At 74.0% G+C, this 55,927-nt stretch carries 48 protein-coding genes, 2 pseudogenes and 1 riboswitch; of the genes and pseudogenes, 34 read left to right on the top strand and 16 right to left on the bottom strand.

Features of this window, described 5'->3' with window-relative positions:
* Positions 1-200: 200 nt before the first annotated feature.
* Entirely contained in the window at positions 201-2,393 is a 2,193-nt protein-coding gene (locus SCA03_RS16570; RefSeq protein ID WP_078872769.1) for a primosomal protein N', read from the top strand.
* Between the two features lie 137 nt (positions 2,394-2,530).
* Here SCA03_RS16570 and SCA03_RS16565 read toward each other — a convergent pair whose 3' ends face one another.
* The gene (locus tag SCA03_RS16565; RefSeq protein ID WP_086818066.1) at positions 2,531-3,121 is read right to left on the bottom strand and encodes a TetR family transcriptional regulator; all 591 of its coding nucleotides are present in this window, start codon (positions 3,119-3,121) and stop codon (positions 2,531-2,533) included.
* Between the two features lie 121 nt (positions 3,122-3,242).
* Between SCA03_RS16565 and SCA03_RS16560 the strand changes: the two genes are divergently transcribed.
* Positions 3,243-4,154: an SDR family oxidoreductase gene (locus tag SCA03_RS16560; protein WP_030875720.1), complete on the top strand. Its 912-nt coding sequence runs from the start codon at positions 3,243-3,245 to the stop codon at positions 4,152-4,154.
* A 150-nt stretch (positions 4,155-4,304) separates the two neighbouring features.
* Here SCA03_RS16560 and SCA03_RS16555 read toward each other — a convergent pair whose 3' ends face one another.
* The gene (locus SCA03_RS16555) at positions 4,305-4,850 is read right to left on the bottom strand and encodes a hypothetical protein (protein ID WP_030875724.1); all 546 of its coding nucleotides are present in this window, start codon (positions 4,848-4,850) and stop codon (positions 4,305-4,307) included.
* Positions 4,851-5,176: 326 nt separating this feature from the next.
* Here SCA03_RS16555 and fmt point away from each other — a divergent pair, with 326 nt between their 5' ends.
* The 10 genes from fmt to SCA03_RS16505 all read left to right on the top strand — a co-directional run bounded on the left by fmt (position 5,177) and on the right by SCA03_RS16505 (position 16,298).
* Positions 5,177-6,118, top strand: coding sequence for a methionyl-tRNA formyltransferase (gene fmt, locus SCA03_RS16550; RefSeq protein WP_030875727.1), 942 nt, complete (start codon positions 5,177-5,179; stop codon positions 6,116-6,118).
* A gap of 269 nt (positions 6,119-6,387) precedes the next feature.
* Positions 6,388-7,827 carry an RsmB/NOP family class I SAM-dependent RNA methyltransferase gene (locus SCA03_RS16545; protein WP_030875730.1) on the top strand — a complete coding sequence of 480 codons (1,440 nt, stop codon included), beginning with the start codon at positions 6,388-6,390 and terminating at the stop codon, positions 7,825-7,827.
* A 123-nt stretch (positions 7,828-7,950) separates the two neighbouring features.
* Positions 7,951-8,634 (top strand): ribulose-phosphate 3-epimerase, encoded by a 684-nt coding sequence (gene rpe, locus SCA03_RS16540; protein ID WP_030875732.1) that lies wholly within the window; start codon positions 7,951-7,953, stop codon positions 8,632-8,634.
* A 240-nt stretch (positions 8,635-8,874) separates the two neighbouring features.
* Positions 8,875-9,912 carry a sugar-binding transcriptional regulator gene (locus tag SCA03_RS16535; protein WP_051855705.1) on the top strand — a complete coding sequence of 346 codons (1,038 nt, stop codon included), beginning with the start codon at positions 8,875-8,877 and terminating at the stop codon, positions 9,910-9,912.
* Positions 9,913-10,060: 148 nt separating this feature from the next.
* Positions 10,061-10,537: a cation:proton antiporter regulatory subunit gene (locus SCA03_RS16530; protein WP_030875735.1), complete on the top strand. Its 477-nt coding sequence runs from the start codon at positions 10,061-10,063 to the stop codon at positions 10,535-10,537.
* Positions 10,538-10,586: 49 nt separating this feature from the next.
* Positions 10,587-11,846 (top strand): cation:proton antiporter, encoded by a 1,260-nt coding sequence (locus tag SCA03_RS16525; RefSeq protein WP_086817606.1) that lies wholly within the window; start codon positions 10,587-10,589, stop codon positions 11,844-11,846.
* Between the two features lie 112 nt (positions 11,847-11,958).
* Positions 11,959-13,368: an NAD(P)/FAD-dependent oxidoreductase gene (locus SCA03_RS16520; protein WP_086817604.1), complete on the top strand. Its 1,410-nt coding sequence runs from the start codon at positions 11,959-11,961 to the stop codon at positions 13,366-13,368.
* A 167-nt stretch (positions 13,369-13,535) separates the two neighbouring features.
* The gene (locus SCA03_RS16515; protein WP_030875740.1) at positions 13,536-14,972 is read left to right on the top strand and encodes a GuaB1 family IMP dehydrogenase-related protein; all 1,437 of its coding nucleotides are present in this window, start codon (positions 13,536-13,538) and stop codon (positions 14,970-14,972) included.
* An 81-nt stretch (positions 14,973-15,053) separates the two neighbouring features.
* A complete protein-coding gene (locus tag SCA03_RS16510) occupies positions 15,054-15,776 on the top strand; it encodes a class I SAM-dependent methyltransferase (RefSeq protein WP_030875742.1) in 723 nt (240 codons plus the stop codon).
* A gap of 63 nt (positions 15,777-15,839) precedes the next feature.
* Entirely contained in the window at positions 15,840-16,298 is a 459-nt protein-coding gene (locus SCA03_RS16505) for an Lrp/AsnC family transcriptional regulator (RefSeq protein ID WP_030875745.1), read from the top strand.
* A 111-nt stretch (positions 16,299-16,409) separates the two neighbouring features.
* Here SCA03_RS16505 and SCA03_RS16500 read toward each other — a convergent pair whose 3' ends face one another.
* Positions 16,410-17,084: a maltokinase N-terminal cap-like domain-containing protein gene (locus SCA03_RS16500; RefSeq protein ID WP_086817602.1), complete on the bottom strand. Its 675-nt coding sequence runs from the start codon at positions 17,082-17,084 to the stop codon at positions 16,410-16,412.
* A 357-nt stretch (positions 17,085-17,441) separates the two neighbouring features.
* Between SCA03_RS16500 and SCA03_RS16495 the strand changes: the two genes are divergently transcribed.
* Positions 17,442-19,151 carry a flavin monoamine oxidase family protein gene (locus SCA03_RS16495; protein ID WP_086817600.1) on the top strand — a complete coding sequence of 570 codons (1,710 nt, stop codon included), beginning with the start codon at positions 17,442-17,444 and terminating at the stop codon, positions 19,149-19,151.
* Between the two features lie 90 nt (positions 19,152-19,241).
* Here SCA03_RS16495 and SCA03_RS16490 read toward each other — a convergent pair whose 3' ends face one another.
* Complete coding sequence (locus SCA03_RS16490; RefSeq protein WP_030875751.1) at positions 19,242-20,168, bottom strand: TIGR03619 family F420-dependent LLM class oxidoreductase; 927 nt, start codon at positions 20,166-20,168, stop codon at positions 19,242-19,244.
* A gap of 306 nt (positions 20,169-20,474) precedes the next feature.
* On the opposite strand from SCA03_RS16490, the gene SCA03_RS16485 reads away from it, so the two are divergent.
* Entirely contained in the window at positions 20,475-21,107 is a 633-nt protein-coding gene (locus SCA03_RS16485; protein ID WP_230988751.1) for a hypothetical protein, read from the top strand.
* A gap of 93 nt (positions 21,108-21,200) precedes the next feature.
* Here SCA03_RS16485 and SCA03_RS16480 read toward each other — a convergent pair whose 3' ends face one another.
* The gene (locus SCA03_RS16480; RefSeq protein ID WP_169729645.1) at positions 21,201-21,956 is read right to left on the bottom strand and encodes a DUF5995 family protein; all 756 of its coding nucleotides are present in this window, start codon (positions 21,954-21,956) and stop codon (positions 21,201-21,203) included.
* A 69-nt stretch (positions 21,957-22,025) separates the two neighbouring features.
* Positions 22,026-22,880 (bottom strand): helix-turn-helix transcriptional regulator, encoded by an 855-nt coding sequence (locus tag SCA03_RS16475; protein WP_086815815.1) that lies wholly within the window; start codon positions 22,878-22,880, stop codon positions 22,026-22,028.
* A 95-nt stretch (positions 22,881-22,975) separates the two neighbouring features.
* On the opposite strand from SCA03_RS16475, the gene SCA03_RS16470 reads away from it, so the two are divergent.
* Entirely contained in the window at positions 22,976-23,689 is a 714-nt protein-coding gene (locus SCA03_RS16470; RefSeq protein WP_030875763.1) for an SDR family oxidoreductase, read from the top strand.
* Positions 23,690-23,703: 14 nt separating this feature from the next.
* Here the strand turns inward: SCA03_RS16470 and SCA03_RS36820 are convergent.
* The 4 genes and pseudogenes from SCA03_RS36820 to SCA03_RS16455 all read right to left on the bottom strand — a co-directional run.
* Positions 23,704-23,856 (bottom strand): annotated as a pseudogene (locus SCA03_RS36820) (DUF397 domain-containing protein); the annotation flags it as partial.
* A 138-nt stretch (positions 23,857-23,994) separates the two neighbouring features.
* Positions 23,995-24,210 (bottom strand): annotated as a pseudogene (locus SCA03_RS36230) (DUF397 domain-containing protein); the annotation flags it as partial.
* A complete protein-coding gene (locus SCA03_RS16460) occupies positions 24,207-25,133 on the bottom strand; it encodes a helix-turn-helix domain-containing protein (protein ID WP_086815811.1) in 927 nt (308 codons plus the stop codon). The gene SCA03_RS16460 and the pseudogene SCA03_RS36230, both read right to left, overlap by 4 nt.
* Positions 25,134-25,202: 69 nt before the next feature.
* Positions 25,203-25,832, bottom strand: coding sequence for a TetR/AcrR family transcriptional regulator (locus tag SCA03_RS16455; protein WP_030875770.1), 630 nt, complete (start codon positions 25,830-25,832; stop codon positions 25,203-25,205).
* 165 nt (positions 25,833-25,997) lie between these two features.
* On the opposite strand from SCA03_RS16455, the gene SCA03_RS16450 reads away from it, so the two are divergent.
* A complete protein-coding gene (locus tag SCA03_RS16450; protein WP_086815809.1) occupies positions 25,998-27,263 on the top strand; it encodes an NADH:flavin oxidoreductase/NADH oxidase family protein in 1,266 nt (421 codons plus the stop codon).
* A 73-nt stretch (positions 27,264-27,336) separates the two neighbouring features.
* On the opposite strand, the gene SCA03_RS35755 is transcribed toward SCA03_RS16450, so the two are convergent.
* The gene (locus SCA03_RS35755; RefSeq protein ID WP_141275472.1) at positions 27,337-28,449 is read right to left on the bottom strand and encodes an aminoglycoside phosphotransferase family protein; all 1,113 of its coding nucleotides are present in this window, start codon (positions 28,447-28,449) and stop codon (positions 27,337-27,339) included.
* Positions 28,450-28,806: 357 nt separating this feature from the next.
* Here SCA03_RS35755 and SCA03_RS16440 point away from each other — a divergent pair, with 357 nt between their 5' ends.
* The 4 genes from SCA03_RS16440 (at position 28,807) to SCA03_RS16425 (ending at position 32,628) form a co-directional block, all read left to right on the top strand.
* Positions 28,807-29,289 carry an ATP-binding protein gene (locus tag SCA03_RS16440; RefSeq protein ID WP_230988749.1) on the top strand — a complete coding sequence of 161 codons (483 nt, stop codon included), beginning with the start codon at positions 28,807-28,809 and terminating at the stop codon, positions 29,287-29,289.
* 74 nt (positions 29,290-29,363) lie between these two features.
* Complete coding sequence (locus SCA03_RS16435) at positions 29,364-29,906, top strand: GNAT family N-acetyltransferase (protein ID WP_141275471.1); 543 nt, start codon at positions 29,364-29,366, stop codon at positions 29,904-29,906.
* A 624-nt stretch (positions 29,907-30,530) separates the two neighbouring features.
* On the top strand, positions 30,531-31,610 hold the full coding sequence (locus SCA03_RS16430) for a helix-turn-helix transcriptional regulator (RefSeq protein ID WP_230988747.1): 1,080 nt from the start codon (positions 30,531-30,533) through the stop codon (positions 31,608-31,610).
* A gap of 265 nt (positions 31,611-31,875) precedes the next feature.
* Complete coding sequence (locus tag SCA03_RS16425) at positions 31,876-32,628, top strand: SDR family oxidoreductase (protein ID WP_141275470.1); 753 nt, start codon at positions 31,876-31,878, stop codon at positions 32,626-32,628.
* A gap of 78 nt (positions 32,629-32,706) precedes the next feature.
* Here the strand turns inward: SCA03_RS16425 and SCA03_RS16420 are convergent, their stop codons facing one another.
* The 3 genes from SCA03_RS16420 to SCA03_RS16410 form a co-directional block, all read right to left on the bottom strand.
* Positions 32,707-33,348, bottom strand: a complete 642-nt coding sequence (locus SCA03_RS16420; RefSeq protein WP_030875791.1) for a hypothetical protein — start codon at positions 33,346-33,348, stop codon at positions 32,707-32,709.
* 717 nt (positions 33,349-34,065) lie between these two features.
* Positions 34,066-35,499 carry a uracil-xanthine permease family protein gene (locus SCA03_RS16415; protein WP_086816732.1) on the bottom strand — a complete coding sequence of 478 codons (1,434 nt, stop codon included), beginning with the start codon at positions 35,497-35,499 and terminating at the stop codon, positions 34,066-34,068.
* Between the two features lie 517 nt (positions 35,500-36,016).
* A complete protein-coding gene (locus SCA03_RS16410) occupies positions 36,017-37,168 on the bottom strand; it encodes an MFS transporter (protein ID WP_051855758.1) in 1,152 nt (383 codons plus the stop codon).
* A gap of 777 nt (positions 37,169-37,945) precedes the next feature.
* Positions 37,946-38,076, top strand: a riboswitch (FMN riboswitch).
* Positions 38,077-38,267: 191 nt separating this feature from the next.
* Between SCA03_RS16410 and ribD the strand changes: the two genes are divergently transcribed.
* The 10 genes from ribD (at position 38,268) to SCA03_RS16360 (ending at position 47,575) form a co-directional block, all read left to right on the top strand.
* Entirely contained in the window at positions 38,268-39,434 is a 1,167-nt protein-coding gene (gene ribD / locus SCA03_RS16405; RefSeq protein WP_086816730.1) for a bifunctional diaminohydroxyphosphoribosylaminopyrimidine deaminase/5-amino-6-(5-phosphoribosylamino)uracil reductase RibD, read from the top strand.
* Between the two features lies 1 nt (position 39,435).
* Entirely contained in the window at positions 39,436-40,113 is a 678-nt protein-coding gene (locus SCA03_RS16400; protein WP_086816729.1) for a riboflavin synthase, read from the top strand.
* A complete protein-coding gene (locus SCA03_RS16395) occupies positions 40,110-40,790 on the top strand; it encodes a nicotinamide mononucleotide transporter family protein (protein ID WP_030875808.1) in 681 nt (226 codons plus the stop codon). Before SCA03_RS16400 ends, SCA03_RS16395 begins: the two co-directional genes overlap by 4 nt.
* An 80-nt stretch (positions 40,791-40,870) precedes the next feature.
* Positions 40,871-42,253 (top strand): bifunctional 3,4-dihydroxy-2-butanone-4-phosphate synthase/GTP cyclohydrolase II, encoded by a 1,383-nt coding sequence (locus tag SCA03_RS16390; protein ID WP_030893305.1) that lies wholly within the window; start codon positions 40,871-40,873, stop codon positions 42,251-42,253.
* Positions 42,254-42,413: 160 nt separating this feature from the next.
* Positions 42,414-42,899, top strand: coding sequence for a 6,7-dimethyl-8-ribityllumazine synthase (ribH, locus tag SCA03_RS16385; protein WP_030875813.1), 486 nt, complete (start codon positions 42,414-42,416; stop codon positions 42,897-42,899).
* Positions 42,900-42,932: 33 nt separating this feature from the next.
* A complete protein-coding gene (locus tag SCA03_RS16380; protein ID WP_030875816.1) occupies positions 42,933-43,205 on the top strand; it encodes a phosphoribosyl-ATP diphosphatase in 273 nt (90 codons plus the stop codon).
* 171 nt (positions 43,206-43,376) lie between these two features.
* The gene (gene hisG, locus SCA03_RS16375) at positions 43,377-44,225 is read left to right on the top strand and encodes an ATP phosphoribosyltransferase (RefSeq protein WP_030875819.1); all 849 of its coding nucleotides are present in this window, start codon (positions 43,377-43,379) and stop codon (positions 44,223-44,225) included.
* Positions 44,226-44,296: 71 nt separating this feature from the next.
* Positions 44,297-44,770 carry a PH domain-containing protein gene (locus tag SCA03_RS16370; RefSeq protein ID WP_030875821.1) on the top strand — a complete coding sequence of 158 codons (474 nt, stop codon included), beginning with the start codon at positions 44,297-44,299 and terminating at the stop codon, positions 44,768-44,770.
* Between the two features lie 247 nt (positions 44,771-45,017).
* Positions 45,018-46,433 (top strand): hemolysin family protein, encoded by a 1,416-nt coding sequence (locus SCA03_RS16365; protein ID WP_086816859.1) that lies wholly within the window; start codon positions 45,018-45,020, stop codon positions 46,431-46,433.
* A complete protein-coding gene (locus tag SCA03_RS16360; protein WP_030875828.1) occupies positions 46,430-47,575 on the top strand; it encodes a hemolysin family protein in 1,146 nt (381 codons plus the stop codon). Before SCA03_RS16365 ends, SCA03_RS16360 begins: the two co-directional genes overlap by 4 nt.
* Here the strand turns inward: SCA03_RS16360 and SCA03_RS16355 are convergent.
* Positions 47,484-49,589: an AAA family ATPase gene (locus SCA03_RS16355; protein ID WP_030875831.1), complete on the bottom strand. Its 2,106-nt coding sequence runs from the start codon at positions 49,587-49,589 to the stop codon at positions 47,484-47,486. The two genes, SCA03_RS16360 and SCA03_RS16355, sit on opposite strands and share 92 nt — an antisense overlap.
* A gap of 407 nt (positions 49,590-49,996) precedes the next feature.
* On the bottom strand, positions 49,997-50,716 hold the full coding sequence (locus SCA03_RS16350) for a uridine kinase family protein (RefSeq protein ID WP_030875834.1): 720 nt from the start codon (positions 50,714-50,716) through the stop codon (positions 49,997-49,999).
* A gap of 439 nt (positions 50,717-51,155) precedes the next feature.
* Between SCA03_RS16350 and SCA03_RS16345 the strand changes: the two genes are divergently transcribed.
* The 4 genes from SCA03_RS16345 to SCA03_RS16325 form a co-directional block, all read left to right on the top strand.
* The gene (locus SCA03_RS16345) at positions 51,156-52,592 is read left to right on the top strand and encodes a C39 family peptidase (RefSeq protein WP_141275469.1); all 1,437 of its coding nucleotides are present in this window, start codon (positions 51,156-51,158) and stop codon (positions 52,590-52,592) included.
* A gap of 639 nt (positions 52,593-53,231) precedes the next feature.
* Positions 53,232-53,465: a hypothetical protein gene (locus tag SCA03_RS16335; RefSeq protein WP_086814885.1), complete on the top strand. Its 234-nt coding sequence runs from the start codon at positions 53,232-53,234 to the stop codon at positions 53,463-53,465.
* Positions 53,466-53,588: 123 nt separating this feature from the next.
* Positions 53,589-54,668 carry an S-methyl thiohydantoin desulfurase family protein gene (locus tag SCA03_RS16330; protein ID WP_158102264.1) on the top strand — a complete coding sequence of 360 codons (1,080 nt, stop codon included), beginning with the start codon at positions 53,589-53,591 and terminating at the stop codon, positions 54,666-54,668.
* Positions 54,665-55,927 (top strand): hydantoinase/oxoprolinase N-terminal domain-containing protein (locus tag SCA03_RS16325; protein WP_141275467.1); only part of this gene is annotated, 1,263 nt, incomplete at its 3' end. The genes SCA03_RS16330 and SCA03_RS16325, both read left to right, overlap by 4 nt.

Raw genomic sequence — 55,927 nt, 5'->3', positions numbered from 1 at the left:
TTGGTCGGGCTTCGGCTCCCCGGTCCGGTCCGGCTCCGGTCGTGCCCCGGCTCCCGCGCGGCTCGGCCCCGGCCTCGGTCGGGCCCCGGCTCCCCGGTCGGGGCCCGGCTCCCGCGTCGGCTCGACTCAGCCCCGCTCCGGGCTCAGCCCCCGCTCCGGCCCCGGCTCCGCTCGGTCCCGCCCCACTTCCGCCCCGGCGGATGTCCGGGGCGTCTGCTAAGACTGGGGCTGTGAGCAGGGGCGATGAGCAGTCGGAGGCGGGGGAGTCCGGGGCGCCCGAGCAGCTTGCGTTGATCCGGGAGACGGTGCGGGAGCGCAAGGCGCGGCAGCCCCGTGCCAAGCCGCGTACCTGGCGCAACGCGGAGCGGGCCGCGCGGCTGCCCGTCGCCCGTGTGCTCGTCGACAAGGGCATGGTCCATCTCGACCGCTACTTCGACTACGCCGTGCCCGCCGCCATGGACGAGGAGGCACAGCCCGGTGTCCGGGTGCGCGTCCGGTTCGGTGCGGGGGAGCGCGAGGGGCGCCGCGAGGGGGGCGGCCTCGTCAACGGGTTCATCGTCGAGCGGCGGGCCGACACCGACTTCGCCGGGCGGCTGGCGCCCCTCGCGCAGGTCCTCTCGCCCGAGCCGGTGCTCGGCCCGGAGCTGCTCCAGCTGTGCCGCGCGGTGGCCGACCGGTACGCCGGTTCCCTCGCCGACGTCGTCCAGCTCGCGGTGCCGCCGCGCCGCGCCCGTCCCGAACAGCAGCCCTCACCACGGCGGTTGCCCCGGCCGGACATGCCGGAGCCCGGCGGCTGGAGCCGCTATCCGCAGGGCCCGGCCTTTCTGGCCGCGCTCCGGGAGAAGGCCGCGCCCCGTGCGGTGTGGACGGCGCTGCCGGGCCCGCAGGACTGGGCCGTCGAGCTGGCCACCGCGCTGGCGACGGCCCTGGCGGCGGGGCGCGGCGCGCTGGCAGTGCTGCCGGACGGCAAGGCGGCGGCGCGCCTCGACGCGGCGCTGACCGCGCTCGTCGGCGAGGGCCGGCACGTGCTGCTCACCGCCGACGCCGGGCCCGAACCGCGCTACCGCCGCTGGCTCGCCGTCCGCCGTGGCTCGGTCCGCGCGGTCATCGGCACCCGCGCCGCCATGTTCGCCCCCGTGCACCGGCTCGGGCTGGTGGCGATCTGGGAGGACGGCGACGCGGCGCACAGCGAGGAGCGCGCTCCCCAGCCGCATGCGCGCGAGGTGCTGATGCAGCGTGCCGTCACCGAGCAGGCCGCGTTCCTGCTCGGCGCGCACGGCTGCACCGTCGAGGCGGCGCAGCTGGTGGAGTCCGGCTTCGCCAGGCCGCTGACCGCCGAGCGGGAGACGGTGCGGGCGGTGATGCCCCGGGTCCGCACGGCTGCGGAGGGCGACGAGGCGCGCGATCCGGCGGCGCGCAGCGCCCGGCTGCCCAGCCTCGCGTGGCGGACGGCCCGGGACGCGCTGGCGCTGGGGCCGGTCCTGGTGCAGGTGCCGCGCCGCGGCTATGTGCCGCGGCTGGTGTGCGAGCGCTGCCGCGAGCCGGCCCGCTGCCGGCACTGTTCGGGCCCGCTGGAGGCGGGGGCCGAGGGGGCCGCGCTGCGTTGCGGCTGGTGTGCGCGCGAGGTCGTCGACTGGCACTGCGGAATGTGCGGCGGGGGCCGGCTGCGCGGCTCCGTCTTCGGTGCCCGGCGTACGGCGGAGGAGCTGGGCCGGGCCTTCCCGTCGGTCCCGGTGCGCACCTCCGGCGGCGAGCACGTGCTGGAGACGGTGCCGGGCGGCCCCGCGCTGGTGGTGGCGACCCCGGGCGCCGAGCCGGTGCCCGAGGGCGGCGAGGGGTATGCGGCGGCGCTGCTGCTGGACGGCTGGGTGCTGCTCGGCCGGCCCGATCTGCGGGCCGGGGAGGAGGCGTTGCGCCGCTGGCTGGCGGCGGCGTCGCTGGTGCGCGGCCACGAGGCGGGCGGTTCGGTGGTCGTCGTCGCGGAGGAGACGCTGCGTCCGGTGCAGGCGCTGGTGCGCTGGGATCCGGCCGGTCACGCCCTGCGCGAGCTGGCCGACCGGGCCGAGCTGGGCTTTCCGCCGGTCTCCCGGATGGCGGCGGTCACCGGTCCGCCGCAGGCCGTCGCGGGGCTGTTGGAGGCGGCGCGGGAGACGGGGCTGCCGGCCGAGGCGGAGGTGCTCGGTCCGGTTCCGCTGCCGGTGCCTGCCGCGGGGCGGCCGCGCAGGCCGGGCGATCCGCCGCCCGGTGAGCAGTGGGAGCGTGCGCTGGTGCGGGTGCCGCGGGGCAGCGGTGCGGCGCTGGCGTCCGCGTTGAAGACGGCGCAGGTGCGGCGGTTGACGCGGCGCGAGGGCCCGTCGGCGCAGCTGCGGATCGACCCGCTCGACATCGGCTGACGGCCCGCGCCCGTCCGCCGCCCGCGGTGCCAGGAGTCGAGGCACGGACGGTGCCGCCGGGATCGGTCCCGCGCGTTACGGCTCCGAGGGAGGCGCCGTTCGCGCGCGAGGAGCGAGGGCCGTCTTGTGGGGGCGCGTCAGTCCTCGGGCCGTGTCTGTGCCGGTGCGGCGCTCCCGGAGAGGGCGCGCAGAGCGTCGAAGGCCCGGAGGACGTGTGCGTCCAGGCTCTCCGCGGGGTCGTCGATCCAGGCCTGGACCGCTTGGTGGAAGGCGGCCCATCCGGTCACGGCGGCCAGTCCGGCCAGCCGGTCTTCGACCCCTCGTTGCCGCAGCGCGTCCGCCAGGGCGTCGCTGAGTGACGCGGCCTTGGCCAGGTCGCGTTCGCGGAGCGCCGGGGTCGTCGCGATGACGTGCCGCCGTGGTGCGGCGAACGGACGGTTGCGCTCCAGGAGCGGTTCGGCCTTCCGGCAGGCGGCCAGCACCATGTCGAGCGGCTGGAGGCCGTCGGCGGCTTCGGTCACCGCGTGCACCAGTGCGGCGCGCAGGTCGGCTTCGCCGTCGAAGAGCACCTCGCGCTTGTCCGGGAAGTGCCGGAAGAAGGTGCGCTCGTTGACGCCGGCACGGGCGGCGATCCCGGCCGTGGTGGTCCGGTCGAACCCGTGCTCCTGGTACAGCTCCAAAGCTGCCTGCTGAAGGCGGCGACGTGCTTCTGCTCCGCTCCGTGGCATGCCCCGAGGGTACCGCATATGGCAGTCACTGGCGTTTCTTGACGCCAGTGACTGGCGCTACCTAGGCTCGGCGGCCGATGTACGTAGTGCCAGTTACTGGCGTCAAGTGGGGGAGACCTTCATGCATGTTTTCGTCACCGGTGGTTCGGGCCAGACCGGACCCGCGGTCGTCGCCGAACTCATCGCCGCCGGCCACACCGTCACCGGGCTGGCGCGCTCGGATGCCGCGGCCGCCCGGCTGGAGTCGCTGGGTGCGACACCGCACCGAGGCTCACTGGACGACCTCGACAGCCTGCGCAGCGGCGCCGAAGCCGCCGACGGTGTCCTGCACATGGCCTACGGCGGCGACTTCTCGGACCTCGACGACATGATGCGGCGCGACCGGACCGCGATCGCGTCGCTGGGCCGGCCGTTGGAGCACACGGGAAAGCCGTTCGTCGTCACCTCGGGCACCCTGGTCATGCCCGCGGGCCGGGAGAGCACCGAGAAGGACGAGCCCGACGCGGCCGGAATGGCGCCCTTCAGGATCGCGGGCGAGCGAGCCTGCCTGGGCTTCGCCGACCGGGGCGTACGCGCGAGCGTGGTCCGCCTCGCCCCCACCGTCCACGGTCCCGAGGACCACGGCTTCATCCCCATGCTCATCGCCACCGCCCGGAAGACCGGCGTCTCGGCCTACGTCGGAGACGGCGCCAACCGGTGGCCCGCGGTGCACCGGCAGGATGCGGCGGTCCTGTTCCGGCTGGCGCTGGAGAAGGCGCCGGCCGGCAGCGTGCTGCACGGAGCGGCCGAGAGCGGCGTCGCCCTGAAGAGCATCGCTCAGACCATCGCCCGGGGCCTGGGCCTGCCCACGGCCTCGCTCACCCCCGACGAGGCCGCCACGCACTTCGTCAGCCCGTTCATGGCCGCCGCCTACGGCTTCGACGGGCCCGTCTCCAGCTCTCACACCCGGGAGCTGCTCGACTGGTCTCCCACCCACCCGACGCTGCTCGAAGACCTGGAGCACGGCGACTACTTGGCCACGCCCGCTCCCTGAACCCTCTGCGCCGTCCCGGACACCGGCCGCACGCACGACCGCTGCCCGGCACCGGGGAGGGCGCCGGGCAGCGGCACGGACGGGGACGGAGGGCGGAGTCGGCCGGGGAGGACGCCGGGTGGTCGGACGAAGGGGTGCGGAAGGCTCGGTTCAGCCGTTGCGGGGGGCCGGGAGGCTGCCGTGCCGGGGTTCGTGGGGGGCGGCGGTCTGGGCCGGCTGGGCGGGGGCGGGGCGTGCCGCCGGAACGCCGGGCCGGTGGGCGGCGGAGACGGGGCGGGGAACGGCCGGGACGGTCTCCGCGGGGCGTGCCGCGGCGGCCCCGTCGCTCTCGGAGGTGGAGCGGGCCGTGCCGCGGCGGGCGCCGTAGCGGCGGTGCACGGCCTGCTTGGTGACTCCCAGCGCCGAGCCCACGGCGTCCCAGGAGAAGCCCAGGGAGCGGTCGAAGTCGACCGCGGCGGTCACCAACGTCTCGACGCTGTCGCGGAGTTCCTGGGCGAGCCGGACGGTCGGTGCGGGCGCGCGCCCGTAGACGACGAAGCCCGCGGACGGACCGGTGCGCCGCGGGCGGTAGACGTTGCCGAGCTGGGCGGTGAGGGTACGCAGCGCGTCCACCTGCCGGCGGACCCGCTCGATGTCCCGCACCAGGAGGTGCAGGCTTGCCCGTGCCTGGGCGTCGTGGGTTGCGTGGTCGGCCATGAAAAAGCCTCTCGAACCGGCTGAAAAGGGGCTGTTGAGCTGTGCTGAACTCTGCTGAGGAACGGTGCGGAACCAGGGAGGTCGCCGCGCGGAACGGGCGGTGCCTGATTCGGTCAACCTGACTTGACCAACGCACTGATGGGCGCTCTGGTCACGCTGTGGGGGCGCTCGCGCCGCGCTCACAGGGCGCGTTGGGGTCCGCACGCCCCCGAGGTGCGATGCCGTGCGCCGACCGTAAACTGGGCTGTCTTTGCAGCGGTGACGGTCGGCCCGGTGCCGCCCGCCGCAGTCCGTTCCGCACCCGTGTGAGAGGTAGTCCGCCACCGATGAGGCTCGTCTTCGCCGGCACCCCCGAGGTCGCCGTCCCCGCGCTCGACGCCCTGCTCGCCTCCGGCCGGCACGAGATCGCCGCCGTGGTCACCCGGCCCGACGCGCGGGCGGGGCGCGGCCGGCGGCTCGTCCCCAGTCCGGTCGCGCAGCGCGCCGAGGAGGAGGGCATCGAGGTGCTCAAGCCCGCCAAGCCGCGGGACGAGGACTTCCTCGCGCGGCTGCGGGAGATCGCCCCCGACTGCTGTCCCGTCGTCGCCTACGGCGCCCTGCTGCCCCGGGTCGCGCTCGACGTGCCCCGGCACGGCTGGGTCAATCTGCACTTCTCGCTGCTGCCCGCGTGGCGCGGTGCCGCGCCCGTGCAGCACGCGCTGCTCGCCGGTGACGAGGTGACGGGCGCCTCCACCTTCCAGATCGAGGAGGGGCTCGACTCCGGCCCCGTCTACGGCGTCGTCACCGAGGAGGTGCGCACCACGGACACCAGCGGCGATCTGCTCACCCGGCTCGCGTTCGCGGGTGCGGGGTTGCTCGCGGCCACCATGGACGGGATCGAGGACGGCACGCTGCGGCCCGAGCCGCAGAAGGAGGAGGGCGTCTCCCTCGCCCCGAAGATCTCCGTCGAGGACGCCCGGATCGACTGGAGCGCGCCCGCGCTCCGCGTCGACCGGCTCGTCCGCGCCTGCACGCCCGCGCCCGGCGCCTGGACCGTCTTCCGCGACGAGCGGCTCAAGGTCCGCTCGGTCGCGCTCGCCCCGGACGGCGCCGGTGACGGTTCCGAGCCGGGCCCCGGGGAGCTGCTGGTCGGCAAGAACTCCGTGCTGGTCGGCACGGGTTCGCACCCCGTGCGCCTGGAGTGGGTGCAGCCGCAGGGCAAGAAGCCGATGCCGGCGGCCGATTGGGCACGGGGCACCCGGATCGCGGCGGGCGAACGGCTCGGCTGAACCGGCTTGCCGGAGCGCGACGGGACGGTACCGGCGCCCGCACCGGTGGCGGCGACGGCGGGGCACCGGTGGCGGCGACGGCGGCGAGGCCGAGGCGCCGAGGGTGCCGTGGTGGCCGTCGGCCGTGCCGTACGGCGGTGTGCGGGGCGGGCGGGGGGCGGGCGGCGTCGGTGCCGGTGTGTTCGACGTAGGGTGGAGGCGACCCGCGGTTTTCGGGACCCGTCCCGCTTTCGTCTCTTCTTCCCCGTACCTCCGGAGCACCTTTCCTCGTGAGCACCCGGCAACGCCGCCCCGCCAAGCCCTACCGGCGTCCCCGCAAGGACCCCGTGCGCATCCTCGCGTTCGAGGCGCTGCGCGCCGTCGACGAGCGGGACGCGTACGCGAACCTCGTCCTCCCCCCGCTGCTGCGCAAGGCGCGGGAGAAGGGCCCGGAGGCCGGCGGTCTGGACGGGCGGGACGCGGCGCTGGCGACCGAGCTGGTGTACGGCACGCTGCGCCGGCAGGGCACCTACGACGCGATCATCGCGGAGTGCGTGGACCGGCCGCTGCGCGAGGTGGACCCGCCGGTGCTGGACGTGCTCTCGCTCGGCGCGCACCAGCTGCTGGGCACCCGGATCCCCGGGCACGCGGCGGTCAGCTCCACCGTGGAGCTGGCCCGGGTGGTGCTCGGCGACGGGCGGGCGAAGTTCGTCAACGCCGTGCTGCGCAGGATCACGGCGCACGATCTGGACGGCTGGCTGGACATCGTCGCGCCGCCCTACGACGACGACCCCGAGGAGCATCTGGCCCTGCGCCACGCGCACCCGCGCTGGATCGTCTCGGCGCTGTGGGACGCGCTCGGCCCGGCGGGCAACAGCCGGGCCGGGATCGAGGCGCTGCTCGCGGCGGACAACGAGCGGCCCGAGGTCACCCTGGTCGCCCGCCCGGGCCGGGCCACGGTCGAGGAGCTGCTGACCGGTGAGGCGGAGCCGGGACGCTGGTCGCCCTACGCGGTCCGGCTGGCCGAGGGCGGCGACCCGGGCGCGCTGGACGCGGTGCGCGAGGGCCGCGCCGGTGTGCAGGACGAGGGCAGCCAGCTCGTCGCGCTGGCCCTGGCGAACGTGCCGCTGGAGGGCCCCGACTCCCGCTGGCTGGACGCCTGTGCGGGGCCCGGAGGCAAGGCCGCGCTGCTCGGCGCGCTGGCGGCGGGGCGCGGGGCCACGCTGCTCGCGGCGGAGAAGCAGCAGCACAGGGCGCGGCTCGTGGCCCGCTCGCTGGCGGGGAACCCGGGCCCGTACGCCGTGGTCACCGCGGACGGCACCCGCCCGGCCTGGGCGCCGGGCACCTTCGACCGGGTGCTGGTCGATGTGCCGTGCACCGGGCTGGGGGCGCTGCGCCGCCGGCCCGAGGCGCGCTGGCGGCGCACCCCCGAGGACGTGCCCGGGTTCGCGCCGTTGCAGCGCGGACTGCTGCGCGAGGCGCTGGCCGCCGTGCGCGTGGGCGGGGTCGTCGGCTATGTGACGTGCTCGCCGCATCCGGCGGAGACCCGCGCCGTCGTCGACGACGTGCTGGGCGAGGGCGCGAAGGGCGGCCCGGCGGCCGAGCGGATCGACGCGCGTGAGCAGGTGCCGCCGCTGCCCGGGCTGGGCGACGGGCCGGACGTCCAGCTGTGGCCGCATCTGCACGGCACTGACGCGATGTATCTGGCGCTGCTGCGCCGTACCGCCTGAGCAACGGGCAACGGGCAACGGACGACGGGCGACGAGCAACGGAGAGCGGGCCACGGGCAGCGGACAACCGGCAACTCGCCCCGCACACACGGAGCACCGGACACCGACGGAATACTGGGAGCCATGGCAGCACAGATCAACCCGAGCATCCTGTCCGCCGACTTCGCCCGCCTCGCCCAGGAGGCGCGGGCCGTCGAAGGCGCCGACTGGCTGCATGTCGACGTCATGGACAACCACTTCGTCCCGAACCTCACGCTCGGAGCGCCCGTCGTCGAGGCGCTGCGCAAGGCGACGGACACCCCGCTGGACTGCCACCTCATGATCGAGGAGCCGGACCGCTGGGCCCCGCAGTACGTCGAGGCCGGCGCCGGCTCGGTCACCTTCCACGCCGAGGCGGCCGCCGCGCCGGTGCGCCTCGCGCGGGAGATCCGGGCCCAGGGCGCGCGTGCCTCCATGGCGCTCAAGCCCGCCACCCCGATCGAGCCGTACGAGGATCTCCTGCCCGAGCTGGACATGTTGCTCGTGATGACGGTGGAACCGGGCTTCGGCGGGCAGGCGTTCCTGGACATCATGCTGCCGAAGATCCGCAGGACCCGGCAGTTGATCGACAAGCACGGGCTCCAGATGTGGCTCCAGGTCGACGGCGGCGTCTCGGCGTCCACCATCGAGCGCTGCGCCGAGGCGGGCGCCGATGTGTTCGTGGCCGGTTCGGCCGTCTACGGCGCGGACGATCCGGCGGCCGCGGTCCGCGGGCTGCGGCAGCAGGCGGAGTCGGCCGGTGCGGCGCACCACGGCTGCGCCGGCTGAGACACCGGGGGCGGCCCTTCGGGGGCGTTCCCAGGGGGACGACCGCGGCCGGTGACGCGTGGGCACGCACGGTGGCGCCCGCGCGTTACGGGCCGGGGTACGGCAGCTGAAGTCGGCGGGTGAGCCCGGACCGCGGCCGCGGGGGATCTGCAAGGATGAACGCGCAGCGCAAGAGCGCTTACGGCGCGGATACGGCAAGACAGTGAGGTGAGTGCGGTGTCGTCGGGGCGAGTCACGCGTATGGGACCCGCCGAACTCATGCAGGCGGCGGCGATGGCCCGCCGCTTCTATCTGGAGGGCAAGTCCAAGATCCAGATTGCCGACGAGTTCGGGGTCAGCCGGTTCAAGGTGGCCCGGGTGCTGGAGACCGCCCTCGAACGTGATCTGGTGCGGATCGAGATCCGGGTGCCGGCCGAGCTGGACGCGGAGCGCTCCGACGCGCTGCGGGCCCGGTTCGGGCTGCGGCACGTGGTCGTCGTCGAGTCGCCCACCGAGGCGGTGGACGACGCGGCCGACCCGGAGAACCTGGGCGAGGTGGCAGCCGATCTGCTCGGCGAGCTGGTCACCGACGGGGACGTGCTGGGCCTGGCCTGGGGGCGTTCGACGATCCACATGGCCGCGGCCCTGCGGCAGTTGCCGCCGTGCACGGTCGTCCAGCTGACCGGGGTGTACGACGCCGGCACCGCCGACCGCGGCTCCGTCGAGGCGGTGCGCCGCGCGGCCGAGGTCGCCGGGGGAGAGGCGCACCCGATCTACGCGCCCATGCTGCTGCCCGACAGCGCCACCGCCGCCGCACTGCGCCACCAGACGGGGATCGCCCGCGCCTTCGAGTACTTCGACAAGGTCACCGTGGCGGCCGTCTCGATCGGCTCCTGGGAGCCGGGGATCTCCACCGTCTACGACATGCTCAGCGCCGAGGAGCGCGACCACTACTCCTCGCTGGGCGCGGCGGCGGAGATGTCCGCGCACCTCTTCGACGCCCGGGGCCGGCGCATCGGCCGGGATCTGGGGGAGCGCTGCATCACCGTCGAGGCGGAGCGGCTGCGCCGTATTCCGGAGGTCGTCGCCATAGCGGGCGGCCACCGCAAGGCCGCCGCGATCGGTGCCGTGCTGCGCTCCGGACTGGTCACCAGCCTGGTGACGGACACCGCGGCAGCGGATTGGCTGCTGAACGAGGAAGAACCGGGGCCCCGTCCGGCGTTGGAGAGGACGGACCCCGACAGTGCCGACGGCCCCGGCGGTACGGGCCGGTCCGAACGCGCCGACGGCTCCGTGTAGCCGGGGCAGTTCGCGCCGCGCCCTCACACACGAAGGGTCCGTGCGAGCTGACTGGGAGCCGTCATGCGCATGACGTTACGATCTGTCCGGGTCCCGGCCGAAGGACGGCCGGTCCGTTACGTGTCCGAGGAGGGCAGGGCAGCACGCCATGACGACCAAGAGCACCAAGCTGCCGGGGCTGGGCAAGCAGTACGAGATCTCCACCCGGGCCGGCCGGCACATCTCCGTCGTCGCACATCAGGACGGCCGGCGCTTCCTCGGGTTCTACAAGGAGGAGGACCCGGACGCCTGTGAGGCGACGGTGCCGCTCGACCGGGACGAGGCCGAGTCGCTGGCGGAGATCCTCGCCCCCGGCGAGGCGCCCCGGCTGGGCACCTGCGAGATGGAGATCGACCTGGTCACCGTCCGTATCCCGCTGTCGGGGCAGTCCCCCTACAGCGGGCTTCCGCTGGGAGACACCAAGGCGCGCACGCGCACCGGTGCCTCCATCGTCGCCGTCCTGCGCCGGACGGGGGCGGTGCCGTCACCGACCCCCGACTTCCGCCTGGAGGCGGGCGACACCCTCGTCGCCGTCGGCACCCGGGAGGGTGTGGATGAACTGACCCGGATCCTCGCCGGCATCTGACCCCTCGGGGGAGATGACCGGCGGGCCCGGACCAACAGAAAGGCCATACGTGCACGACACCACCGTCCTGTTGATCGAACTCGGCGCCGTCGTCCTGGGCCTGGGCCTCGTCGGCCGGTTCGCCGGCCGTATCGGGCTCTCGCCCATCCCGCTCTACCTGCTGGGCGGGCTGGCGTTCGGCCAAGGCGGGCTCTTCCCCTTGACCGCGAGCGAGGAGTTCATCGAGGTCGGTGCGGAGATCGGGGTCATCCTGCTCCTGTTGCTGCTCGGCCTGGAATACAGCGCATCCGAGCTGGTCACGAGCCTGAAGACGCAGTACCCCTCGGGGCTGGTCGACTTCGCGCTCAACGCCGTGCCGGGCGCGCTGGCCGCGCTGTTGATGGGCTGGGGTCCGGTGGCGGCGGTGGGTCTCGCCGGTGTCACCTGGATCTCCTCGTCCGGGGTGATCGCCAAGGTGCTCACCGATCTGGGCCGGCTCGGCAACCGCGAGACGCCGGTCATCCTCGGGGTGCTCGTCATCGAGGACCTCTCGATGGCCGTCTATCTGCCGCTGCTGACCGCGCTGGTGGCCGGGCTGGGGCTGGCCGGTACGAGCGTGGCGATGCTCATCGCCGTCGGCACGGTCGGGCTCGTGCTGGTGATCGCGCTGCGGTACGGCAAGTTCATCAGCCGGATGGTCAGCTCGGACATCCCCGAGATGCTGCTGCTCGTCGTCCTCGGGCTGACGCTGCTGATCGCGGGCATCGCGGCGAAGCTCCAGGTGTCCGCCGCCGTGGGCGCGTTCCTGGTGGGCATCGCGCTGTCCGGGGAGACGGCCGAGAACGCGCGCAGCCTGCTCAGCCCGCTGCGGGATCTGTTCGCCGCCGTCTTCTTCGTCTTCTTCGGGCTGAGCACGGTGCCCTCCCAGATCCCGCCGGTGCTGCTGCCCGCGCTGATCCTGGCGGTCGTCACCTCCGTCACGAAGATCATCACCGGCTGGTACGCGGCGCGCCGTGCCGGAGTGGGCAGCCGGGGCGGGCTGCGGGCCGGCGGGGCGCTGGTGGCGCGGGGCGAGTTCTCCATCGTCATCGCCGGTCTCGCCGCGGGCGTCGACGACCGGCTGACCCCGCTGGCCACCGCCTATGTGATGATCCTGGTCGTGCTCGGGCCGCTGACGGCGCGTTGGACGGAGCCGGTGGTGCGCCGGGTCAAGCAGTTCGCGGACAACCGCTCCGGTGGCTCCGGCGGTTCCGGTGGCGCGAAGCCGGCGGACGCGGCGGTGCCCGCGCCGGCCGAGGCCGCCGAGGCGGCGGGCACGGCACAGCCGTAACCCTCTGTTTTCTCCCGCGTGCAGGGGGTCTTGCGCCGGGCGGGCGCCGCCCTCGACAGTTGGCGCGAGCCGCGCCGGCCGGTGCGGTCTGCCGCAGGCGGTGGGGGTGGCCATGGAGCACGCGGTCGTACTGGGTGCCGGGGTGAGCGGGCTGTGTGCCGCACGCGGACTGGCCGGGCACGCGCGGCGGATCACGATCGTCGAGCGCGACGTGCTGGACGACAGCGGCGGCCATCGCGGTCCGGCGCTGCCACGGCGCGGGGTTCCGCAGGGCCGGCACGTCCATGCGCTGCTCGGCACCGGCAGCATGGCGCTGGAGCGGCTCTTCCCCGGGCTGGCCGAGGAGCTGGTGCGGGCCGGCGCGGTGCGTTCGCAGCTGCTCTCGCAGGCCCGCTACGTCCTCGGCGGCGCACCGCTGGCCCGGGGCGAGACGGGCGTGGTCGCGCTCCAGGCCACCCGGCCGCTGCTGGAGTCCGTGCTGCGCCGCCGGGTGCGGGCGCTCGACAACGTCGACTTCCTGGACGGGCACGATGTGCTCGGCCCCGTCTTCCAGGACGGGCGCGTCACCGGCGCGCGGGTGCAGCCGCGCACGGACGGGCCCGCCGGTGCGCCGGGCGGCGCGGAGCCGGGCACGGAGCGCGCCGGGCAGGAGTCGGGCGCCGGGGGCGCGGGGGAGCCGGTGACGCTCTCCGCCTCGCTGGTCGTCGACGCGACCGGGCGCGCGGGGCGCTCGTCCACCTGGCTCGCCGCGGCCGGGTTCACGCCGCCCGAGGAGGAGCGGACGCGGATCGACGTCGGCTACGCCACCCGCTTCCTGCGGCTGCCCGAGGGCGCTCTCGACGGCGACCGGACGGTCCTGAGTGGCAGCGTTCCCGGCCGTCCCGGCCGTGGCTGCGGCCTGTTCCTCCAGGAGGAGGGCCGCTGGATCCTGACGGTCGCGGGCATGGCGGGCGATCATCCGTCCACCGACGAGCCCGGCTTCGCCGCCTTCGCCGACTCGGTGCTGCCCGCCGATGTGGCCGCGGTCGTGCGGGCGGCCGAGCCGCTGAGCGAGCCCGTGCTGCACCGCTTCCCGTACAGCGTGTGGCGCCGGTTCGAGCGGCTGGAGCGGCTGCCGGACGGGCTGCTGGCCATCGGGGACGCGGTGTGCAGCTTCAATCCCGTCTACGGGCAGGGCATGACGGTGGCGGCGCTGGAGGCCGAGGCGCTGGAGAGCTGTCTGCGCTCGGGGCTTCCCGGGCTGCCGCGCCGGTACTTCGCGCGGGCGGCGCGGGCCGTCGCGCCCGCCTGGGAGCTGGCCCGTGCCGCGGATCTCGCCGTGCCGGAGGTGCCCGGGCGCAGGCCGCCACTGAGCGGGGTCACCGGGCGCTATCTCGACCGTGTGCTGACCGCTGCCCACCGGGACCCGGGGCTGGCGGCGCTGTACGTCCGGGTGGTCAGCATGCTCACCCCGCGCAGCCGGCTGGTGCATCCCCGGGTGCTCCGGCGGGTGCTGCGTGCGGGGCGGGGCGTGCGGGGCTGAGCTGCCGCGGGCCGGGCGGTACGTGCGGCCGGTGCGGGCGGGGCGGGGCAGGTGGCCGGTGCGGGCGTCCAAGGTCGAGTATTTGTGCGATCGCACAGCGGGTGCGGCCCCGGTACGGCGGATCCTCCGTTGCCGTTCATGTGTGCGGGCGTGCAACACTGAAGTACGTGCGTTTTCTCAATGATCAGCGGCCTCCGTACGACCTGACGTACGACGACGTCTTCATGGTGCCGAACCGCTCCGCGGTCGGCTCCCGGCAGGGCGTGGACCTCTCGACGCCGGACGGCACCGGCACCACCATCCCGCTCGTGGTCGCCAACATGACCGCCATCGCGGGACGCCGTATGGCCGAGACGGTCGCGCGCCGCGGCGGCCTCGTGGTGATCCCGCAGGACATTCCGCTCGACGTGGTCACCGAGGTGATCGGCTGGGTCAAGCGGCGCGATCTGGTGCTCGACACCCCCATCGTGCTGGAGCCCGGCCAGACCGTCGCCGACGCGCTGTCGCTGCTGCCGAAGCGGGCGCACGGCGCGGGCGTCGTCGTCCGGGACGGGCGCCCCGTCGGCATCGTCACCGAGGCCGACCTCACCGGCGTCGACCGGTTCACCCAGCTGTCCGAGGTGATGTCCAGCGAACTGCTGGTGCTGGACGCCGACATCGACCCGCGTGAGGCGTTCAACCGGCTGGACGCCGCGCACCGCAAGCTCGCCCCGGCCGTGGACGCCGACGGCCGGCTCGTCGGCCTGCTCACCCGCAAGGGCGCGCTGCGCGCCACCCTGTACACCCCCGCCGTGGACGACGCGGGCCGGCTGCGGATCGCCGCCGCCGTGGGGATCAACGGCGATGTCGCCGCGCGCGCCGAGGCGCTGCTGGACGCGGGCGTCGACACCCTCGTCGTGGACACCGCGCACGGCCACCAGGAGCGGATGATCGAGGCGCTGCGTGCCGTGCGGGCCCTGGATCCGTCGGTGCCGGTCGTCGCGGGCAACGTGGTCGCGGCCGAGGGCGTCCGGGATCTGATCGAGGCCGGGGCCGACATCGTCAAGGTCGGCGTGGGTCCGGGCGCGATGTGCACCACGCGGATGATGACCGGTGTCGGCCGTCCGCAGTTCTCCGCCGTCCTCGAATGCGCCGCCGAGGCCCGCAAGTTCGGCAAGCACGTGTGGGCCGACGGCGGGGTGCGCCACCCCCGGGACGTCGCCATGGCGCTGGCCGCCGGCGCCTCCAACGTGATGATCGGCTCCTGGTTCGCCGGCACCTACGAGTCGCCCGGCGACCTCCAGCAGTCCGCCGACGGACGGCTGTACAAGGAGTCGTTCGGCATGGCCTCCGCGCGTGCCGTGCGCAACCGCACCAGCGACGAGTCGGCCTACGACCGGGCACGCAAGGGCCTGTTCGAGGAGGGCATCTCCACCTCGCGGATGTTCCTCGACCCGGCCAGGCCCGGAGTCGAGGACCTGATCGACTCGATCATCGCCGGGGTCCGCTCGTCCTGCACCTACGCGGGCGCCGGCACCCTGGAGGAGTTCGCCGAGCACGCCGTCGTCGGGGTGCAGAGCGCCGCGGGATACGCCGAGGGCAAGCCGCTGCACGCCAGTTGGTGACGCGCGGACTTCCGGCCGGGGCGGCCACGGCGGCCCCGGCGCGGTCTTCCGCGGCCGTCGCGGCCGTGTTCGGATGACGGCATGACGACGTACACGCGTGATGCCAACAGCGGTACAGGTCCCGGCGCGATCACCCCGGACGGCTGCGCGGTCGAGATGTACGCGCGCCTGCCCGACATGGGGGAGTCCGCCGTCATCGCCTCCGCCGTCGCCGCTCCGCGCGGTCTGCGCCTGCTCGAACTGGGCGCCGGCGCGGGCCGGATGACGGGCCCGCTGGTCCGCAGCGGCTTCCGGGTGACCGCCGTCGACGAGTCCCGGGGCATGCTCGACCGGATCGAGGACGCGGAGCTGGTGCACGCCCCCGTCGAGGGGCTGGATCTGGGCCGCCGTTTCGATGTCGTCACCCTCGCCTCGTTCCTCGTCGACGCCCCCGATCCGGCGCTGCGCGCCGGGCTGTTGGCGACCTGCGCCCGGCATGTGGCCGCCGACGGCTGCGTCGTCGTCCAGCGGCAGCACGCGGCGCGGCAGCCGGACGGGCCGCCCGGCAGCGGGCGGCGGGTCGGCGGCGGCATGACCCTCACGACGACCGCCGTGGAGGACCTGGGCGACGGCGTCGTCCGGCACGAGGTGCACTACCTGTTCGAGGATCCGGCGGCGGGGCGCCGTATGGAGTGGACCCAGACCTACTACGCGCGGCGGATGTCCGAGCCGGAGTTCGCCGGGGCGCTGGCCGAGGCCGGTCTGGCGCTGGACCGCTGGCTGACCGACCGGCACGACTGGGCGCGGGCCGTGCCCGCCCGCTGACGGTGCGCTCCGGGGCCCGGGCGGGCCGCCGGGCCCGCCCGCGCCCCGTGGTGTACTGCACGGGTGCCACTGAACGATCTCGACCAGCGCATCGTCCATGCCCTCGCCGAGGACGCCCGCCGTACCTACGCCGACATCGGCGCCGAGGTGGGGCTGTCGGCCCCGGCCGTCAAGCGCAGAGTGGACCGGCTGCGGGCCGAGGGCGCCCTGACCGGTTTCACCGTGCGGGTGGACCCGGCGGCCCTGGGCTGGCGCACCGAGGGGTTCATCGAGGTGTACTGCCGCTCCCGTACCTCGCCCGAGGATCTCGAAAGGGTGCTGTCCGGCTACCCGGAGGTGGCCTCCGCCTCGACGGTGACGGGGGAGGCCGACGCCCTGGTGCAGGTCTTCGCCTCCGACATGCGGCACTTCGAGCGGGTGCTGGAGCGCATCGCGGGCGAGCCGTTCGTCGAGCGCACCAAGTCCGTCCTCGTCCTCTCCCCGCTCGTCCGCCGTTCCCTGGCGGGGCCGCCCCGGGAGTGAGCGCCGGCGGTCCCGCCGGGGAACGGCAGCCGAGCGCCCGGCTCCCGGAATCGGCTACCGGGCCCCGGGAGTCGAGCGCGCGGCGCGGCGGCCGAATTTAGGCGGCCGGGCCTACGCGCCGGCGCCCGGGCGCAGGACGGCGAACACGGCGCGGGCCGGGGTGCCGTCCGCCGTCTCCCAGGCGCCGGTGACATGGCCGACGGCGCCGGCGGGTGTCTCGTCGGAGGCGGGGGCCGGGGCGTCCCCGGCGGGCTCCAGGACCCGGTGGAGCCGGAGGGTGGCGCCGTCCGGCGCGGTCAGCACCGTGCCGTCCCGGTCGTCGGCGGCGTCCGCGAGGTCCGCGGGGACGGCGGTGCCGTCGGTGTGGGAGGCGGTGACCTCCGGGTCCGGGGTGTCGCTGATGCCCTGGTCCTGGGCCTGTGCCCGGCCGGCGATCAGGGCCGTCAACTGGGCGACGAGCACCGGGTCGTGGCAGCCGTCGTAGGCCCAGCGCCGCCCGAGCACCCCGTGTTCCATGGTGCCGACGAGGGCGTCCTCGGCGCCGTCGAGCGGGGCGCCGCGGTAGGTGAGGGGCAGCAGATAGGTGGCCGGGCGGGGCCCTGAGGTGTCGGTGGCCACGATGAACTCGATGCCCACCTCGCCCTCCGGATCGTCCAGCCGGAACCCGCCCGCCCTGGCCAGGCGCGGCCCGTCCTCCGCTCCCCGGTACCAGGGGCGGGACGGCAGCCAGGCGCCGAGCAGTTCGAGCTTGGTCGGCTTGAGGACGGTGCGGTGTACGACGGCCATGTCCGGGACCTCTTTTCTCCGCGGGGCGGCTTCGGGACGCCCCTACTCTCGCAGCCGCCCGGCCGCGCCGGGGAGACGGCCCGGAGGGACCGGGAGGCGGGCGGGTGGACGACGCGAGGGGCGCGCGGTGGATCGCGCAACGGATCGCTGTTCCGGGCCGGATGTGCGCAACGGACCGTCGGCGGCGTGCAAATGATCAGCCTTGTCGGCCCTGTGCGCCGCACGTAGCGTCATATGCACGCGCTGTGCGGCCGTCCTGCCGTGCCGCCGGGAGCCCCAGGCATCGCGGGTGCTTCCGGCGCTGCCGTGCCGCCTGCCGAGGCTCCCCGACCGAACCCTGATCAGGAGCGATCCCGCATGACCTCCACCGTGCCCACCGCCGTGTCCGCAGAGCGCCCCGAAGAGCGGCCCGGCGAGCGCCCGTTGACGATGTTCGGGCCCGACTTCCCGTTCGCCTACGACGACTTCCTCGGCCACCCCGCCGGTCTCGGCTCGGTGCCCGCCACCGCGCACGGCACCGAGGTGGCCGTCATCGGCGGCGGCCTGTCCGGGCTGGTGACGGCCTACGAGCTGATGAAGATGGGGCTCAAGCCGGTGGTGTACGAGGCCGACCGGCTCGGCGGAAGGCTGCGCACCGAGCGCTTCGAGGGCGGTGACCCGTCCCTGTACGCCGAGATGGGCGCCATGCGCTTCCCGCCGTCCTCCACCGCGCTCCAGCACTATCTCGATCTGACCGGGCTGGAGACCTCGCCGTTCCCCAACCCGCTGGCGCCCGGCACCCCTTCGACGGTCGTCGATCTCAAGGGCGAGTCGCACTACGCACGGACGCCGGCGGATCTGCCGCCCGTCTACCACCGGGTCATGGAGGCGTGGAACGCCTGTCTGGAGGAGGGCGCCGACTTCTCCGCGATGCAGCGGGCGATCCGCGAGCGGGACGTGCCGCGCATCCGGGAGATCTGGTCCCGGCTGGTCGAGCAGCTCGACAACCAGACCTTCTACGGCTTCCTGTGCGACTCCCCGGCGTTCGCCTCCTTCCGGCACCGGGAGATCTTCGGCCAGGTCGGCTTCGGCACGGGCGGCTGGGACACCGACTTCCCCAACTCGATCCTGGAGATCCTGCGCGTCGTCTACACCGGGGCCGACGACGACCACCGCCGGATCGTCGGCGGCAGCCGGCAGTTGCCCGAGCGGCTGTGGGAGCGGGCGCCTGAGAAGCTCGTGCACTGGCCGCAGGGCACCAGCCTGGCCGCGCTCCACCCGGACGGGAAGCACCGCCCGGGCGTGACGCGGCTGCATCGCACCGCGGGCAACCGCATCACCGTCACCGACGCGGGCGGTGACGTCCGCACCTACCGGGCGGCCGTGTTCACCGCGCAGTCCTGGCTGCTGCTCAGCCGGATCGAGTGCGACGAGGCGCTGCTGCCGATCGACCACTGGACGGCGGTCGAGCGCACCCACTACATGGAGTCGTCCAAGCTGTTCGTGCCCGTGGACCGGCCGTTCTGGCGGGACACCGATCCGCGTACCGGCCGCGACACGATGAGCATGACCCTCACCGACCGGATGACGCGCGGCACCTATCTGCTGGAGAACGGCCCGGACGACCCGGCCGTGATGTGCCTGTCGTACACGTGGTGCGACGACAGCCTGAAGTGGCTGCCGCTGGACGCGGGCGAGCGGCTGGAGGTCATGCTCAAGTCCCTCGGCGAGATCTATCCCGGTGTCGACATCCGGCGGCACATCACCGGCAACCCGCTGACCGTCTCCTGGGAGGACGAGCCGTACTTCATGGGCGCGTTCAAGGCGAACCTGCCCGGCCACTACCGCTACCAGCGGCGGCTGTTCACCCACTTCGTGCAGGACGAGCTGCCCGCCGACCGGCGCGGACTCTTCCTCGCCGGTGACGACATCTCCTGGACGGCCGGCTGGGCCGAGGGCGCCGTGCAGACCGCGCTGAACGCCGTATGGGGCGTCATGCACCACCTCGGCGGCGCCACCGACCCGGGCAACCCGGGCCCCGGCGACGCCTTCGACCGCCTGGCCCCGGTGAAGCTGCCGGAGGACTGAGCCGGACCGGCCGGGCCGGGGCCCGCCGCCGGTCCGGCGGGCCCCGGCCCCGCGGCTCGTTCCGTCGGGTTCCGCCCGCGGCCGGTGCGGTCAGGCTCCGGTCGCGCGTACCGCGGTGCGGAGTTCCTTTCCGCGGGCGATGAGGTCCTGGACGTCGGTGTGGGCCAGCTGCTGGTCGAGGATGATCTCGTCGACGCCCGCGCGGGCCGCGCCCGCGACGTCCTCGGCGACCTGTTCCACGCTGCCCTGGAACGGGCCGCGTTCGCCGTCCACCGGACGGTCCCGGACGTCGAGGAAGGCCCGCAGTGTGACGGAGAGTCCGGACGGGTCGCGGCCGGCCTCCGTGGCCAGTTCCGTCAGCCGGCGGCGGCCCGCCGCCACCTGCTCGTTCGACAGGCCGGAGGGCATCCAGCCGTCGGCGCGGCGCACCAGGCGGCGCATCGAGCGGTCGTTCCCGGCCGCCAGCAGCACGGGTATCCGGCCGGCCGGCTTGGGGCCGACGGCGGACGGTGAGAAGCGGGTGCGGGTGCCCTCGTAGGAGACGGGGTCCGCGCCCCAGACGGCCTCGCAGACGTCCAGCAGTTCGTCGAGCGCGGCGCCGCGTGCGGCGTGGTCGGCGCCGGCCGCCGCGTACTCGTCCCGCGACCAGCCGGAGCCCAGCCCCGCCACGACCCGGCCGCCGCTGGCCGCGTCCAGCGAACCCAGCGCCCGGGCCAGCAGGAACGGCTGGTGCAGCGGGCCGACCAGCACCGACGAGCCGAGCCGCACCCGCTCGGTGACGGCGGCGGCCAGGGAGAGCGTGACGAGCGGGTCGGCGACGGAACGGAAGTAGTCGGCCCAGGGTTTGCCCGGTATGAGGTACATGTCGTCGACGGGCTGTTCCGGGCGCATGATCCGCTCCAGCACCCAGACGCTGTCGTAGCCCGCCTCCTCGGCGGCGCGCGCGGCGGTCGTCACATCGGTACGCAGGTCGTAGGAGCCGGTTTGCGGGAGTCCGAAGCCGAGTCTGATGGTCATGCACGCGCCTCCTGAGCCGGCCGGCGGGACGGCACGGTGGCGGGCCCGCCGGGGTGATCGGTGAGCAGCTTCTGTAGCGGCGCACTCGCGTGTGTGCGCGTAGTGCGTGTCGTCAGAAGCTAACCCATGTGACGCGTTCGATCACCGGTCCCGACCTCGTCAACTCACATGATCCGTCAGCCCCGTTGTCGCTGTTCGATAGGGTGCCCCGGCATGGCGCGGGGTCGGCCCGCGCCTTGGCACATGGACACCCGTGGAAAGGCCGTCGGAATGACAGGCAGTGGCAGGAAGAAGACCCTCGGTCTCGTGGCTTCGGTCGCGATGGCGGCGGCGGTCATGGGCGTCACCGGATGCTCCAGCGACGGCGACTCCGGCGACAAGTCGGGGGACAAGAAGCCCGCGGAGAGCAGCTCGGCCGGGCAGGACTCCGGCGGCAAGAGCGACGACGGCGGCAAGAACGACCAGCAGGGCGGCGGCGGTTCCGGGATCGGCGGGGGCCCGCAGGTGAAGCAGTCCTCCCCCCAGGAAGCGGTGGCGAGCTGGGTCGGCGCCATCGTCAAGGGCAAGCCGAAGGAGGCGTGCCTGGTGATGGCGGAGCCGGCGAAGGGGTCGGCCCCGGCGAAGGTCGGCTCGCCCGAGCGGTGCAACAGCGGTGCGCCCGACGTGCAGAAGATGCAGAAGGGCGTGGGGCGGTTCCGTGAGGCGTTCTCGCCGAAGCCTCCGTCGGACAACCCGAAGGTGGAGGCCGCCCAGGTGCCGGCGAACGGCGGCAAGGCCGTGATCCCGGCCGACAAGGTCACCGTGGACGGCAAGAGCCTGGACAAGATCATCGTGTCCAACTCCACCGGAGTGACGGAGGACCAGCTCGACGTCAAGTTCACGTCGGCGAAGATCAAGGACGCCTGGTACGTGACCGACTTCGCCTTCAACATCGGCTGACCGGACGCCGGGAAGCCCCGGTACCGGGGCGGCGGAGGCGGCCGATGCCCCGCTTCCGCCGCCCGGCCGTTCCGGCCCGGCCCGCCGCGCGGCTCAGCTCCGCAGCGGGGTCAGCAGACAGCGGCCGGCGAAGCCGACGGTGGCGTCCAGGCCCTCGGCGGCCTCCTCCAGCAGCGGCGCGAACGCCCGCAGCGCCCACAGCCCGCGGAAGGCCGCCCACGCGCCGCCGCGCGCCCGCTCGGGCGACCACGAACCGGCCAGATGCGTCAGCGGGTCGGCGACGTCCAGCAGATCGGGGCCGGGCATCAGATCCTCGCGGATGCGCTCCTCCAGCCCGGTCAGCAGGTCGCCGATCCGTTCGAAGTCCCCTTCCAGCTCGTCGGGGAGCAGGTCCAGGGCGCGGCAGGTGTCGAAGAGCGCGAGCGGCAGATCGTGGCCGAGGTGCGCGTTGAGGCCCGCCAGCGCGAACTGGAACGGGTGCACGGCGGGATGGCGGCGCATCCGGAACAGCGGACGCCAGCAGGCGGGGGCGCGGTGCCCGGCCGTGTCGGCGCGGACGGCGTCGAGGTAACGCTCAGCGAACGCCGCGCCCAGCTCGGCGGTCGCCGTACGGCCGTCGAAGTGCCCGGCTGCGAGCCGCCGTTCCAGCTCCTCGGTCACCGTGAGATACATCCGGTTGAACGCCGCGATACCGTCGCGGCCCGGCAACCCGCCCCCGATCAGGCGCATTTCCGCCGTCACCCGGCCGACCCGCGCGGCCGCCGCCGTGCGCCGCGCGGGCCCCTGCCCCACGGAGGGCGCCGCCGTTCGCTGCGCGGCACGTGCCGCCGTCTGCTCCCCTGTCGTCATGGACGCAGCGTGACAGCTTCCTTGACCGTGCGTGGTCAGCGCGGCGTGTACTGCCCACGGACGGAGGACTCAGGCACCGCACGGACTTCCGTACCGGGCCCGCCGGTTCGCGAGGTCGTCCAGCGCCCGCGCGGACGGTGAGCCCGGGTCCCCGGTGATCAGCACCACCTGCTGGTCGTCCTCGGGTACCAGCAGCACATCGCAGTTGAGCCGCAGTCTGCCCGCCACCGGATGTTCGACGGTCTTGACCCGGTGCCCCGGCGCGTGCACCGGACGGGCCTCCCACACCTGCCGGAACTCCTCGCTCCCGGCGCGCAGTTCGCCCAGCAGCCCGGCCAGCCGCGCGTCGTGCGGGTAGCGCCCGGCGGCCATGCGCAGCCGCGCCACGACGATGTGCGCGAACTCCTCGGCCCCCGAACTCTCGTACAGCCGCCCCCGTCCCAGGAAGCGGCGCCGGGCCAGATTGGCCCCGCCGTCCCGCAGGTCGTCCCCGAGCAGGGCGGCAGCCGGCGGGTTGCAGGCGACCACGTCGTAGACGGCGTCCGTGACGATCGCCGCCGTGCCCGGCAGCCGCTCCAGCATCGCCGCCACGTGCGGGCGCACCCGCCGCACCGCACCGTCGGCGGGCGGCGGCCCCGTCGCCCCGGCCAGCCGGAACAGATGGCTGCGCTCGGCGGGCGCCAGCCGCAGCGCCCGGGCCAGCCCGTCCAGGATCCGCGGCGACGGCCGGGGCCCGCGCGCCTGCTCCAGCCGGGTGTAGTAGTCCACCGACATGTGCGCCAGCTCCGCGACCTCCTCACGCCGCAGCCCCGGCGTGCGGCGCGGCGCCTCCGTCTCCACGACGCCCAGCGCGCGCGGCGACAGCGCCTCCCGGCGGTCCCGCAGGAACCGGGCCAGCTCCCGCCGCCACTCCTGCCCCGCCATGGCGCCTCCTCCCTCCGGCCCGCTCGGCCGGACGGCCCCGCCTGGTACAGGTGATCCCTGGCAGCAGGGCCCTCGGCCAGGGAACCGTGGATGCCATGAACGATCGCACAGCGCTGGTCACGGGCGCGAACAAGGGAATCGGCCGGCACATCGCCCAGCAGCTCGTCGCCGCGGGGCTCACGGTGTACGTCGGCGCGCGGGACGCCGAGCGGGGCCGCAGGGCCGCCGAGGAGATCGGCGGCACCGCCCGGCCGCTCACCCTGGACGTGACCGACCCCGACAGCATCGCGCGCGCCGCCGCCCAGGTGGACCGGCTGGACGCGCTGGTCAACAACGCGGGCATCTCCCCGGACCTCGACCCGCCCACGACCGCCTCCGTCGAGGACTTCCGCCGCACCTACGAGACCAATGTCTTCGGTGTGGTCGAGGTCACCAACGCCTTCCTGCCCGCGCTGCGCCGCTCACCGCAGCCGCGCATCGTGAACATCTCCAGCGGCACCGGCTCGCTCGGCCTCAGCGCGGACCCCGGTTCGCCGTTCGCCGTCTCCCAGGGCAGCGGCGCCGCCTACCGCTCCTCCAAGACCGCGCTCAACGCCCTGACGCTCTTCTACGCGCAGACGCTCCAGGACGCCGGGGTCAAGGTGAACGCGATGGCGCCCGGCCGCCGGGACACCGACCTCAACGCCGCGGCGGCGGGCGGCGGCGACCCGGCCGAGGCAGCCGAAGGGGCCGTCCGCCTGGCTCTGCTGCCCGACGACGGCCCCACCGGCACGTTCGTCTCCTGGGACGGCACACCCGTGCCCTGGTGAACCGTCCCGTCCGGTCAGCGCCGGGCCGTGTGCCGCACGAACGCGGCCCACGCGCCCGGCCCCACCGCCAGCCCCGGCACGCTCGTGTCCTTGGTGTCCCGCACATGCACCAGCCGGGGCCCGTTGGCCACCTCGACGCAGTTCCCGCCCCCGCTGCCGCTGTGGCTCGACTTGTGGTAGGGCAGCGCCACTTCCACGCAGTCCCCGCCGTCGCTGCCGCTGTGTGTGGACTTCTGGTAGGGGAGCGCGACCTCGACGCAGTCCCCGCCGTCCGGCCCGCTGTGGCTCGACTTCCGGTAGGGAAGCGCGACTTCGACGCAGTTGCCGCCGTCGGGGCCGCTGTGTGTGGACTTCTTCCAGGGCGCGGCTACCTCGACGCAGTCTCCGCCGCTGCCGCCGCTGTACGTGGACTTCCGCCACTCCAGGGCGACTTCCACGCAGTTACCGCCATCGGAGCCGCTGTAGCTGCTCTTGAACCAGGACAGGTGATCGAGATGGCCGACGCCCCGCTGGGTGCTCATTGCTCTCCTGCCAACTGCTCGATGAAGGCCGCTGACTCCTTGACGTTCAGCGCCTGTGACCGCAGCTTGCCATAGCGAAGCTCGAACATACTCACCTCGGTCGGATCGCTCACAACATGGCCGATCCCCTGCGACTCGAAGTACGCGTAGCGCTGATGGTCAGCCGTCTCGACAGTGACCATGGGGCCGTTGAGTCCGGGGTGGAAGCCTGTGGCGTGAGGGACGACCTGTATCTCCACATTGCGGAGCTTGGCTGTAGTGAGGAGACGCTCGTACTGGCGGAGCATCGCCTCTCGGGAGCCGATCGGGTTGCGCAACACCGTCTCGCCGATGATGAACGAGAAGGTCGCGAGTGGGGACTTGGTCAGCAGCTTCTGCCTGCTGATGCGTGCGTCCACGCGGTCCTCGATGGTGGCCTCGTCGAGCACGGGCGTACTGGACGCGAAGATGGCCCGCGCATACTCCTCGGTCTGGAGGAGTCCCGGCACCAGCAGCGGGTCGTAGTCGAACCGACTCACCGCCTCCAGCTCGATCAGGACGAAGTCCCGGAAGAACGCGGGAAGTTTGGCGAAGTCGACCTCTTCCTGGAGTTCCTCCAGGACACCCCCGGTGTTCAGCACCCGCTCCGCCGCGGCGGTGAACTTCGCCTTCGCCGGGCGGCGCCCCTGCTCGATGGAGGCGACCTGTTCGAGCGAGTACTCGACCAGCTCGGCCAACTGCTCCTGGGTGAGCCCGGCCCGCCTGCGGAAGAGCCGGAGCAGTCGGCCGTAGGCGACCCAGACCGCGGGCCGGTCCCGCCCGTTGCCGCCGCCCTGCCGCTTGCGTCCCGCGCCCGTGCCCGCGCAGACGCCGGGCTCTCGTGGTGGCGGGATGTCCGTCGAACTCCCCTGCTTCCGGGGCTGGTTGCTGTCGGCGCTGTCCATGCGCGTCTCCGCTGGCTCTGTGCGGGCCTGACGTCTGACGGACGTCACGCTACGCGCGTGGCCGCGCGGTTACCGTGCGAATCCACCCTCACGCGTCACATTCGCCAGGGAAACGCCACCCGTTGCGGTGAGCAGGGCGAGGACGGCGGTGCGGACCTGTTCGGCGACGGCGTCCGGGGTGGAGGTGTCGAGCTTGCCGTCCAGGTGGAGAAACGCCAGGCCGTGGACGAGGGCCCAGACGGCGGTCCACAGGGCGTCGGGGTCGGCGGCGGGGAAGGCGCGCCGGACGATGCCGCGGACGTACTCGGTGATGGCGGCGATCGCGGCGGCCCGTTCGCTGTTGTCGGGGGTTCCCGGAACGCAGGGTTCGGCGAACATCGCGCGGAACAGCGCCGGATGGTCGAGCGCGAAGCGGACGTAGGCGACGGCGACGGCCGCGAGTTCGTCGGGGGTCCCGGGCGCGGGGTGGGCGGCGCCGAGGTGCTCGGCGAGTTCGCGGTAGCCCTCGGCGGCGACGGCGGAGACGAGCGCTTCGCGTTCGGGGAAGTGGCGGTAGGGGGCGGTCGGTGAGACGCCCGCGCGGCGTGCGACGGCCCGCATCGACAGCGCGGCGCTGCCGTCCTCCTCCAGCAGTTCGCGTGCGGCCCGCAGGCAGGCGGCGCGGAGATCGCCGTGGTGGTACGCGGTCGTTCGTGGCACAGGTCACGCCCCTCTCATGTGTGCACCGCTTACATTCTCCGTCGTGCTCCGTCTAATGTGAGCGGTGCACACATTCTAGTCGGTCGCCCCGGGCGGTCGAGCCGAACAGCGCAGAGCCGAGCAGAGCCGAACTGCGCTGAACAGAGCTGAGAGCGAGGGATTCGGATGACCAGCGAGCTGTTCTCGCCGTTGTCCCTGCCGTCCGGACAGGTCCTGGGCAACCGGATCGCGAAGGCGGCCATGGAGGAGAACCTGGCCGACGACGGCCAGCTGCCCGGCCACCGTCTGCGGGAGCTGTACCGGCGCTGGGCGGCGGGCGGCAGCGGACTGCTGATCACCGGCAACGTCATGGTGCACGCCGAGGCGCTGACCGGGCCCGCGGGCGTCGTCCTCGACGAGGCCGCACCGCTGGAGCCGTTCACCGCGTGGGCCGAGGCGGCCAGGTCCGGCGGCGGGGCGGCCTGGATGCAGATCAACCACCCGGGCCGCCAGGTGCCGGCCGGGATGCCGGGCGTCGTGTGGGGCCCGTCCGCCGTGGGCATCGATCTCGGCCGGCACAGCGGCCGGTTCGGCCGTCCCGTGGCGATGACGCCCGAGCAGATCGAGGCCACGGTCGCCCGCTTCGCCGTCACCGCCCGCCGCGCCGAACAGGCGGGCTTCGACGGGGTGGAGATCCACGCCGCGCACGGCTATCTGCTGTCGCAGTTCCTCTCCCCGCTCGTCAACCGGCGCACCGACGCGTGGGGCGGGTCGCTGGAGAACCGGGCGCGCATGCTGCTGGACGTCGTCCGTGCCGTCCGCGACGCCGTCTCGGCGTCCTTCGCGGTCGCGGTGAAGCTCAACTCGGCCGACTTCCAGCGCGGCGGGTTCGACGCCGGCGACGCGCGGCAGGTCATCGGGATGCTCGCGCCGCTCGGCGTCGACCTGGTCGAGGTGTCCGGCGGGAGCTACGAGAGCCCGGCGATGACCGGCCGCCCCGCCGACGAGCGCACCCGGGCCCGCGAAGCCTACTTCCTGGACCTGGCACGGGATCTGGCGCGCACCAGCCCGGTGCCGCTGATGCTCACCGGCGGCATCACCCGGCGCGGGACCGCCGAGGACGTGCTCGCCGACGGTGTGGCCCTCGTCGGTATGGGCACCGCCCTGGCCGTCACCCCGGACCTGCCCGACCGCTGGCGGCACGGCCGCGAGGCCGACCGGCGGATACGGCCGGTCTCCTGGTCCGACAAGGCGCTCGCCTCGGCCGCGAGCATGGCCCAGGTCCGCCACCAGATGCGCCGCGTCGCGCACGGCCGGGCGCCCAGGCCCGGCACCCACCCCGCGCGCGCCCTGCTGTGCGAACAGGGCCGCCAACGGGGAGCCCTGCGCCGCTACCGCACCTGGCTGACGACGACCCGGCACGGCGGCGCGGCGACGAGCCGGGCCGGATGACCCGGCGCGACGACGAGCCGGGCCGGATGACCCCGGCGCGGCGGCCGGGCCGCGCGGCACCCGGGGGCGGGGGTCAGTCCGTCAGCAGCTGCGCCAGATGCTCCGCGGCCCGGACGAGAGGGTCCGTTCCCGCGTTCGCGTGGGCGGAGCGTGCGCGGGTGAGCCGGAAGCCGTGCCGACGGCCCCAGAACGCGGCCTGCACCGCGTGCAGTTGGGACCAGCGCCGGACCCGCTCGCGGTCCAGCTCCGCCGCCTCGGCGTAGACGTCGAGCAGCCGGTGGACGGCCCTGCCCAGGTCGGGCGCGTCCAGCAGGGCGGGCACCCGGGCCTTCAGCAGGCTGCCGCCGTCGTAGGCGGGATCACCGGCGCAGCCCTTCGGGTCGACGGCCAGCCACGGTTCGCGCTCCGCACGCAGGATGTTGCGGGCGTGGAAGTCGCCGTGCAGCATCAGATCCGGCTGGGTGCGGGCCAGCTCGTGGACGGTCGCGACGGCGGCGTCGACGGTGCGGCGGGGGAGGGAATGCGCCAACTCCGCGTCGTCGCACCGGAGTTCGGCCTCCCAGGTGGCGGCCTGGTCGGCCAGCCGGGGCAGGCCGGGCGGCGCCGGGACGGCGAGACGGCGGCTGAGGCGCCCGGCGACGGTGGCCAGTGCGTCACTCACCCGGCTCCCGGTCCCGGTGTCGTTCGCGGTGCCGCTCCCGTTTCCGCTCCCGCTCCCGCTCCCGCTCCCGTTCCCGCTCCCGTTTCCGTTTGCCGTCCGGTTTCCGTGTGCGGTCCCGGCCTCGGCCCCGGCCCAGGACTCGGCCAGGGTGACGGACGAGGCCCGCTCCAGCAGCATCGCGAACCGCTCGTCGTCGCGCTCGTGCAGCCGGACGGCGCCCCGGCCGCCCCACACCGCGAAGGCGTCCGGCTCGTGCACGTTGCCCGGGTGCGGGAACGACACCTTGAGCACGGCAGCCTCGCCCTCGCCCTCGACCCCGGCCCCGCGCCGCCGCACGGGCACGATCAGCCCGACCGCTCCGTGGGTGACCTCGCCGTCCGGCACGCAGGACCACCGGTCCAGCAACTCGGCCACGATCCCCGGCAGTTCGGCGAGCCAGGCGGCCCCGGCGGCGCCCTCCCGCTCGGTGGTCTCGTGGACGAACGCGTCCGGAATCGTACGGGTGGGGCGGGGCGTCGGGGTCATGCTCTCTCCGGGAGGAGGGCGTCCGGTGTCACGTCCGTCATGGTGCTCATCGTGGCGTACGGCGGGGGAGCGGGGCGCGTCGGGGGCGCGTGCGGGCGTGCGGGGGTCCGGTGCGAGGCGCGTGGCGCCTCGTCGTGATCCGGCGCGGCGCCTCGTGGTCCGGCGGTGTCCGGCAGCGTCCGGCGGTGTCCGGCGGCGTTCGGCGGCCACCGTCGTCCGGGGCCCGGTCGTGGGCCCGGCGCGGCCCGTACAGCCCCGTACGGCAGCCGTACAACCGCCGTGCACCGCCGTACGTTTCGCGTCGGCACGCCCTTCTGACCTGGTAGGACGCGCGCCGGGGCGGCACCGTCGTGCGGCATGAACACCCAGCACCGTCCCGTCACCGTGACGACCCCGGCTTCCCCTGCCTCCCCGGCCGCTGGAGCCCTTCCGCCCGCGCGCGGCCTGACCGTCCAGCTCAGCTCCACCCGGCGCGGGGCCCGGCTCGCGCGGCGGTTCGTGGCGCAGCACCTCGCAGACTGGGGCTTCCCGTTCGACGGCGGACTCTCCAGCACCGCCGCACTGATCACGGCCGAACTGGCCGCCAACGCCGTACGCCACTGCGGCGGCACGGGACGGGACTTCCGGGTGCATGTGCTGCTGCCGCCGCCTCCCGAGCCGCTGCGCATCGAGGTCACCGACGCCTGCGCGGACCGCCCCCTGCCCGCCGGACCGCCCAGCCCGGCGCCGGACGGCGGCTCGGGGAACGGCCTGCTGCTGGTGGACACGCTGGCGGCGCGGTGGGGATGCACCGTGAACGACGCGATCACCAAGACGGTGTGGGCGGAGCTGTACCGGTAGCGGGTGGGGCGCGCCCGTGGGCCGTGGGGCGAAATCGGGTGCGTCGCGCGCCGCGTGGTGCTGGGCTGCCGTCCATGACGGAACTGCGCACCCGGCGGCTCGTGCTGCACCTGCTGACACCCGACGAGGCCCACTGCCTGATCGACGGCGTACGTGCCACGACCGACCGGTGGGCGCCGGACTACCCCGGGCCGCTGGATCTGCGCGGCGCGACCGCGTTCCTCGACGCCTGCGCGGTCGGCCACGACCCGCGCCCCTTCGGCACGTTCGAGATACGCCGCGCCGAGGACGGCCGCGCGATCGGCGGCCTCGGCTTCCACGGGCCGCCGGGCGAGGACGGGGCCGTGACGGTCGGCTACGGGCTGGTGCCGTCGGCGCGTGGCGCGGGCTACGCCACCGAATCCCTGCGCGCACTGCTGGAGTTCGCCTGGTCCCGCGGCGTCACCCGGGCGCGGGCCGACACCGGCGTGGACAACCTCGCGTCGCAGCGGGTGCTCGCCGCCGTCGGTATGCGGTGCGTCGCGGAGAACCGTGTACTGCGCTGGTACGAACTACCCGCCCCCGACAACGGCCCGGCCTCCACGCCTGTGCCCGTGCCCGGCGGGGGCTCCGCCTGAGGGACCTCCGCGCGAGGATCCGGCCGGGCCTTCGCGTCTGTGCTCGGCGGGGGCCTCGCGTCTGCGCCTGGTGGGATCTCCGCTTCTGCGTCTGGCGGCGGCTCGGCGTCTGCGCCTGGTGAGGGCTTCGCGCCTGCGTCAGGCAGGGCTTCCGCGCCTGTGCCTGGCCGGGGCTTCGCGTCTGCGACAGGTGGGGCCTCCGGCTCTGTGTCCGGCGGGGGCTTCACGCCTGTGTCGGGTGGGGCCTTGTGTCTGGTGGAGGCTCCGCGCCTGCACCGGGTGGGGGCTGCACACCCGCGTCAGGCGATGGCGCCACATCCGTGCCCGGCGGCGGGGCACCACCGTTGCCGGGTCCGTTTGCCGGGCTGCCCTGAACGCCCGGTGCCCGCGCCGACGGTTGTTCTCGGCGGCTGACTCGGCCGGGCGCGCAGGGCGGGAGCCGTCGCCCGGGGTGGGAGCCGTCGCCCGGGCGGGAGCGAGCGCCCGGTGGGGAGCGGTCCGCCGGGTGGGAGCGGGTGCGTAGGGCGGGAGCGGTCCCCGGGTGGGAGCGTTCGCGCAGGGTGGGAGTGGTACGGCCACCCTCGGGCCTCGCCCTGGGGCGGCCCGGCGCTTAGCGTCGAGGACATGCAGAGCGACACGGCATCCGCCACCGCATCCGTCACGGCGTCCGACCCGGCGTCCGACACGGTGCCCGTCACGGCGTCTGCCATGGCACCCGACCCGGCGTCCGCCATGGCAGACGGCACGCCCTCCGGTGCGGCCTCCGGTGCGGTGGTGCCCGGCGCGGTCTCCGCGCTCGCCCGGTTCCTGCGTGCCCGCCGCGCACTCCGCCGGCCCGAGGAACTGGGTGTGCCGGCCGGTGCCCGGCGCCGTGTGGCGGGGCTGCGCCGCGAGGAGGTCGCCCGGCTCGCCGGAGTGAGCACCGACTACTACGTACGGCTCGAACAGGGCCGTGAACGCCACCCGTCCGCGCAGGTGGTGGACGCGCTGGGCCGGGCACTCGGACTGGAGCCGGACGCCGTCGCCCATCTGCACCGGCTCGCCCGGCCGGCGCCGCGCGACCGCCGCACACCCGCCGCGCAGCCGGAGACCGATCCCGGTCTGCTGCACATGATGGCCGCCTGGCCGCACACCCCGGCCGTGATCCTCGACCACTGCCTGGCCGTACCGGCCGCCAACGCCCTCGGCAGAGCCCTGTTCGCGGGCCACACCCACAGCGACGACCTGGTCCGGCTGGTGTTCCTCGACCCGGACGCCGAGGACTTCTACCCCGACTGGGAGCAGGTCGCGGCCGACACCGTCGCCGGACTGCGTGATTCCGCCGGTACCGCGCTCGACGACGCACGGCTCGGCGAGGTCGTGGCCGAGGTGTCCGCCCGGAGCGCGGCGTTCCGCGAGCTGTGGGCACGCCACGAGGTCCGCAGGAAGACCCGAGGGAGCAAACGCTTCCGCCACCCGCTGGCCGGTGAACTCACCCTGCATTACGAGTCGTTGACGGTGAACAGCGCGCCCGGACTGCAACTCGTCGTCTACCGGGCCGACCCGGGCAGCCCCGCCGAGGAGGCGCTGGCCCTGCTGGGCAGCCTCACCGCCGGGGATGACGAGGACGACACCTCCGCCTGGACCCGCGCCCGCCCCCATACCCGCCCCCATACCCGTCCCCGTCCCCGTTCCCGTCCCGGTCCCTGGGGGCGCCCCGCCTGATCCCGGCCCGACTCCACCCGGCGGCCCACGAGTTCGGCTTCGGCGCCGAACCGTGACATCGCGCTGTCCGACTCCCTGACGCCTGTGCTGCTCCGTGCCGCTCCGTACTGCACGCTGTATCACTCTGACCCGTTTTGCACCGCTCGGCGCCATTTGTGCCGCACGGTCGCCGTGCCCAGCACACCGGCTGGGCCCCTTTCCCCCTCAGCCCTGAGGCTTCCGCCTCACCCCTGAGGCTTCCACCGCACCCCGAGAAGGAGTACGCATGTCCCCGCACGACAACACCCCTGCCGCCGCGTCCAAGGTCGTCGCGATCACCGGCGCGAGCAGCGGCATCGGCCGGGCGACCGCGCTGCGGCTGGCCGGTGAGGGCCACCGGGTGGTCCTCGGCGCCCGCCGCACCGACCGGCTCGGCGCGCTCGCCCGGGAGATCGAGGAGGCGGGCGGCAGCGCCGATGTGCGCCGCCTCGACGTGACCGACCGCGCCGACGTCGCCGCATTCGTCGACACCACCGTCGAACAGCACGGCCGCATCGACGTGTTCGTCAACAACGCCGGGGTGATGCCGCTGTCCCGGCTGGACGCACTGCTCGTCGACGAGTGGGACCGGATGCTCGACGTCAACGTGCGCGGCCTGCTGCACGGGATCGCCGCCGTGCTGCCGCACTTCCAGCGGCGCGGCAGCGGCCACTTCGTCACGGTCGCCTCCATCGGCGCGCACCAGGTGGTGCCGACGGGCGCGGTCTACTGCGCCACGAAGTACGCCGCGTGGGCCGTCACCGAGGGGCTGCGGCAGGAGGTGGACCCGAGCATCCGCGTCACCACCGTCTCGCCCGGCGTCGTCGAGTCCGAGCTGGCCGAGACGATCACGGACCCCGTCGCGCAGGAGGCGATGCGCACCTACCGGGCGGACAGCATCCCGGCGGACAGCATCGGCGCCGCCCTCTCCTACGCGCTCGCCCAGCCGCCCGAGGTCGACGTCAACGAGATCGTCGTCCGCCCGGCCAAGCAGCGCTGACGGGCCGGCCCGCCTCCCCGCACGCCCGCGCCCCCGCGCCGCGGGCGTGCGGGGAGGCGGCCGTGTCCGCTTCGGTGCTCACCGGGGCGGGTCCTGGTAGCGCCGGAAGGTGGTGGTGCTGCCCTTGTCGGGACCCACGTCCCAGTTCAGCTTCAACTCGTCGCCGTCCTGCGTCGCATCCGCCGCACGGTCCGGCGCGTCCTCGCCGCTCTTCTCGCACAGCAGGGCGATCCGGTACTTCCCCGCGCCGGAGCGCTTCTCGTACCGGCCCCGGCACTCCAGACCGCTGTCGGCCAACGTGGCAGTGATCTTCCGCTTGTCGGACGGGTCGTCGTGGAAGAGCCCGAGCGCGCCGTGGCCGTCCGACATCCAGATCGCCTCGATGCCGGTGCCGGTCGCATCCCCGCTGGGGATGTTCTCGGTGTCCTCCGGATCCTCCCCGTCCTCCGGGTCGTCCGCCGACGGCGACTCGTCCAGGGAGTCGTCCGTGGCCTCGTCGGACGGTTCCTCGCCCGGGTCGGTCGACGGCTGTGCGCTCGACTTGTCGTCCGCGCCCTGCTCCTGCGAGGAGGACGCGTCGTCCTTCTCGTTCCCGCCGCCGTCCCGGGTGGCCAGGAAGATCCCGCCGCCGGCCAGCAGCGCCACGGCGACGGCCGAGGCGATGACGATCGCCGCCCGGCGCCGGCTCTTTCCCGGCGGCCCCGCCGGCGGACCGCCCAACGGGCCTCCCGGCGGCTGCCCGGGCGCACCGTAGGCACCGAACTGCTGGGCCGGGCCCGGCGGTTGACCCGGCGCACCGGGCGGCCCCGGCTGCGCGTAGGGGTTGTGCCCGGCACCGGGCGGCGGCGGGGGAGCGGGCGCGCCGTACGGACCGTGCTGCGGGTACTGGCCCTGACCGTACGGGGGTTGCCCCTGCGGCGGCTGTCCCTGCGGGGGTTGCCCCTGCGGGGGTTGGCCCTGTGAGGGCTCGCCCGGGGCCGGTGGGGGGCCTGCCGGAGGGCCGGGCGGTCCTGCCGGGGGCGGGGGCGGGGGCGGTGCGGGGTGGCGCGGGTGGCCGTCGTCGGGCGGTGGCTGCGTCATCGGTGAGGTCTCTTTCGACAGGACTGCGACGGTGCGACGTGCGGAGCCCGCCCGTCAGGACGGAGCCTGCCCAACCTTCCGCACGCGACGCGGGGGTCGCAAGGGCGTTCCGGAGCGGGCCGCGGGAGCCGACGGACCGCACCTGCACAGCCGCCACAACGGAACCCCCAACTCCGGCCGCCCGTCGGGTCACAGACCGACTGGAGCGGTGTTGCCGGAGTGCTGAACCACCCCGCCGTACCGCGTCCCCGGTCGCCGTCCCGGCCTTCGTCGCCGTTGCCGTTCCCGTCCCCGTCCCCGTCGTGGCGCGGAGCCGCGGGCTCCTGTTGTTCGCCGTTCGGCGTGCGCTCAGTGCGCTCAGCCCTCGTCCGGGCGCGGGTGCGGGCGGGGCCCGTCCGTGCCGGTGGTGTCCGTCTGCTCGTCGTAGCCGCTGGTGCCCTCGTCCAGCAGGGGCTCCTGGGCCTTCATGTGCGGCGGTGCGAGGGCCTTCAGGACGTGGTAGCCGGTGAGGACGACCAAGGTGCCCAGGGCGATACCGCTCAGCTCGAAGTTGTCGGTGAACTTCAGGCTGACGTTGCCGACGCCGATGATGATGCCCGCGGCGACCGGCACCAGATTGAGCGGACTGCGCATGTCCACCCGGTTGTTGATCCAGATCTGCGCGCCGAGCAGCCCGATCATCCCGTACAGGATGACCGTGATGCCGCCGAGCACCCCGCCCGGGATCGCGGCCACGATCGCGCCGAACTTCGGGCACAGGCCGAACAGCAGGGCGAAGCAGGCGGCGGCCCAGTACGCGGCGGTGGAGTAGACGCGGGTGGCCGCCATGACGCCGATGTTCTCCGAGTACGTCGTCGTGGCGGGGCCGCCGAACGCGGTGGACAGGATGCTGCCGGCGCCGTCCGCCGAGATGGCCGTGCCGAGCTTGTCGTCCAGCGGGTCGCCGGTCATCTCGCCCACGGCCTTGACGTGTCCGGCGTTCTCCGCGACCAGTGCGATGACGACCGGCAGCGCGACGAGGATCGCCGACCACGAGAAGTCCGGGCCGTGCACCGGCGGAAAGCCGAACCAGTCGGCCTTGGCCACACCCGACAGATCCAGCCGCCAGTGGTCGGTGACCTTGCCGCTCGCGTCCTGGGAGTGGATCTTCCCGAAGACGGTGTCGAAGCCCCACGACATGAGGTAGCCGGCCACCAGGCCGAGGAAGATCGCGACCCGCGACCAGAAGCCGCGCAGACAGACCACGGCGAGGCCGGTGAGCAGCATCGTCAGCAGCGCCGTCCACTGGTCCTGCGGCCAGTACGTGGAGGCCGTCACCGGCGCCAGATTGAAGCCGATCAGCATGACGACGGCCCCGGTCACCACCGGCGGCATCGCCGCATGGATGATCCGCGCCCCGAACTTCTGCACGGCCAGGCCGACCAGGAAGAGCGCGACCCCGACGGCCAGGATCGCTCCCGTCACCGTCGCGCTGGAGCCGCCCTGGCCCCTGATGACGGCGGCGACCCCGACGAACGAGAGGCTGCACCCCAGATAGCTGGGGACCCGGCCGCGCGTCGCGAGCAGGAACATCATGGTCGCGAGGCCCGACATCATGATCGCCAGGTTCGGGTCCAGGCCCATGAGCACCGGGGCGACGAAGCTCGCGCCGAACATGGCCACCACGTGCTGGGCGCCGAGCCCGGCCGTGCGCGGCCAGGACAGCCGCTCGTCCGGCCGCACGACGGCCCCGGGCGCCGGAACGCGTCCGTCGCCGTGCAGTTTCCAGCGCACGCCGAGGCCGCCGCTCATGTTCGCTCCCGAGGTTGTTCCGTCCGGCCCGTACCTGATCGCATTCCTGGCCGAATCTGATCGCCCCACATGATATGTGGCCGGGAAACCCCCTCCGACCTGGCCCGACGCCCTTCCGGGGCGGACGTACCCGCACGCACCAACTCGGCGTGGGGCGGCCGTGGTTGAGCCAAGTGGGCCGAGTGGCGGGGGCGGGGGCCGGGCGCTCGACTCCGGATGCCCGTCTCCGGTGCCCGTCTCCGGTGCCCGACTTCGGGTGCCCGTTTCCGGGTGTTCGGCCCCGGCGCTGTGCTCGGCGCCCGGATCCGCGGATGGAGCGGCGCCCCGCCTGGCCCCGGCTCCGCCGGTGGAACGGCCCGTCGCCCGGCCCGGCTCTGCCGGTGCGCGGTGCCCGGCTTCGCTGATGGAGCGGTGCCCGGCTCGGCCCAGCTCGGCCGATGGAACGGACCGTCGCCCGGCCCGGCTCCGCCGATGCACGCCGCTCCGCCTCGTCCGATGCCGCGCGGGAGGAGGGCCCTCAGTCGGAACCGGTGCGCAGTACTCCGGCTCCCACGACGAGCCCCAGCAGCAGCGCCGTGACCACGCCGAACGAGACCGACAGGCTCGTCGTCTGCGCCACCCAGCCCACGATGGCCGGCGCCCCCAGGCCGGAGGCGTACGCCAGCGTGGCCACCCCCGCGATCGCCTGGCCCGGGCTGCCGCCCGCGCGCCGCCCCGCCGCGGCGAAGCACAGCGGGACGACGACCGCGATGCCGATGCCGATGAGCGCGAATCCGGCCACCGCGACCGGCGGCGTGCGGGCCGCGACCACGAGCGCGGCGCCCGCCGTCGCCAGCAGCCCGCCGGTGCGCACCGTGCGGACCGGACCGATGCGCCGGACCACCGCGTCACCGGAGAGCCGGGCCAGCGCCATCGTGCAGGCGAAGGCCGTGTAGGCGGAGGCGGCCAGCCCCGGCTCGGCGCCGGTCACATCGTCGAGGTAGATGCCCGACCAGTCCATCGAGGCGCCCTCGGCGAAGACGGCGCAGAAGCCCAGCAGTCCGACCGCCAGCGCGCCCCGCGAGGGCAGCGCGAACCGCGGCGGAGCCTCCTGCCCGTCGCCCTCCGGCGCGTCCGTCCCGCCCGCCCCGGCCGCCCGGTTCTTCGGGTCCGCCCCGGCCGCCGTGGACGGTGCCGGGCCCGGTGTCCAGCGGGTGGCGACGACGGCGACCAGCGCCAACAGCGGTGCGGCCAGGCCCAGATGCAGCCGCGCGTCCAGCCCGGCGTGTGCCGCCAGCGCGCCCCCGGCGCCGCCGACGAGCGTGCCCACGCTCCACAGCCCGTGCAGCCCGGACATCACCGAACGCCCGTACAGCTCCTCGACCCGGACGCCCTGCGCGTTCATCGCCACATCCATCAGGCCCAGCCCGCAGCCGTACAGGAACAGCGCGGCGCACAGCCACACCAGCGCCGGTGCGAGCGGTGGCAGGACCAGCCCCGCGAAGCACAGCACCGCGACCCCGGCCAGCGCACGCCGCGGCCCGAAGCGGTGGGTGAGCCGCGCCGACAGCGGCATCGCCGCCGAGGCGCCCGCCGTCATGAAGACGAGCGCGAGGCCCAGCCAGCCCGTCCCCAGCCCGAGGTGCTCGCGCAGCCACGGGATCCGGGTCGCGAACGTCCCGCTGGCCATCCCGTGCGCGGCGAACACCACCGCCACCGCGACCCGCGCAGCCCGCACCTGCCGCTCCGGCCGCCGGCCCGGCGCACCACCGCGCCCCGCCGGTCCTCCTGCTGGTCCTCCCGCCGGTCCTCCCGGCGGTTGTCCCGGAGTCTGGCCCGGAGGCGGCTCCGGCTGCCTCCCGGGAGCTTGTTCCGGTGCCGGTCCCGGCGATCGGCCCGGCTTCGGCCCGGGCGGTGCCGCGCCGACGAGGCCGGCGTCCCCGCCGCCCGCGCCGCCCGCGCCGCCCGCACCGCCTCCGGCGACTCCGCCGTCACCGGCCGCCTCGGCCCCGCTCCCGCTCCCGCTACCGCTCCTGCTCCGCATCCGCGCCTCCCGCCCGTTCCGGCTGCCGCCGCCCGCCCCACGCCGGTCCTTCGCTGTCGAACCGCCGTCCGCCGTTGCCAACCGCCGTCCGTCGCCGTCGGCCGTCCGCCCCTTGTGGGACCGGTCGGACCGGCACGACGGGGACCGTCCGGTCCGCTGATCCGCACCGTCCGGCCCGCTGTTTCCGCGGCGGCCGACCGCTGTTCCGTTGCGGCCGTCCGCTGTCGTGGGCGGTCGCCGCGCGGAGATCGTGCCCCGGTCGCGTGTGCGACGAACACTCCTCGGGGCCGCAAGCGGCGGTTCCCGCATGTGAGCGGCGTACGGGGACGCTCGTGTCCCGCTCGGCTGTGAGTCAGGCCACACACCTCGCCCGCATGGGTACCCGGAGGCCGTGGCAGACTGGACGCGTACTACCAGTGACGTCAGCGCACTCCGGGGTCGGTGAAAGTCCGAACCGGCGGTTACAGTCCGCGACCCGATCGCCGCCAGCGACCGGTTGACCAGGTGAGATTCCTGGACCGACGGTGAAAGTCCGGATGGGAGGCAGTGCGCGGCGGACCGGAACCGGTGTCGCCGTGGCGGTGGACGCCCACCGCCGAGGGCGGAGGGGCCCGCCCCGTGCGTGGCCGTCGTTCGTGGTCCGTCCACAGTCCGTATCGCCCCGGAGTCCGTGCCGAACAGGCAGGAGGACCCGGTGGCCCCCCACCACGGGACACCCGAAGCGGCGCGAGCCGAGCGTGCCGCCATGCAGCGCGCCATCGAACTGGCCGCGCGAGGACTCGGCGCCACCAGCCCCAATCCGGTCGTGGGCTGCGTCGTTCTCGACGCCGCCGGCCGCCCGGTGGGCGAGGGCTGGCACCAGCGCGCCGGCGGACCGCACGCCGAGATCCACGCCCTCGCCGAGGCGGGGGACGACGCACGGGGCGGCACCGCCGTCGTCACCCTGGAGCCCTGCGACCACTCCGGCCGTACCGGCCCGTGCACCCGCGCGCTCATCGACGCCGGTGTCGCCCGTGTCGTCTACGCCGTCGCCGACCCCAACCCCGGTGCCGCCGGTGGCGCCCGCACCCTCGCCGCCGCCGGGATCAGCGTCGAGGGCGGCCTGCACGCCGACGAGGCCGCCGCCGGCAACGCCGCCTGGCTCACCGCCGTCCTCCACCACCGCCCCCACGTGACCTGGAAATACGCGGCCACGCTGGACGGGCGCACCGCGGCGGCCGACGGCTCCAGCCGGTGGATCACCTCCCGCGAGGCCCGCGCCGATGTGCACCGGCTGCGTGCCGCCTCCGACGCCGTCCTGGTCGGCTCCGGCACGGCACGCGCCGACGATCCGCATCTGGCCGTGCGCGGAGTGCCCGGCGCCGTCCAGCCGCTGCGCGTCGTCCTCGACACCGAGGCCGCCGTCGTCCGCCCCGGCGCCCGGGTGCTCGACGACGCGGCGCCCACCCTCGTCGCCGTGGCCAAGGACGCCGACACCACCGCGCTCGACGGCGCCGCCGAGATCCTGCGCCTGCCCCGCGGCGCCCGCGAGGGCCCCCACGCCGACGGTGCCGACGGCTCCGGCCGCCCCGGCGACCGCCGCCCCGGGCTCGACCTCGGCGCGCTGCTCGCCGCGCTGTACGCACGCGGGGTGCGCTCCGTCCTGCTGGAGGGCGGCGGCACGCTCGCCGGTGCCTTCGTCGCCGCCGGGCTGGTCGACCGGGTGGTCGGCTATCTCGCCCCCGTCCTGCTCGGCGCCGGACCGTCCGCGCTGGGCGAGGCCGGAATCAGCACCATCGCCCAGGCGTTGCGGCTGACCGTGAGCGGCACCGAGCGCCTCGGCCCCGATCTGCGGATCACCGCCGTCGGCCACCCGGCGCCGCCCGCGCGGGCCGGCCACCGGCCGTCCACCACAGCGAACGAGGAGTCCTGACGTGTTCACCGGAATCGTGGAAGAGCTGGGACAGGTTCTCGCCGTCGAGGACCTGGGCGAGCAGGCGCGGCTGCGGCTGCGCGGCCCGAAGGTCACCGAGGGCGTACGCCACGGGGACTCGATCGCCGTCAACGGGGTCTGCCTCACCGTGGTGACCAGCGAGGACGGGGAGTTCACCGCGGATGTGATGGCCGAGACGCTGCACCGCTCCGTCCTCGGCTCGCTCACCGAAGGCGCGCCCGTCAACCTGGAGCGGCCGCTGGCGTTCGGCGGGCGGCTCGACGGCCACCTCGTGCAGGGACACGTCGACGGCACCGGCACCATCGCCGAGCGCCGCGAGACGGCCGGCGGCACCGACATCACCGTCACCCTGCCCGGTGCGCTGGCCCGGTACGTCGTCGAGAAGGGCTCGATCACCGTCGACGGGGTCAGCCTCACCGTCGTCGACGCCGCCGAGGACCGCTTCACCATCTCCCTCATCCCGACCACGCTCGCGCTGACCACCCTCGGCACCAAACAGCCCGGCGACCCCGTCAACCTGGAGGTCGACGTCCTCGCCAAGTACGTGGAGCGGCTGCTCGGCCACGCCGGGACGGGCGGCGGGGACAGCGGGGGCGGCAGGGACAGCGGGAACGCCGGGGACGGTGCCGCGGCGTCCCGGAAGGAAGCGGTCCGGTGAGCGTCCTGGAATGGCTCAACAGCCAGGCGTTCGCCGTTCTCGGCCAGCACATCCTCTGGTCGGACATGCTCGGCAACACCATCGGTCTCGTGGCGCTCGCCCTGGGCTGGCGCCGCTCCATCCTGACCTGGCCGGCGCAGCTGCTCTCCGGCCTGATCCTCGTCGGCGCCTTCGCCTACGCCCATCTGGCGGGCGGCGTCGGCAAACAGCTGCTGGTGATCGTCGTCGCGCTGTGGGGCTGGCGGCAGTGGCGGCGCGGGCACCAGCAGGCGCAGGACGGCTCCATAGCCGTGCGGTTCGCGAGCTGGCGCGAACGCGGCGTGCTGGCGCTGGGCACGCTGGTCGGCACCCTCGCCGTCGGCTGGCTGTTCGGCCTCGTGCCGCAGCTGTCCTGGAACCCGTGGCCGGACGCCTACATCTTCGTCGGCACCCTCGCGGCGATGGTGGCCCAGGCGCGCGGCCTGGTCGAGTTCTGGTTCGCCTGGCTGCTCGTCGACGTGGTCGGCGTCCCGCTGGCCTTCAGCAGCGGGCTGGCCTTCTCCGGCCTCGTCTACGTCGTCTACCTCGGGCTCGTCCTGTGGGGGCTGCGCTCGTGGTGGCAGCGCTCCCGGGTGGATGCCGCGGTGCTCGCCGCGGCCGAGCGGACCGGGGCCGAGCCGGCGGGGGCGGCGCTGTGAGCCGCGCGGCGAGCGGGGCGCCCGCCCCGCCCCGCGAGCCCCGCCCCGCGCCACGAGCACAGAGCAAAGGAGTTACGCCCATGACCGCGCAACCCGAGTTCCCCGAGGGGCCCGAGCCCGCCGGAACGCCTCCGTTCCCCCGTCCCGCCCGGGCCGCCGGCGCCGCGGACGGCGCGGCCGGGACCGACCCCGGCACCGGGCTCGTCCTCGACCCCGTCGAGGAGGCCGTGCGGGACATCGCGGCCGGCCGGCCCGTGGTGGTCGTCGACGACGAGAGCCGGGAGAACGAGGGCGATCTGGTGGTGGCCGCCGAGCTGATCACCCCGGAGATCGTCGCCTTCATGATGAGCGAGTGCCGGGGCCTGATCTGCACCCCCATGGACCCGGCGGACGTCGACCGGCTCGCCCTGCCGCAGATGGTCGAGCGCAACACCGAGTCCATGGGCACGGCCTTCACCGTCTCCGTCGACGCCACCGGCGCACACGGCGTCACCACCGGCATCTCCGCCGCCGACCGCGCCACCACCATCCGGCTGCTCGCCGACCCCGACACCACCCCTGAGGACTTCGTCCGCCCCGGCCACGCCTTTCCGCTGCGTGCCCGGCCCGGCGGGGTCCTCGCCCGGCCCGGCCACACCGAGGCCGGGGTCGATCTGGCCCGGCTGGCCGGGCTGCGGCCCGCCGCCGCCATCGTCGAGATCGCCGGCGAGGACGGCGAGATGCTGCGGCTGCCCGAGCTGGTCCCGTTCGCGTACAAGCACGGGCTGCGCGTCATCTCCATCGAGGACCTCGTGGCCTACCGGCGCTCGGCCGAGCCCACCGTCCGCCGGGAGGCGACGACGCGGCTGCCCACCCGGCACGGCACCTTCCACGCCTACGGCTACCGCTCCACCGTCGACGGCGTCGAGCACATCGCGCTGTCCGTCGGCGCCACCGGCGGGCCCGACGATCCGGACGGCGGCGAGGACGTCCTGGTGCGGGTGCACTCCGAGTGCCTGACCGGGGACGTGTTCGGCTCCCAGCGCTGCGACTGCGGGCCCCAGCTCGAAGCGTCCCTTGAACGGGTACAGCGCGAGGGCCGCGGCGTCGTCCTCTATCTGCGCGGCCACGAGGGGCGCGGCATCGGGCTGCTGTCCAAGCTGCGCGCCTACGAACTCCAGGAGCGCGGGCGCGACACCCTCGACGCCAATCTGGAGCTGGGCCTGCCCGCCGACGCCCGGGACTACGCCGCCGCCGCGCAGATCCTCACCGACCTCGGGGTGCGCTCGGTGCGGCTGATGACGAACAACCCGGACAAGACGGCCGCCATGGTCCGCGGCGGGCTGCGGGTCACCGGCCGGGAGCCGATGCCCGTCCAGGCGGGCGAGCACAACCTGCGCTACCTGCGTACCAAGCGGGACCGTATGGGGCACGACCTGCCGTGGCTGGAGGCCGGACACACCTCCCCGTGCGGCAGCCAGTGAGCCCCGGACACCGGCACACCCCGGCACACCCCGGAACACCCCGAAAAACCCCGCACACCCTGAAGCGTGCCGGAATACCCCGGACACCCGCACCGACCCCGAACACCCGGCACACCCTGACACCCGGCACACCCCGGACACGAGGAGCACGAGGAGCACCGTGAGCGGCAAGGGCGCACCCGAACTGACCGTGAAGAACTGCGGCGACCTGCGCGTCGCCGTCATCGCCGCGCAGTGGCACGAACAGGTGATGGACGGGCTCGTCGACGGCGCCGTACGCGCCCTGCGCGAGCTGGGCATCGACGAGCCGACGCTGCTGCGCGTCCCCGGCAGCTTCGAGCTGCCCGTCGTCGCGAAGGTCCTCGCCGACCGCGGCTACGACGCGATCGTCGCGCTCGGCGTCGTCATCCGCGGCGGCACCCCGCACTTCGACTACGTCTGCCAGGGCGTCACCCAGGGCCTGACGGAGGTCTCCGTGCGCACCGGCGTCCCCGTCGGTTTCGGCGTGCTGACCTGCGACACCGAGCAGCAGGCCCTCGACCGCGCCGGCCTGCCGGGCTCGGCCGAGGACAAGGGGCACGAGGCGGTGACGGCCGCCGTGGCCACCGCGACGACCCTGCGCTCCGTCGCCGAACCCTGGCGATAGCCGCAGGTCGCCAACGCGTAGGCTGGGACCACCATGGCCAACAAGACATTCGAGCAGCTCTTCGCCGAGCTCCAGCACAAGGCCGCCACCGGCGACCCCACCACCTCCCGCACCGCGGAACTCGCCTCGCTCGGCGTGCACGCCATCGGCAAGAAGATCGTCGAAGAGGCCGCCGAGGTGTGGATGGCCGCCGAGTACGAGGGCGAGGAGCGCACCGCCGAGGAGATCTCGCAGCTCCTCTACCATCTCCAGGTCCTCATGGCCGCCCGGGGCATCTCCCTGGACGACGTATACGCTCACCTCTGAGCACGACCTGAGCACCACCCGAGCACGACCCGGGCCCTGCCCTGAGCACGGGCCGAGCCCGGCCCGAGCAGGGGCGGGCCGCCGGTGCCCCACGTCCCGCGCCGCACAGCCCGCACCCCCGCACACTCTGCACCCCCCCCCGCACCTTCCCCGTCCGAGAAAGGCCGCATCATGCTGCGCATCGCCGTCCCCAACAAGGGTTCCCTCTCCGGCCCTGCGGGGGAGATGCTGCATGAGGCCGGCTACCAGCAGCGCAAGGCGTCCAAGGAACTCGTGGCCGTCGACCCGGAGAACGAGGTCGAGTTCTTCTATCTGCGCCCCCGCGACATCGCCATCTACGTCAGCTCCGGCAAGCTCGACATCGGCATCACCGGCCGCGATCTGCTGCTCGACTCCGGCGCCGAGGCGGAGGAGGTCCTGCCGCTCGGCTTCGCCCGCTCCACCTTCCGATTCGCCGCCAAGCCCGGCACCGTCGAGGAGATGGCGGACCTGAACGGGCTGACGATCGCCACCTCCTACGAGGGCATCGTCGCCGCCCACCTGAAGGAGCGCGGCATCGACGCCTCCGTCGTGCACCTCGACGGCGCCGTGGAGACCGCCATCGAACTGGGCGTCGCCCAGGTCATCGCGGACGTCGTGGAGACCGGCACCTCGCTGCGCAACGCCGGTCTGGAGATCGTCGGCGAGCCCATCCTGGAGTCCGAGGCCGTCGTCGTGCGCCGCACCGGCGAGGGCTCCGACGGCCCGAAGGTCCAGCAGTTCCTGCGCCGCCTCCAGGGCGTCCTGGTGGCCCGTGCCTACGTGATGATGGACTACGACATCCGCGCCGAACACCTGGAACAGGCCGTCGCCCTCACCCCGGGCCTGGAGTCGCCCACCGTCTCCCCGCTGCACGACCAGGGCTGGGTCGCCGTGCGCTCCATGGTCCGTACGAAGGAGGCGCAGCGCATCATGGACGACCTCTACGAGCTGGGCGCCCGCGCCATCCTCACCACCGGCATCCACGCCTGCCGGCTGTGAGTGCGGTGCACAGCAGCGGACCCGAAGAGCCGACCCCGACCTCTGCGAACCCCATGCCTTCGACGCCTCCCATGTCTTCGACACCCTCGACGCCCTCCGCGTCCCGACTCCCCGCCCTCCCGGTCACGTTCCGGCCCACCGTCACCCGTGTGGTGCTGCTGACCGTCGGCGTCCTCGCCTTCGTCGTCATCACCGGTATCTCCTTCCTGCTGGAGATCGGCGGCGGCGAACGGGCCAGCTTCGTGTTCACCGCCGCGCTGTTCCTCGCCGTGCTCGTCCTGCTGAGCCGGCCCCGCGTCACGGCGGACGAGGGCGGCCTCACCGTCGTCAACCTCACCACCAAGCGCCGCCTCGAATGGGCGGAGGTTCTCGGCGTCCATCTGCGCCCCGGCGACCCCTGGGTCGCGCTGGACCTGGCCGACGGCACCAGCATGGCCGCCATGGGCATCCAGCCGGGCATCGCCAAACAGCAGGCCCTGCGGGACGCCCGCGCCCTGCGCGCCCTGGTCGAGCACCACGGGGCCGGGCCCGCCACCGACCGCTGAACCGGCGCGCGTTGACGCCCGGGCGGACGCCGCACCCCGCCCGGGCGTGAACGCGGGAAGCCGGGAAGCCCGGAAGCGGGCCGCAGCGGCTTCGCGGCCACCGGGCCCGTGACTACTCTGGGCGCAGGCAAGAGCCGCCCCCGCACCCTCGCGGGCCCCTGCGACCCGAGGAGTGACCACCTCCCGCGATGGACGGAACGTCCAGCAGTACGAGCGCCGTGGCAGCCGGTCGTGCGGAGGCCGTGGCATGACGGACACGACCCTCCCGATGGCGCTGCTCGCCGCGGCCTTTGTGCTCATCCTCGCCAACGGCTTCTTCGTCGCCGCCGAGTTCGGGCTCGTCACCGTCGAGAGACCCGAGGCCGAACAGGCCGCCGCGCGGGGCGACCGGGCCGCCCGGGCCGTCGTACGGTCCCTGCGCGAACTCTCCTTCCAGCTGTCCGGCACCCAGCTCGGCATCACCCTGACCTCGCTCGTCACCGGCATGCTCGCCGAACCCGCCCTCGCGCGGCTGCTGGACGGGCCGCTGACGGCCGCCGGGATACCGAGCGGCGCGGTCGGCGGCACCGCCGTGGTGGGCGGCATGCTCCTCGCCTCGGCCGTGCAGATGGTCGTCGGCGAACTCGTCCCGAAGAACTGGGCGGTGTCCCGGCCGCTGGCCGTGGCCCGCTTCGTCGCCCGGCCGCAGTGGCTGTTCGCCGCACTGCTCCGGCCCGTCATCGCCGGCCTCAACGCCGCCGCCAACCGCATCGTGCGGCTGTTCGGAGTGCAGCCCGCCGACGAGCTGGCCTCCGCGCGGACCCCCGGCGAACTCGACTCCCTCGCCCGGCACTCGGCCCGGGCCGGCGCCCTCGAACAGGACACCGCCGAACTGTTCGTCCGCACCCTCGCGTTGGGCGGACTCACCGCGCAGCACGTGATGACCCCGCGCGTCCGCGTCAGCGCCCTCCAGGCACAGGCCACCGCGCAGGACGTCCTCAACCTCACCCGGGCCACCGGGCTGTCCCGCTTCCCCGTCTACCGGGACGGGCTCGACGAGGTCACCGGCATGGTCCACCTCAAGGACGCCCTCGCCGTCCCCGCGCAGCGGCGGCTGCACACCCCCGTCGCCCGGATCGCCGTCGGCCCGCTGCTCGTGCCGCAGTCGCTCCCCGTACGGCCGCTGCTGGAGCGGCTGCGCAGCCGGCAGCCCATCGCCGTCGTCGTCGACGAGTACGGCGGCACCGCGGGCGTCGTCACCCTGGAGGACATCGTCGAGGAGATCGTCGGCGACGTACGCGACGAGCACGACGGCCAGTTGCGCGACGAGGCGCCCACCCTCGCCCCCGCGCCCCCGGGCGCCGAGGGCCGGCCCGCCTGGGAGGCCGACGGCGGCTGCCGGGTCGGAGCCCTGCGCGCCATCGGCCTGGAAGCGCCCGAGGGGCCCTACGAGACCGTGGCGGGCCTCGTCGCCGATCTGCTCGGCCGTATCCCCTCGCCCGGCGACACCGTGGAGCTGCGCGCCCCCGACGGCGCCGCCGAAGGGGCCGTACGCGTCTGGCAGTTGCGGGTGCGGCGCGTCGCCCACCACCGCGCCGAACGCGTCCGGGTGGTCGCCGGTGGCCGCGCCCGCACCCCGGCCGCGGCACGGCCCGCAGGGCGGCACGGGGCGGTGGCGCGATGAGCCTGCTGCAACTGCTGTTCGCCGCGGCGCTGGTGCTGGCCAACGGCTTCTTCGTCGGCGCCGAGTTCGCGTTGGTCTCCGTGCGCCGCAGCCAGATCGAGCCGCTGGCCGCCGACGGCTCCGCACGCGCCCGGCGGGCGCTGCGCGGGCTGGAGAACCTGCCGCAGATGATGGCCGCCGCCCAGTTCGGCATCACCGTCTGCTCCCTGACCCTCGGCGCCGTCGCCGAGCCGACCGTCGCGCACCTGCTGGAGCCCTGCTTCCACGCGGTGCATCTGCCCGACGCCCTCGTGCACCCGCTGGGCTACGTCCTGGCGCTGGCCGTCGTCGTCTTCTTCCACCTCGTCATCGGCGAAATGGTCCCCAAGAACCTCGCCATGGCCGCCCCCGAACGCACCGCGCTGTGGCTCTCGCCCGCGCTGGTGGCCTTCGCCCGGCTCACCCGGCCGGCGACCGCCGCGCTGGGCGCCTGCGCCGCCCTCGTGCTGCGGGCGTTCCGCGTCGAGCCCAAGGACGAGGTCGAGGCCGTCTTCACCAGCGAACAGCTGGGCCGGATGGTCGACGACGCGCGCGAGGCCGGGCTCCTCGACCGCGACGAGCACGAACGCCTCGGCGGCGCCCTGGAGTTGGGCTCCCGGCGGCTGACCGACGTCCTCCTCGCCCCCGCCGGACTGGTGACGGTGGACGCCGCCGTCACCCCGCGCCAGGTCGAGGAGCTGACGGTACGCACCGGCTTCTCCCGCTTCCCCGTCCGCGCGACCGACGGAGGCTTCCTCGGCTACCTCCACGTCAAGGACGTCCTCGACCTGGAGGAGCACGACCGCGCCGTCCCCGCGCACCTGTGGCGCCCCATGACGACGCTGCGCGGCGAACTGCCCCTCGACGACGCCCTCGGCGCGATGCGGGACGGCGGCGCCCACCTCGCCGCCGTCGTCGACGCCGCCGGGCGGCTCCAGGGGCTGGCCGCGCTGGAGGACGTCCTGGAGACGCTCGTCGGCCAGGTGCACGACCCGGCGCACGCCGCGCCCCGGGTGCCCGCGGCGCGCGGAGTCAGTCCGGGGACGGGGACGGCGGACCGGGCGGACCCGGCCGCGGACCCTCGGGACCGCGGCCCGAGAGCACCTCGCCGTACGCCTGCATGAGATCGGGCAGCCGCAGCGTCGCCAGATCGTCCCGCGACGGGGTGCCCGCGTAGCCCGACAGCCGCAGATCGCGGTAGGCGCAGCTCTTCTCGTACAGCGTGCGCAGGAAGCGGCCGTTGCCCAGCTCGTCGATCCAGCCCTGGTCGACGACGTGCCCGCTGATGCTGCGCAGCTCCTCCAGCGCCTCCTCGTCCCACACGTCGCCGTTGTCCGCCGCCAGCACCTCGCCGATCGCCGTCAGCTCCATCGGCCGGTAGCTGGGGAAGTCCACCCGCGTGGTGAACCGCGAGGACAGCCCCGGGTTGACGGCCAGCAGCCGGTCCATGCCCTCCGGATAGCCGGCCAGGATCACCACCAGCTGATCCCGGTTGTCCTCCGCGCGCTTCAGCAGCACCTGGAGCGCCTCGTCCCCGTACGCGTCGCCCTTCGTGTAACCGGAGTTCGACAGCGCGTACGCCTCGTCGACGAACAGCACACCGCCCAGCGCCGAATCGATCAGCTCGTTGGCCTTCACCGCCGTCTGCCCCAGGAACTCGCCCACCAGATCGGCCCGTTGCGCCTCCACCAGATGGTCGCCGCCCAGCAGCCCCAGCGCGTAGAACGCGCGGCCGAGTATCCGGGCGACGGTCGTCTTGCCCGTGCCCGACGGGCCCGAGAAGACGAAGTGCCGCTTCGGCGGCTGCACCGGCAGGCCCTGCCCCGCACGCAGCCGCGCCATCCGCAACTGCGCCGACAGCGCCCGCACCTGACGCTTGACCGGCTCCAGCCCGACCATCCGCTCCAGCTCGTCCAGCGCCTGCTTCAGCAGCACCGGATCGGCGGGGCCGCTCGGCAGGCCCGCGTCCGGGTACCGGCCGCCGCCGGGCGAGGTGAGCGCGCGCACCGCTCCCGTGTCCACCCGGACCGGCTCCGCCGGATCGCCCGTGTCCTCCAGCCGCAGCCCGTCCCCGTCCGGGCCGGGCCCCGGCTCCAGGGGCTCCGGGCCCTCACCGGCGCCCGGCACGTACTCCCCGGGCGTGCCGTACGGCTGACCGCCGAACGCGTCGCCCGGTGCCGCGGCACCCGACGGCGCGGCGCCGCCCGCCCGGCCCGGGTCGGCCGGCTGCCCCGGGTCCGCCGGGTCGGCCGGCTCGGTGAGCGGATCGCCCGCCCGGTCGGACAACTCCCGGGCACCGCCGTCCCGTCCGCCCGACAGCAGGCCCGTCGCCACGTCCTCCGCGCCGCCCGCCGCCTCGCCGTCGGCGATCGCCGTCAGCCGCGCCGCCGTGTCCATGAACGACGCGTCGATCCTGTGCACCGCCCGGTACAGCGGCAGCGCCGCCGCGCTGCGGCCCGTGCCCTCCCGGGCCCGCGCCAGCCAGTACCGCAGCTCCTTGCGCTGCGGCTGCTCGCTGCGGCAGCGCATCAACGCCGCGGCCAGCAGCGGCTCCGCCTGCCCGTACATCTCCAGCCGGACCCGGGCCATCCCCGCGAACAGGCCCGCCTCGATGCCCAGCAGCGGATCGTCCACCAGCGACTCGGTGTGGGCGACGAGCCCCTCCCAGTCCTTGGTCAGATAGGCGCGGCACGCGTGCAGGAAGCGCACCTGCGGATCCGCGTCCACGGGCGGGCACGAGGCCAACGCGCGGTCCAGCTCGGCGACATGACGGCCGTCCAGCCAGTGCGAGGCGTGCGCCAGCAGCAGATCGCGCCGGTTCTCCAGCACCGGCTGCACCCACCAGCCCAGCCAGTACCAGGAGTTGAGCGTACGGGCGTGCCGGGAGCGCTGCTCGCCGAAGCGGTCGCGGTGGTGGTACATGCGCAGCAGCGCCGTCGCCGTCTCCGCGCGCAGCGCGTGCAGACCGAGCCAGGCGTCCGCCATACCCGGATCGAGGCGCACGGCCGTCCGGAACTCCTCCTCGGCCTGGGCGTACCCGCCGACCGTGTACGCGTCGACACCGCGCAGCCAGGCGAGTTCGGCCGGGGCATACAGGCCCTGGGGGTCCTGTGTGCCGAAGTTCCTCACGTCCCCCACGAAAACGTCCCCCGTCGTCTGCCGGTTATCACCCGGGGTTCCCGCGCTGTTCCGCATCGTACCCGCGTGTCGTCCCCGGCCGAAGGGAGGTGTACGGCCCCGATGGACCGGTGTGTGCGGGCCGGGCACCCGCCGTGCGCAGGCGCCGTCGAGGGCGGCGGACGGCCCGCCGGAGAGCCCCGGAAGCGGCATCGCACCGGCCCCAGGAAGCAACACGAAGAGTGAGCAAAACGCGGCTGAGCGCTTCCGCTTGGGGCCGGGAGAGCAGAACGAAGCCCCCGGTCACGGGGGAACAACCGGGGGCTTCGTGTCTACAGGCGGCCTGCGTAGACCGCTTGTTGGAAACGTAATCGGTCCCGGGGGCGCCGGTCAAGCCGGTCGGCCCGAGAGGCACAAGAAGATCGGTCTCAACTCCCGCTTGTTATACGAAGCGTGAGATCCACGGGTCCTCCCGCTGCCCGCCCCGGCCCCTCGAACACCTCGTATCCGGGCACCGGGAACTCCCCGAACGGACCTTCCGGAACGGCCGCACCACCCTCCTGCCGGGCAGGACGGCTGCCCGTTTCCCGTCCGGAAGTGACCGTTTCGCGCACGAGAAAATCCGCGAACGGGCGCGACGGATCCGCCGCGAAATGCGCCCGCTCCGCCGGCATCCAGCCCGCCCAGAACTCCGCCTGAGCGGCCCCGTCCCGCTCCCGGCCGCGCCGCCACGCCGTCGCGCGCGGCACATCCATCCACAACAGGCAGGCCAGAGAGGAGCGCAGCGCCGCACGCCCCGCGCCCACTCCCTCCACGAGGACGACCGGCGCCGGGCACACCACCGACGTCCGCTCCCGGGTCCGCTTCACCCAGTCGTAGACCCCGTAGCGCGCGCTCTCCCCCCGCTCCAGGGGCGTGAGCACCTCTGTGACGAACCGCTCCGTCCAGTCGAACAGCGCACCGTGCTCGGCGATGTCGTCCAGGTGCACCACGGGCGCCCCACCGCACAGCCCCGCCAGCCGCCCCGCCAGCGTCGTCTTCCCCGACCCGGCGTACCCGTCGACCCCGACGAGCCGCACCGGCCCGCACGACGGAGCCAACCGCGGCACCAGCCGGGCGAACGCTTCGAGCGAGGTGAAGGACGGCATCACCCCAGCGTACGCGGCAGAACAGGTACACCTGCCGCGCCGGGGGCCCGGCGGGAGCGGGGCCTGCGCGGAGGCGCGTGCCCGGGGCGGGCCGAAGTGTGTGCGCTCGGGTGTGCCGCAGGTGTGGCACGGGCCACGGGGAGCGGCGATAGTGGGCTTCCGCCGACACCGTCCGGGCCACCACGACCGACCCGAACAGCCACCGCACCCGTACCGACGAGAGCCCGAAGACAACCCGACGAGAGCCGGTCCGGACCCGAGACCGGGCCGGACCGGGATCCGAGCACCGAGGAAGAGACGAAACCGAGCACCCGGAACCGGAAGCCGAGCGAGACGAGCGAGCACCGGGCCGGACCGGGACCCGAGCACCGAGCCGAGAGCCGAGCGAGAACCACGCGAGAACCGCACCGCACCGCACCGAGGACTGGGGGCACCCCGCATGACCAGCAGCAGACCCGCCGCCCGCCGCACCGTACTCACCGCCGCCGTCGCCGTCGCCGCCTCGGCGGCGTCCGTCTCCGCCTCCGGCCCCGCACTGGCGGCCGACGGCCGACCGGGTGCCGGTGCCGGCCCCGGCGCCCCCGCGCCCGGCCACCCCCGCGCCCCCGCCCGCACCCGGCCCGGCAGGAAGGAACCACACGTGGACCTGCGTACCTGGTCCTCCCGGCGGGACTGGAGCTCGGGCCGTGCCCGCGGGACGGCCCCGGCCGACGGATCCCGCCCCGGCATCGTCCTCGCGCGCCCGGCCGGCACCGTCGACTACCGCGACCCGCACACCGGCAAGGGCGCCACCTGGGAGTACGCCACCTGGACCTCTCCGGCGTACGAACCGGCCGTCCCCGCGGGCGAGGCCATCGCCTCCTGGAACGCGCACACGCCCGCCGGAACATGGATCCGGGTCGAACTGCGCGGCACCTACTCGGACGGCACCGAGACCCCCTGGTACACGATGGGCGTCTGGACGTCGGGCGACGGCGCCGACGTCCCGCGCCGCACCTCCGTCGACGACCAGGGCGACGGGAAGAGCACCGTCTCCACCGACACCCTCGCCGTCGACGACCTCTCCGGCGGACTGCGCCTCGCCTCCCTCCGGCTGCGCCTCACGCTCTGCCGCGCCCCCGGCAGCGAGGCCACCCCGACCGTGTGGCGGGCCGCGGTCATGGCCTCCGACGTACCGGCCCGCTTCGAGGTGCCGGAGTCCGAACCGGGCCTCGGCCGTGCCGTGGAGCTGAAGGTGCCGCGCTACTCCCAGGAGATCCACAAGGGGCAGTACCCCGAGTACGACAACGGGGGAGAGGCGTGGTGCAGCCCCACGTCCGCCCAGATGATCGTCGAGTACTGGGGGCGCCGGCCCACCGAGGAGGACCTCGCCTGGGTCGACCCGGACTACGCCGACCCGCAGGTCTGCCACGCGGCCCGGCACACCTTCGACTACCAGTACAACGGCTGCGGCAACTGGCCCTTCAACACCGCGTACGCCGCGACGTACCGCGACATGCAGGCCGTCGTGACCCGCCTCGACTCCCTCAACGACGCGGAGGAGTTCATCGCCGCGGGCATCCCGCTGATCACCTCGCAGTCCTTCATCGAGTCCGAACTCGACGGCGCCGGCTACGGCACAGCGGGCCACCTGATGACCGTCATCGGCTTCACCGCCTCCGGCGACGTCATCGCCAACGACCCCGCGTCCCCCGACAATCCGTCGGTCCGCCACATCTACAAACGCCGGCAGTTCGAGAACATCTGGCTGCGGACGAAGCGCAAGGACGCCTCCGGCAAGGTCCTGGGCGGTTCGGGCGGTGTCTGCTACGTCTTCTTCCCCCTGAAGTTGACGTCGGCCCAGCAGCGGGTGCTGAGCAAGCACGGTCTGAGCTGAGCCTCTGCCTGACGTACGGCGCGCACGCGGTGCCCACCACGTGTCGGCACCGCTCGCGCCCGTCCTGTGTCAGGGTCCGTACCGGTCGGCCGCGACCTTGATGGAGCTGTGGTCGTCCAGCCCCTTCCGGTCCGGGGGAGTACGTCGGCCGCTTGCCGTGGTGGCTTCAGCGAGCATCGCGAGGGGGCACGATCCTCGCCCCCGGCGATCCAGCGCAGTCGATCCAGCCCATCGACGTCCGCAACGTTGCCGAGTTCGCGCTTGACCATGCCGCAACCCGGCTGCCAGGGACCTTCAACGTCGTCGCCCCCATCGGCCACGACACGATGAGCGGACTCCTTTCAGCGTGTGTGGAGGTGACAGGACGGCGAGGGCACCTCACCTGGGCCCCCGACGACCTGTTGACCGCCCACCAGGTGAAGCAGTGGACAGAACTGCCCTTGTGGCGGACCCACGCAGGGACGGGCATCTCACCAGCGAAGGAAGCCGCGATTCTGGCTCGCGTTGGGGCCCTGACTGCCCAACTGTCGAGGGCCGAGAGCGTCTCCGCACCGAGTTTGTGAGCAGCGGCAGCAGCACTGAACTCCTCGATCCGCTCACCGAGGGCGGTCGCTTCGCCCCCACGTGGTTGAACCGTGGATGGCACAGCTGGGTCCGCACGGCAGCCATGCGCTCGACGATGCCGGCTCCTCGCCATTCCGCGGGCACAAGGAACACCGGGTCCAACGCGGCCTGAGCGCCGTCGAGTTCCTCGCGCAGCAACCGGGCTCGGGCGAGGTCGACCCTGGCCTGGTTCGTGATCAGAACCGGATGCGTGCCCTCGGACGGTTGCGACGAGGCGCAATGCCCATCGCCGTGCTGGAGCTGCCCTGACAGTGGGATGGAGCTTGTGCCGTGCGGTGGGCAGTCTGCACTGCCAAGGACCTCCACATGTGGTCTCCGACCGCTGCGCGATCTGCCAACAATCGGTTTGCTGGTGCCACACGAGGAGGATTCATGAAAGCAGTAACGCTCGACAACATCGACGACTTCGTGGCCGGGGCTGCCGTCCTGGGCGCCGGCGGCGGATGGGGTCCGCATATCCCCATGTTGATGGTCAAGGACGCGGTGAGGCGATACGGCCCCGTTCCCATCGTGCAGCCGGACGACCTGCCCGCCGATGGACTGGTGATTCCGGTCGGGGCTGGTGGCGCGCCGACCGCGCTCATCGAGAGGTTCTTCGAGGGCTCCGAGTGGCGAATCGCGGTCCGGGCACTCGAGAAGCGCCTCGGGCGCAAGGCGGTCGCGCTGATGGCCGCCGAGCTTGGCGGCGGCAACGCCGTCTTGCCTGTCGCCGCAGCTGCCGAGCTGGGTCTGCCGGCGATCGACGCCGACGGGATGCGTCGGTGCTTCCCCAAGGTCGAGATGACGCTCTGGCAGCTGGAAGGCGTGCCGGCTTCGCCGGGTGTGGTTGCCGACACGAAGGGCAACGTGGTGCTGATCGAAGGCGTCGACAACTACGAGGTCGAGCGGATCACCCGAGCGACGCTGGTCCAGATGGGAATGATGGCCGTAGCGGCGATGTACCCGATGACCGCACAGCGCGTGCAGGAAACCTCCATCATCGGTTCGCTGACCTACTGTCACGAGATCGGCAAGCGCCTCCGCGCGGTCGCCGGTGGAGCCGGGAACGGCTACGACGACCTCCTGGAGTTCTGCGAGGGCAGGATCGTCTTCACCGGCAAGGTGATCGACCTCGAACGGCGCACCGAGGGCGGCTGGAATCTCGGCACCGTCACGCTTGAGCATGTGGAGGACTCCGACCGGATCATGCGTCTGGACTTCCAGAACGAGAACCTGGTCGCGCTCGAGAACGGTCGCCCCGTCGTGACCAGCCCTGACCTGATCACGACCCTTGACGTGGAAACTGCACAAGCCGTGCTCACCGACGGCCTCGCCTACGGCCAGCGGCTGCACGTCCTGGCGACTCCGGCGCACGAGCGGTGGCTGACGCCCGAAGCCATCGACCTGGTCGGGCCGCGCGCATTCGGATACGACCTGGACTACGTCCACTTCTTTGAGGGAGCAACGGCATGAAGGAGCTTCGAATCGGTATCGACGTCGGAGGGACGAACACCGACGTCGCTGTCGTCCATCAGGACGGCGATGTCTTGGCCTGGCACAAGGCACCCACGTCGCCGGATGTGTTCGAGGGCATCCGGGCAGCTCTTGTCGGCGTGCTCTCAGAGGTCGACGGCACGGCGGTCGGACAAGTCATGCTGGGCACCACGCATCCGGTGAACGCCATCATCCGCCGGTCCGGACTCGGCCGTGTGGCACTTCTGCGGATCGGCGCTCCGGCCACTCGCGCAATTCCGCCGTTCGCGGAGTGGCCGGAAGATCTCGTGGATGTCGTACGAGGCCCGGTGGAGATTGTTCGAGGAGGTCACGACGTCGATGGGCGCGTGTTCGTCCCCCTCGACGGTGAAGCCGTGACGAAGTTCGCTGAACAGTGTCGTGACGTCGACGGCGTCGCGGTCGTAGCCATGAACTCGCCGATCAACGCTGACCACGAGCTCCAGGCGGTCGCGATCCTCCGGGGCGTGCTCGGAGAGGACGCCATGATCACTGCCTCCCACGAGGTCAGCGGACTCGGCCTCCTGGAGCGCGAGAACTCAGCGATCCTCAACAGCGCCCTCGTCGACGTCGCACGGACGGCCCGCGACGGCCTCACCGGCGCGCTGGCCGACCATGGCATCACCGCCGAGATGTTCTTCACGCAGAACGACGGAACCCTCATGACTGCGGACGGAGCCGTGCGTCGGCCGGTGATGACCATCGGATCCGGACCCACCAACTCCATGCGGGGAGCCGCCTACCTCTCGGGGGTCGACAACGCCATCGTCATGGATGTCGGCGGCACTTCGACGGATGTCGGTCTGCTCGTCGATGGGTTCCCCCGCGAGTCCGCACTGGCCGTCGAGGTCGGCGGCGTGCGTACCAACTACCGCATGGCCGACCTGATCTCGGTGGGAATCGGCGGCGGCACGATCGTCGGCTCGACGAGTCCGCCCCAGGTCGGCCCCGACAGCGTGGGCTACCGGATCACCGAGGAAGCGCTCGTCTACGGCGGAAACACACTCACTCTCAGCGACATCAGCGTGGCCTCCCGGCGCGCTCAGTTCGGCGATCCGTCGCTCGTGAGCCTCACCGACGATTCCGTGGAGGAGGTGCTGGCCCACGTCGACGAGCAGTTCAGCATCCTTGCCGACAGAATCAAGACCTCCCGAGGCGAACTGCCGCTGATCGCCGTCGGCGGGGGAGCCCACCTGATCCCGGACGCCATCCCTGGTGTG

The sequence above is a fragment of the Streptomyces cacaoi genome (assembly GCF_006539165.1).
GTDB lineage: Bacteria > Actinomycetota > Actinomycetes > Streptomycetales > Streptomycetaceae > Streptomyces > Streptomyces cacaoi.
Note: the sequence above shows the minus strand (reverse complement) of the source record. Positions and strands in the feature narration are given on the sequence as shown.

Excerpts from the sequence above, each read along its gene's own strand:
- SCA03_RS16425 (WP_141275470.1), top strand. The coding sequence starts at position 31,876 with ATGTCCCCGCACGACAACACCCCTGCCGCCGCGTCCAAGGTCGTCGCG.
- SCA03_RS16365 (WP_086816859.1), top strand. The coding sequence starts at position 45,018 with ATGACGGACACGACCCTCCCGATGGCGCTGCTCGCCGCGGCCTTTGTG.
- SCA03_RS16390 (WP_030893305.1), top strand. The coding sequence starts at position 40,871 with ATGACCGCGCAACCCGAGTTCCCCGAGGGGCCCGAGCCCGCCGGAACG.
- SCA03_RS16470 (WP_030875763.1), top strand. The coding sequence starts at position 22,976 with ATGAACGATCGCACAGCGCTGGTCACGGGCGCGAACAAGGGAATCGGC.
- SCA03_RS35755 (WP_141275472.1), bottom strand. The coding sequence starts at position 28,449 with ATGACCCCGACGCCCCGCCCCACCCGTACGATTCCGGACGCGTTCGTC.
- SCA03_RS16500 (WP_086817602.1), bottom strand. The coding sequence starts at position 17,084 with ATGGCCGTCGTACACCGCACCGTCCTCAAGCCGACCAAGCTCGAACTG.
- SCA03_RS16570 (WP_078872769.1), top strand. The coding sequence starts at position 201 with ATGTCCGGGGCGTCTGCTAAGACTGGGGCTGTGAGCAGGGGCGATGAG.
- SCA03_RS16335 (WP_086814885.1), top strand. The coding sequence starts at position 53,232 with ATGGCACAGCTGGGTCCGCACGGCAGCCATGCGCTCGACGATGCCGGC.
- SCA03_RS16535 (WP_051855705.1), top strand. The coding sequence starts at position 8,875 with ATGGGACCCGCCGAACTCATGCAGGCGGCGGCGATGGCCCGCCGCTTC.
- SCA03_RS16510 (WP_030875742.1), top strand. The coding sequence starts at position 15,054 with ATGACGACGTACACGCGTGATGCCAACAGCGGTACAGGTCCCGGCGCG.
- SCA03_RS16415 (WP_086816732.1), bottom strand. The coding sequence starts at position 35,499 with ATGAGCGGCGGCCTCGGCGTGCGCTGGAAACTGCACGGCGACGGACGC.
- SCA03_RS16430 (WP_230988747.1), top strand. The coding sequence starts at position 30,531 with ATGCAGAGCGACACGGCATCCGCCACCGCATCCGTCACGGCGTCCGAC.
- hisG (WP_030875819.1), top strand. The coding sequence starts at position 43,377 with ATGCTGCGCATCGCCGTCCCCAACAAGGGTTCCCTCTCCGGCCCTGCG.
- SCA03_RS16330 (WP_158102264.1), top strand. The coding sequence starts at position 53,589 with ATGAAAGCAGTAACGCTCGACAACATCGACGACTTCGTGGCCGGGGCT.
- SCA03_RS16520 (WP_086817604.1), top strand. The coding sequence starts at position 11,959 with ATGGAGCACGCGGTCGTACTGGGTGCCGGGGTGAGCGGGCTGTGTGCC.
- SCA03_RS16410 (WP_051855758.1), bottom strand. The coding sequence starts at position 37,168 with ATGGCCAGCGGGACGTTCGCGACCCGGATCCCGTGGCTGCGCGAGCAC.
- SCA03_RS16560 (WP_030875720.1), top strand. The coding sequence starts at position 3,243 with ATGCATGTTTTCGTCACCGGTGGTTCGGGCCAGACCGGACCCGCGGTC.
- SCA03_RS16370 (WP_030875821.1), top strand. The coding sequence starts at position 44,297 with ATGTCTTCGACACCCTCGACGCCCTCCGCGTCCCGACTCCCCGCCCTC.
- SCA03_RS16350 (WP_030875834.1), bottom strand. The coding sequence starts at position 50,716 with ATGCCGTCCTTCACCTCGCTCGAAGCGTTCGCCCGGCTGGTGCCGCGG.
- SCA03_RS16460 (WP_086815811.1), bottom strand. The coding sequence starts at position 25,133 with ATGGACAGCGCCGACAGCAACCAGCCCCGGAAGCAGGGGAGTTCGACG.
- SCA03_RS16480 (WP_169729645.1), bottom strand. The coding sequence starts at position 21,956 with ATGACGACAGGGGAGCAGACGGCGGCACGTGCCGCGCAGCGAACGGCG.
- SCA03_RS16440 (WP_230988749.1), top strand. The coding sequence starts at position 28,807 with ATGAACACCCAGCACCGTCCCGTCACCGTGACGACCCCGGCTTCCCCT.
- SCA03_RS16345 (WP_141275469.1), top strand. The coding sequence starts at position 51,156 with ATGACCAGCAGCAGACCCGCCGCCCGCCGCACCGTACTCACCGCCGCC.
- SCA03_RS16380 (WP_030875816.1), top strand. The coding sequence starts at position 42,933 with ATGGCCAACAAGACATTCGAGCAGCTCTTCGCCGAGCTCCAGCACAAG.
- SCA03_RS16490 (WP_030875751.1), bottom strand. The coding sequence starts at position 20,168 with ATGACCATCAGACTCGGCTTCGGACTCCCGCAAACCGGCTCCTACGAC.
- SCA03_RS16555 (WP_030875724.1), bottom strand. The coding sequence starts at position 4,850 with ATGGCCGACCACGCAACCCACGACGCCCAGGCACGGGCAAGCCTGCAC.
- rpe (WP_030875732.1), top strand. The coding sequence starts at position 7,951 with ATGGCAGCACAGATCAACCCGAGCATCCTGTCCGCCGACTTCGCCCGC.
- SCA03_RS16530 (WP_030875735.1), top strand. The coding sequence starts at position 10,061 with ATGACGACCAAGAGCACCAAGCTGCCGGGGCTGGGCAAGCAGTACGAG.
- fmt (WP_030875727.1), top strand. The coding sequence starts at position 5,177 with ATGAGGCTCGTCTTCGCCGGCACCCCCGAGGTCGCCGTCCCCGCGCTC.
- SCA03_RS16450 (WP_086815809.1), top strand. The coding sequence starts at position 25,998 with ATGACCAGCGAGCTGTTCTCGCCGTTGTCCCTGCCGTCCGGACAGGTC.
- SCA03_RS16475 (WP_086815815.1), bottom strand. The coding sequence starts at position 22,880 with ATGGCGGGGCAGGAGTGGCGGCGGGAGCTGGCCCGGTTCCTGCGGGAC.
- ribD (WP_086816730.1), top strand. The coding sequence starts at position 38,268 with ATGCAGCGCGCCATCGAACTGGCCGCGCGAGGACTCGGCGCCACCAGC.
- SCA03_RS16360 (WP_030875828.1), top strand. The coding sequence starts at position 46,430 with ATGAGCCTGCTGCAACTGCTGTTCGCCGCGGCGCTGGTGCTGGCCAAC.
- SCA03_RS16565 (WP_086818066.1), bottom strand. The coding sequence starts at position 3,121 with ATGCCACGGAGCGGAGCAGAAGCACGTCGCCGCCTTCAGCAGGCAGCT.
- SCA03_RS16435 (WP_141275471.1), top strand. The coding sequence starts at position 29,364 with ATGACGGAACTGCGCACCCGGCGGCTCGTGCTGCACCTGCTGACACCC.
- SCA03_RS16495 (WP_086817600.1), top strand. The coding sequence starts at position 17,442 with ATGACCTCCACCGTGCCCACCGCCGTGTCCGCAGAGCGCCCCGAAGAG.